General features: G+C 43.2%; 42 protein-coding genes (1 of these 42 running past the window's edge). 12 read left to right on the top strand and 30 right to left on the bottom strand.

Annotation, left to right across the window (positions count from 1 at the left end; translation table 11 throughout):
• Positions 1 to 335: the beginning of a lipopolysaccharide biosynthesis protein gene (locus T546_RS0117560; protein ID WP_026892748.1), read on the bottom strand. Its footprint begins 1,111 nt before the window's first position; only the first 335 of its 1,446 coding nucleotides appear in the window; its start codon is at positions 333 to 335; the stop codon falls past the left edge of the window.
• 153 nt (positions 336 to 488) lie between these two features.
• Here T546_RS0117560 and T546_RS0117565 point away from each other — a divergent pair, with 153 nt between their 5' ends.
• Complete coding sequence (locus tag T546_RS0117565; RefSeq protein WP_034599844.1) at positions 489 to 1,922, top strand: L,D-transpeptidase; 1,434 nt, start codon at positions 489 to 491, stop codon at positions 1,920 to 1,922.
• Positions 1,923 to 2,000: 78 nt separating this feature from the next.
• On the opposite strand, the gene T546_RS0117570 is transcribed toward T546_RS0117565, so the two are convergent.
• The 13 genes from T546_RS0117570 to srtB form a co-directional block, all read right to left on the bottom strand.
• Positions 2,001 to 2,978, bottom strand: coding sequence for a glycosyltransferase family 2 protein (locus T546_RS0117570; protein WP_026892750.1), 978 nt, complete (start codon positions 2,976 to 2,978; stop codon positions 2,001 to 2,003).
• Entirely contained in the window at positions 2,975 to 3,961 is a 987-nt protein-coding gene (locus T546_RS0117575; protein WP_026892751.1) for an ATP-grasp domain-containing protein, read from the bottom strand. The genes T546_RS0117570 and T546_RS0117575 overlap by 4 nt, the downstream gene beginning before the upstream one ends.
• Positions 3,961 to 5,094, bottom strand: coding sequence for a DegT/DnrJ/EryC1/StrS family aminotransferase (locus T546_RS0117580; RefSeq protein ID WP_026892752.1), 1,134 nt, complete (start codon positions 5,092 to 5,094; stop codon positions 3,961 to 3,963). Before T546_RS0117580 ends, T546_RS0117575 begins: the two co-directional genes overlap by 1 nt.
• Positions 5,095 to 5,124: 30 nt before the next feature.
• Entirely contained in the window at positions 5,125 to 6,045 is a 921-nt protein-coding gene (locus T546_RS0117585; protein ID WP_026892753.1) for a glycosyltransferase family 2 protein, read from the bottom strand.
• A 35-nt stretch (positions 6,046 to 6,080) separates the two neighbouring features.
• Entirely contained in the window at positions 6,081 to 6,953 is an 873-nt protein-coding gene (locus T546_RS0117590) for a glycosyltransferase family 2 protein (protein WP_026892754.1), read from the bottom strand.
• A gap of 10 nt (positions 6,954 to 6,963) precedes the next feature.
• Positions 6,964 to 7,941 carry a glycosyltransferase family 8 protein gene (locus tag T546_RS0117595; protein WP_026892755.1) on the bottom strand — a complete coding sequence of 326 codons (978 nt, stop codon included), beginning with the start codon at positions 7,939 to 7,941 and terminating at the stop codon, positions 6,964 to 6,966.
• A gap of 93 nt (positions 7,942 to 8,034) precedes the next feature.
• Positions 8,035 to 9,135, bottom strand: coding sequence for a UDP-galactopyranose mutase (glf, locus tag T546_RS0117600; protein ID WP_026892756.1), 1,101 nt, complete (start codon positions 9,133 to 9,135; stop codon positions 8,035 to 8,037).
• A gap of 86 nt (positions 9,136 to 9,221) precedes the next feature.
• The gene (locus T546_RS0117605) at positions 9,222 to 9,716 is read right to left on the bottom strand and encodes an NUDIX hydrolase (RefSeq protein ID WP_034599815.1); all 495 of its coding nucleotides are present in this window, start codon (positions 9,714 to 9,716) and stop codon (positions 9,222 to 9,224) included.
• Between the two features lie 76 nt (positions 9,717 to 9,792).
• A complete protein-coding gene (gene leuA, locus T546_RS0117610; RefSeq protein ID WP_026892758.1) occupies positions 9,793 to 11,457 on the bottom strand; it encodes a 2-isopropylmalate synthase in 1,665 nt (554 codons plus the stop codon).
• A gap of 309 nt (positions 11,458 to 11,766) precedes the next feature.
• A complete protein-coding gene (locus tag T546_RS0117615; RefSeq protein ID WP_026892759.1) occupies positions 11,767 to 12,927 on the bottom strand; it encodes a toxic anion resistance protein in 1,161 nt (386 codons plus the stop codon).
• Positions 12,924 to 14,222, bottom strand: a complete 1,299-nt coding sequence (locus T546_RS0117620; RefSeq protein ID WP_026892760.1) for a 5-bromo-4-chloroindolyl phosphate hydrolysis family protein — start codon at positions 14,220 to 14,222, stop codon at positions 12,924 to 12,926. The genes T546_RS0117615 and T546_RS0117620 overlap by 4 nt, the downstream gene beginning before the upstream one ends.
• Before the next feature lie 169 nt (positions 14,223 to 14,391).
• Complete coding sequence (gene glmM, locus T546_RS0117625) at positions 14,392 to 15,744, bottom strand: phosphoglucosamine mutase (RefSeq protein ID WP_026892761.1); 1,353 nt, start codon at positions 15,742 to 15,744, stop codon at positions 14,392 to 14,394.
• A 66-nt stretch (positions 15,745 to 15,810) separates the two neighbouring features.
• Positions 15,811 to 16,587: a class B sortase gene (gene srtB / locus T546_RS23900; RefSeq protein WP_034599818.1), complete on the bottom strand. Its 777-nt coding sequence runs from the start codon at positions 16,585 to 16,587 to the stop codon at positions 15,811 to 15,813.
• A gap of 141 nt (positions 16,588 to 16,728) precedes the next feature.
• Here srtB and T546_RS0117635 point away from each other — a divergent pair, with 141 nt between their 5' ends.
• Both T546_RS0117635 and T546_RS0117640 read left to right on the top strand, forming a co-directional pair.
• On the top strand, positions 16,729 to 17,934 hold the full coding sequence (locus tag T546_RS0117635; protein ID WP_026892762.1) for a BTAD domain-containing putative transcriptional regulator: 1,206 nt from the start codon (positions 16,729 to 16,731) through the stop codon (positions 17,932 to 17,934).
• Positions 17,935 to 17,979: 45 nt separating this feature from the next.
• Positions 17,980 to 18,453: a methylglyoxal synthase gene (locus tag T546_RS0117640; RefSeq protein WP_026892763.1), complete on the top strand. Its 474-nt coding sequence runs from the start codon at positions 17,980 to 17,982 to the stop codon at positions 18,451 to 18,453.
• A 72-nt stretch (positions 18,454 to 18,525) separates the two neighbouring features.
• Here the strand turns inward: T546_RS0117640 and T546_RS0117645 are convergent, their stop codons facing one another.
• The gene (locus tag T546_RS0117645) at positions 18,526 to 19,056 is read right to left on the bottom strand and encodes an HD domain-containing protein (protein WP_026892764.1); all 531 of its coding nucleotides are present in this window, start codon (positions 19,054 to 19,056) and stop codon (positions 18,526 to 18,528) included.
• 163 nt (positions 19,057 to 19,219) lie between these two features.
• Positions 19,220 to 19,615, bottom strand: a complete 396-nt coding sequence (locus T546_RS0117650; RefSeq protein ID WP_026892765.1) for a hypothetical protein — start codon at positions 19,613 to 19,615, stop codon at positions 19,220 to 19,222.
• Between the two features lie 264 nt (positions 19,616 to 19,879).
• Here T546_RS0117650 and T546_RS26490 point away from each other — a divergent pair, with 264 nt between their 5' ends.
• Positions 19,880 to 20,074 (top strand): DUF6774 domain-containing protein, encoded by a 195-nt coding sequence (locus tag T546_RS26490; RefSeq protein ID WP_408643065.1) that lies wholly within the window; start codon positions 19,880 to 19,882, stop codon positions 20,072 to 20,074.
• Between the two features lie 383 nt (positions 20,075 to 20,457).
• Here T546_RS26490 and T546_RS0117665 read toward each other — a convergent pair whose 3' ends face one another.
• Positions 20,458 to 20,808 carry a hypothetical protein gene (locus T546_RS0117665; protein WP_026892766.1) on the bottom strand — a complete coding sequence of 117 codons (351 nt, stop codon included), beginning with the start codon at positions 20,806 to 20,808 and terminating at the stop codon, positions 20,458 to 20,460.
• 477 nt (positions 20,809 to 21,285) lie between these two features.
• Here T546_RS0117665 and T546_RS0117675 point away from each other — a divergent pair, with 477 nt between their 5' ends.
• The gene (locus T546_RS0117675; RefSeq protein ID WP_026892768.1) at positions 21,286 to 22,050 is read left to right on the top strand and encodes a hypothetical protein; all 765 of its coding nucleotides are present in this window, start codon (positions 21,286 to 21,288) and stop codon (positions 22,048 to 22,050) included.
• A 118-nt stretch (positions 22,051 to 22,168) separates the two neighbouring features.
• On the opposite strand, the gene malQ is transcribed toward T546_RS0117675, so the two are convergent.
• Positions 22,169 to 23,653: a 4-alpha-glucanotransferase gene (gene malQ / locus T546_RS0117680; RefSeq protein ID WP_026892769.1), complete on the bottom strand. Its 1,485-nt coding sequence runs from the start codon at positions 23,651 to 23,653 to the stop codon at positions 22,169 to 22,171.
• 271 nt (positions 23,654 to 23,924) lie between these two features.
• Here malQ and T546_RS0117685 point away from each other — a divergent pair, with 271 nt between their 5' ends.
• Positions 23,925 to 24,662 (top strand): SIMPL domain-containing protein, encoded by a 738-nt coding sequence (locus tag T546_RS0117685; RefSeq protein WP_026892770.1) that lies wholly within the window; start codon positions 23,925 to 23,927, stop codon positions 24,660 to 24,662.
• Here the strand turns inward: T546_RS0117685 and T546_RS0117690 are convergent.
• The 4 genes from T546_RS0117690 to T546_RS23905 form a co-directional block, all read right to left on the bottom strand.
• Positions 24,655 to 25,053 carry a YbaN family protein gene (locus T546_RS0117690; RefSeq protein ID WP_026892771.1) on the bottom strand — a complete coding sequence of 133 codons (399 nt, stop codon included), beginning with the start codon at positions 25,051 to 25,053 and terminating at the stop codon, positions 24,655 to 24,657. The genes T546_RS0117685 and T546_RS0117690 overlap by 8 nt on opposite strands.
• A gap of 1 nt (position 25,054) precedes the next feature.
• On the bottom strand, positions 25,055 to 25,378 hold the full coding sequence (locus tag T546_RS0117695; protein ID WP_026892772.1) for a nitrous oxide-stimulated promoter family protein: 324 nt from the start codon (positions 25,376 to 25,378) through the stop codon (positions 25,055 to 25,057).
• A 211-nt stretch (positions 25,379 to 25,589) separates the two neighbouring features.
• On the bottom strand, positions 25,590 to 26,498 hold the full coding sequence (locus T546_RS0117700; RefSeq protein WP_026892773.1) for a mechanosensitive ion channel family protein: 909 nt from the start codon (positions 26,496 to 26,498) through the stop codon (positions 25,590 to 25,592).
• A gap of 52 nt (positions 26,499 to 26,550) precedes the next feature.
• Entirely contained in the window at positions 26,551 to 27,636 is a 1,086-nt protein-coding gene (locus T546_RS23905) for a DUF3810 domain-containing protein (RefSeq protein WP_242842254.1), read from the bottom strand.
• 174 nt (positions 27,637 to 27,810) lie between these two features.
• On the opposite strand from T546_RS23905, the gene lepB reads away from it, so the two are divergent.
• The gene (gene lepB / locus T546_RS0117710) at positions 27,811 to 28,377 is read left to right on the top strand and encodes a signal peptidase I (protein WP_026892774.1); all 567 of its coding nucleotides are present in this window, start codon (positions 27,811 to 27,813) and stop codon (positions 28,375 to 28,377) included.
• A 42-nt stretch (positions 28,378 to 28,419) separates the two neighbouring features.
• Here lepB and T546_RS0117715 read toward each other — a convergent pair whose 3' ends face one another.
• From T546_RS0117715 to T546_RS0117730, 4 genes are all read right to left on the bottom strand, one after another.
• A complete protein-coding gene (locus T546_RS0117715) occupies positions 28,420 to 29,283 on the bottom strand; it encodes an NAD(P)-dependent oxidoreductase (protein WP_026892775.1) in 864 nt (287 codons plus the stop codon).
• Between the two features lie 167 nt (positions 29,284 to 29,450).
• Positions 29,451 to 29,894 carry a ribose 5-phosphate isomerase B gene (gene rpiB / locus T546_RS0117720; RefSeq protein ID WP_026892776.1) on the bottom strand — a complete coding sequence of 148 codons (444 nt, stop codon included), beginning with the start codon at positions 29,892 to 29,894 and terminating at the stop codon, positions 29,451 to 29,453.
• 116 nt (positions 29,895 to 30,010) lie between these two features.
• Positions 30,011 to 31,117: a chorismate synthase gene (gene aroC / locus T546_RS0117725; RefSeq protein WP_026892777.1), complete on the bottom strand. Its 1,107-nt coding sequence runs from the start codon at positions 31,115 to 31,117 to the stop codon at positions 30,011 to 30,013.
• A 14-nt stretch (positions 31,118 to 31,131) separates the two neighbouring features.
• The gene (locus tag T546_RS0117730) at positions 31,132 to 32,190 is read right to left on the bottom strand and encodes a lactonase family protein (RefSeq protein WP_026892778.1); all 1,059 of its coding nucleotides are present in this window, start codon (positions 32,188 to 32,190) and stop codon (positions 31,132 to 31,134) included.
• A gap of 223 nt (positions 32,191 to 32,413) precedes the next feature.
• Between T546_RS0117730 and T546_RS0117735 the strand changes: the two genes are divergently transcribed.
• The 5 genes from T546_RS0117735 to T546_RS0117755 are packed head-to-tail and all read left to right on the top strand — an operon-like array spanning position 32,414 to position 36,744.
• A complete protein-coding gene (locus T546_RS0117735) occupies positions 32,414 to 32,947 on the top strand; it encodes a helix-turn-helix domain-containing protein (protein ID WP_026892779.1) in 534 nt (177 codons plus the stop codon).
• A 17-nt stretch (positions 32,948 to 32,964) separates the two neighbouring features.
• Positions 32,965 to 34,041 carry an ABC transporter ATP-binding protein gene (locus tag T546_RS0117740; protein WP_026892780.1) on the top strand — a complete coding sequence of 359 codons (1,077 nt, stop codon included), beginning with the start codon at positions 32,965 to 32,967 and terminating at the stop codon, positions 34,039 to 34,041.
• Complete coding sequence (locus T546_RS0117745) at positions 34,034 to 34,846, top strand: ABC transporter permease (protein WP_026892781.1); 813 nt, start codon at positions 34,034 to 34,036, stop codon at positions 34,844 to 34,846. The genes T546_RS0117740 and T546_RS0117745 overlap by 8 nt, the downstream gene beginning before the upstream one ends.
• On the top strand, positions 34,843 to 35,634 hold the full coding sequence (locus tag T546_RS0117750) for an ABC transporter permease (RefSeq protein WP_330371953.1): 792 nt from the start codon (positions 34,843 to 34,845) through the stop codon (positions 35,632 to 35,634). The genes T546_RS0117745 and T546_RS0117750 overlap by 4 nt, the downstream gene beginning before the upstream one ends.
• A gap of 12 nt (positions 35,635 to 35,646) precedes the next feature.
• Entirely contained in the window at positions 35,647 to 36,744 is a 1,098-nt protein-coding gene (locus T546_RS0117755; protein ID WP_026892783.1) for an ABC transporter substrate-binding protein, read from the top strand.
• Between the two features lie 81 nt (positions 36,745 to 36,825).
• Here the strand turns inward: T546_RS0117755 and T546_RS0117760 are convergent, their stop codons facing one another.
• From T546_RS0117760 to T546_RS0117775, 4 genes are all read right to left on the bottom strand, one after another.
• Positions 36,826 to 37,674: a DNA adenine methylase gene (locus T546_RS0117760; protein WP_026892784.1), complete on the bottom strand. Its 849-nt coding sequence runs from the start codon at positions 37,672 to 37,674 to the stop codon at positions 36,826 to 36,828.
• A complete protein-coding gene (locus T546_RS0117765) occupies positions 37,665 to 38,714 on the bottom strand; it encodes a DNA adenine methylase (RefSeq protein WP_026892785.1) in 1,050 nt (349 codons plus the stop codon). Before T546_RS0117765 ends, T546_RS0117760 begins: the two co-directional genes overlap by 10 nt.
• A gap of 79 nt (positions 38,715 to 38,793) precedes the next feature.
• The gene (locus T546_RS24735; protein ID WP_051629935.1) at positions 38,794 to 40,020 is read right to left on the bottom strand and encodes a sensor domain-containing diguanylate cyclase; all 1,227 of its coding nucleotides are present in this window, start codon (positions 40,018 to 40,020) and stop codon (positions 38,794 to 38,796) included.
• A gap of 14 nt (positions 40,021 to 40,034) precedes the next feature.
• Positions 40,035 to 40,568 carry a hypothetical protein gene (locus tag T546_RS0117775; RefSeq protein WP_026892786.1) on the bottom strand — a complete coding sequence of 178 codons (534 nt, stop codon included), beginning with the start codon at positions 40,566 to 40,568 and terminating at the stop codon, positions 40,035 to 40,037.
• Positions 40,569 to 40,770: the final 202 nt, after the last annotated feature.

The raw sequence follows: 40,770 nt of genomic DNA on the forward strand, positions 1-40,770 counted from the left end.
GGCTGTCCATAAAATGAGGCAATGGCCGGGGCCGAAAAGAACAAAATGAGATACAAAGCAGCTGCAATTCCTGCACTGATATAGAAGGCAGAGGAATAATCCTCCTCGTCCACCTTTTGCTTTTGTATCAGGGATGTATTGAAACCACTTTGAACGAATACATTTCCAATGGTAATAAATATCATGATGAGCATGACTTCTCCGGACTCTGCCGGTGTTAAAAGCCTGGCCAGCAGTATTGATACCAGGAACTGAATACCTTGAGTTCCTCCATTTTCCATCACTTTCCAAAACAAACCGGAAAGGACTTTATTTTTTATATTTTCCTCATACATACTGGTTTTTCTCCTCGTTTTACCAATTAACAATTCCGCCTTATTGTACTATATTACCCATTAATTGTAAATCGTCTCTAGCATTTTGACCCCAATCATGATAAACTATGAGGGAATATACTCAATTTACTAGAATTCAGGAGGTTTTTCATGATGCGTAAACTGACATACGGTCTGGCAGCATTTTGCCTGACGGCTGTTCTGGTTTCGGGACATGCTTCTAATGCATGGGCAGACGAAGCACGTGGACCGGGATTTAAGAATGGCATCCCAATAAGTCAGAATGACAGTCAGACTGAGACCAAAGATCAAGGCAGCAAAGTTACAGAGGAAGCGGAAAACGCTTTGGCAAATGCCGGCATAGACATCGGAAAAGAAGCAGAGGGAAACGGTGAAGATGGCGTGGAAGACGCCGCCGCGAAAGCTGCACAGGAAGCCTTAAAGGCTAATTTCCCCCGTCTCCAGACAACCGTTATGACAGGCGACAGCAATTGGTCCCAGCCTTTCGTAAACGATGCCTGGATCACAAACAATGGGGAAGGATTCCATGGATTATCCACATTTCTCACAAATATCGTAGGCAATGTACTTTACCGGACATATACATCAAGCACAGGCTGGTCTCCCTGGGTCTTAAACGGACAGCAGACGACGAACTATGCCAATGATGTTAATATCGAAGCCATTCAGATGCGCTTTTCCGGTTATGTAAACAACCAGTTTGATATTTATTATACCGCCAAATTAGAGGATGGTACTACTATGGGCTGGGCGAAGAACGGAACTGCTACAGGAACCATGGGGACAGGCCACTATATTACAGGCTTTCGAATGGCTTTCTACGCCAAAAATTCTGCATTCCCCTACTCTACAGAAAAGCCGCTGATCTCTGCTGTGCCAGATGGAATTCAGCAGGTTGATGGTGCCCTTCGTTATGTAAACGGAGACGGCTCTGCCTTTACCGGCTGGGCATGGTCAGGCAATGAACGGTATTATTTCGTTGATTCCAATCCGGTAACAGGATGGCAGTACATAGACGGCTTTAAATATTATTTTGATGAGACTGGCAGGATGTTAAATGACTTAGAGCCGGTTATGGGTGCAAAGGGACCATTTTTAATCAGCATCAATAAGCAGATGAACACCATGACCGTATTTGCAAAGGACGGAGAACGGGGATTTATCATTCCAGTCAAATCCTTCCTTACCTCAACCGGACCGGATACTCCCCTTGGAACCTTCCAGACTCCGGCCAAATACCGCTGGCGGGATATGAATCACGGAATTTTTACCCAGTATGCGACCCGCATCTGGAAAGGATTCTTAATTCATTCCATTCTCTACAGCAAGCCTAACGGAATGACACTTGATTCCAGTACTTATAATTATCTAAGCATTGCTGAGTCAGCAGGATGTATCCGTCTCTTATCAGGTGATGCCAAGTGGGTTTATGACCACTGTGCTCTTGGAACAACCGTTACCATTTATAATTCTCCGGTACCAGGACCTTATGAGCGCCCTGCAATCGAACAAATCATACCGGAATCACAGACCTGGGATCCTACTGATCCTAATATTGCTCATTAATTCAATTGTAATTTACCTACATAAGGGGGTGCTACAAAACTAGCGTAAGTTAGTTTTGCAGCACCCCTTTTTTGTATACTATCCATGATATTTCTTTCTTAAAAATCCGTACACTCCCGGATACCTGTGTTCCAGTTGGATAAAGAACCTGGTTCGGCTGGTGAGTTCCTTATAGTACTTTCGATACTCTGGATTCAAGATTTCCTTAAACTGTCTGGTATTGACCATGGTATGATAATACGTTCTCTTTTCGGCACTTCGAATCGCTTCCCGGAGCCGTCCTCCGGTTGCTGCATCGTAAAGGTCATAGACCTTTTTCATCCGCTCGTAATAGACTCTCTGCTTCTTCTCGTAATCTCCGCTTTTACCTTCCACCGTCCAGGAACCGGCAACACCTACCCGGTAGGCGCTCATTGGCTCGTCAAAGTAATAGCCGTATCCCTCGCTTGCCGCAATCATCTGAATGGGGGTATCTCCAACGGGACATTCCACGTAATAATCGGGAAGCTTCTTTACAATACGGCTTGGAAATGCCATAGAGGACATGGCGTAGCCAGAAGACTTATCCACAATATCCTCTGGGGAGAGGACCTTGTTTCCACAATAAGGCCGCATTTGTCCCTCTGTCACCGCTTTTCCCACCAGGTCTATTTTGGCGCTGTGAATGCAAAGTGTGCATTCCGGGTGGGCTTCCATATAATCTACCTGCTTTTGCATCTTATCCGGTGAGACCCAGTAATCATCTCCGTCGCACATAAAGATATATTTACCTCTTGCCCTGGGAAAATTAAAGGCACCGCTGATGTTGTCTATGCCCTGGGAATACTGGTTCTCCGTCTGAATGAGAGGCAGTACCTTTCCCGGATATTTCTTTTCGTATTCTCTCAGAATCTCTCCCGTGCCATCGGTGGAGGCATCATCGTGTACCAGTATTTCAAATTCAAAGTTTGTTTTCTGCATCAGAAAGCTGTCCAGGGCCTGACGGATATAATTCTTGTGGTTAAATGTCACACAGTTTACACTGACCATGATGTTGGAATCAGAATTTCCACTCATTCTCTCTCGCCTTCTTTCCCCAGAATTTTTGTAATGTATTCCTCATATTTCCTGGCTATATACATGTCCGTGATTCCATGAAATGGTTCTATCTTCTCTCCGGTAAAGCACCTGATGTGATTGGAAACACAGTCATATCCGGCGAGACAGGAAAATTCCACACCGCCGGAAAAACGGGGGTTGCACTCCAGCATTCGGTAAATACCGTCTTCCCCCTCAATGAATTCAAAATTCACGCAGCCATTTATGTTAATCGCCTCTGCTATTTCCCTGCACATGGCTTCTAATTCCTTATTGGTAAATACAAGCACGGAAGTTCCGGCACCATTGCCTGTCCGCAGAAGCTCTTTTCGGCAGATGACTGCACATTCTCCGGTTTCTTCCTGACGTACCACATCAATGGTAATGATACTTCCTTTATAATAGGGCTGCACCACAAATTCTCCGGCTTCCTGAAAGGTAAGAAAGCTTTTCATTTCCTCAAGAGAAGAAATGTAGTGAAGTCCCTGGCTGCTCCTTCCGTTATATGGCTTTACAACGGCTGGGTAAGAAATGGAATTAATATCAGCTTCTAAAAGATCCACGGTTTCAATGGGATTTCCCAGTCCCTTTTTGGAAAGAAAAGAACTCATCTTCCGCTTGTCCCTGCATAAGAGCATAGTTTCTTCCCCAGAAAGGCAAAGGGTTATGGAATGAGCCTTTAATTCCTCTCTGTGGCGGTTCCAAACATCGGCCTCCACATCGGTTAAGATGATGATGGCATCCACCTGTTCCTGGTCACAAATAGAAAGCAGCCGTTCCACGTAGCGGGGCTCTTCCGTTGCATATGGTACCTGAAAAAATGCGTCTGTATTGCCTGCGTCTGCGATCCATTCGGAGGGATAAATATCACAGCCAATGACACGGATTCCGTTCTTTTTTAAATTCTTGATTACTATATCCGCAGAAAATGAACCGATTGCGGTTACCAGTGCTGTCTTCATCATAGCCTCCCCTTTGGTTTTGCATCCAAAATAATATCACAGATACGGTCTGCATCACTGATAGATAAGTCCGCATACAAAGGAAGTGTGAGTACGCTGTCAGCTGCTTTTTTCGCATATGGCAGACTGACTCCCTGAAACTGTTCCCGGTAGCAGTCGAAATCAGTAATAAGAGGGTAGAAATATTTTCTTGCAAATATATGATGAGAGGCCAAAAGCTCATATACCTCATTCCTTGTCATGGAAAAGCCGTCAAAGGCAACCGGGAAATAGGCGTAGTTTGGCAATATGCCTTCTTTTTCCTGATTAAGACGAATGCCTGGAATCCCGGACAAACGTTTCTTATAATGTTCTGTTACAAGTCTGCGTTTTTCTATATTCTCTTCCACATGCCTTAAGTTGCAGATACCCATGACTGCCTGAAATTCATTCATTTTGGCATTGCCGCCCACGTATTCCACGGATTCCTTGCCTGTGATACCAAAGTTCTTTAGATAGTTTAAAAGAACTTCCAGAGAAGGGTCCTGAAATGTTACCGCGCCGCCTTCAATGGTATTAAACACCTTGGTAGCATGGAAGCTGAACATGGAGGCGTCTCCAAAGGTACCGATTCCTCTTCCATTTACCTCTACGCCAAAGGCATGGGCTGCATCGTATATGACCTTTAAGTTATGTTTTTTTGCAATTCTTTCTATCTTTTCCACATCACAGACATTGCCGTATACATGTACCGGAAGAATGGCGGTTGTCTTATCGGTGATAAGTTCCTCGATCCGGTCTGCATCTATGGTGTAATCGTCTTCCTTGATGTCGCAGAACACAGGAGTCAGATTATTTCTAATGATGGCATGGGTGGTGGAAGCAAAGGAAAAAGGAGTGGTAATCACTTCTCCGGAAAGATTCATGGCCTGGAGCGCCATCTCCAGGGCCATATGTCCATTGACGAACAAAAGAAGGTTCTTCGCCTTTAAACAAGCCTTTAACTGCTCCTTTAAGCGGTCATGAAATTCTCCCATGTTGGTCATCCAGGCTGTCTCCCAGATGGGCTTTATCTCCTCTATGAATTCCTCATAGGAAGGCATGGATGCCTTCGTCACTAATATATCTTTTTCTTCCGGTATCATACGTTCCATTTCCTCCGTTTTCCATTGCCATAAAGGGGGTCAGATGGAAAGCATCTGGCCAAACGTCCTTATGATGGTGCTTTTATAAAATTTATATTTCCAGATAATCCTTACCTTTTGCAACCGGCTCTTGTCTGGAAGGGCGACAAATTGTTCCAGGGCTTCCCGATTCTCTCTGTCCATCTCCTGGCCGTACTGTTTTAGAAAGGATCTGGCCTGGGCGAACATCTTCCGGTACTCTTCCTTTACCCGTTCCTTTTGGGTCAATCGGCTTACATACTGCTCCATCTGGCCTCTGGAACCTACCTGATTGCCTCCATGCTGCCGGTAGAGAAGGAGCGGCTTGTCAATATAGGATATTTTCCCGAAACAGCTTGCCAAAAGCCCCAGCCACCAGTCATGCATCATGCACTGCTTTGGTATGTAGGTGAAATAGGAAAGAAAGCTTCGGTTTATCATAACCGTGTTTCCGGTAATGTTATTCTCTACCAGATAATGAGTGAACCGATTGTCATGAATCGCTATGTTCTGGAATTTTGCCATGGACTTTTGACGAATGGTTCCCTCCTCATCGGTCACGGATAAATCTCCATGAACTAAAAGGGGGAGTTCATTTCCCCATTTCCGTTCCATTTGCTTCATTTCTTTTAATGTCACTTCCACCTTATGAGGGAGCCAGATATCATCCTGGTCACAGAGCATGATATAATCGTCATCCGCACTGCTTAAGAGGCGAAAAAAGTTGTTTTGAGGACTTCCGGAAGCCTTAATATTTTTTAGGCACTTGATTCGGTCCGGATATTTTTTCTCATATTCCTTTATAATTCCAGGAGTTCTGTCAGAAGAAAGATCGTCTGAAATCAGGATAACCAGCTCTTTGTGGGTCTGATTTAATAAGGAGTCAAGCTGCTGCCTTAAGTAGGCCTCCCCATTATAGGTCGCCAGAAGAATCGTTACCATGGCTTAAGCCTCCTTTCCCCAAAAGAAGGGACTCCCTACCAGGACAGTCCCACGATTTTTGTTAAAAACCAGATCTCCACCATCAAAAAGCCAAGGAAGGCACGAACAAGCATCTCTTCCAGCGGATTGATCTTTAGATAAGTCTTATAATAATGAAGCTTGCTTTCATGAAGAATCGCCTGCTTCTTTAAAATAGATGCCACGCTTTTATTAATGGATACAGAATGAAGATGAACATAAGATTCATCAAGAAGAAGGGCTGTCCGATAGCCTTTTTCTTTCAGCTTATACCCAAGTATCTTTTCTTCATAATAAAGGAATACCTTCTCATCGTAAAGTCCACATTCCATAAGTGCCTTTGCATCAGCAAGAAATAAGGAGCCAAGAACTGCATCCACAAATACGAATCCATCTTTCCCCTTTATCTCCGGTCTGTCATTGAGAAAACGGGCAAACAAACGCCTTGTGATCAGTCCTGTATCAAGTAGGTCTAATAACAATCCATTGAGCCTCCAGCTGGATAACGCCACACTGCCTGTCCGGTCTTTGGTAACGGCTGCGGCGATTGCCAGATTTTCTAACTTTTCAAAGGCTTCCGCCATGGCTACGACACAGGCTTCCGATACCTTAACATCGGGATTAGCGATTAATACATGGGTCGCACTAAGGGTGTCATAGGCATACCGGATTCCAATGTTGTTGCCGCTTCCATAGCCCCCATTGGAAGGAGACGTTAAAAGTTGGACCTTTTCCCCTTGAAGCTCCTTTAATGTGGTCAGGGAATCATCCGTGGAATGATTGTCCACTATGACAATGGAATCGAGGCATTGATAATCCTTTATGGCAGTTACCAGACTCCTGGTGGTCACGGCATCGTTATAATTTAGAATAATACAGCTAATATTCATATCCGTTCCTCTATGAACCCTTTCTGGAATTAATCACCTGCATACCAAAGCGGCGGCTGATTAAGTCACGAATGGGCGGACATAAAAAGGTGGCATAATCCATCAGATGGTATAGCACCATGTAAAAGCGGCTTCCCTTTTCCTTTGGCGCTCCTGCCCAGGGAGTGAGGGAGAGATAATGGTCGTATACGTTCCGGTAATGATTTAAATTCCACTGCTTCCATGGCCTCTCATCTCCCATAAAATGAAGGATTACGGGGTGCTTTTTCGCCTCTTTGAAGGACTTTTCCGGTATCGTTTTATACACCGGGGAAAGCCTTGTTAAATGGCTGTAGTGGAAATACCGGTAGTTGGTAAAGAAATTATAACGGGGAGGCAAAGGTTTTATCCTTCCTTTAAACGCACCATTGATGGTATCCTGGTCTCCGGCAAAGAGTTTTCCTCCCTTGGAGGAATAAAAATCCATCAAAAGCTTTTGGGCATGTTCCCCGCGCCACCGTTTCATATCAATTAGAAGAACTCCGGAATTAAAGTAAGGGTCTTCTGGTAAAAGACCAATTTTTTCTTTTACCGATGAATATATGGTGGGTTCCATAACAGCCCCCACCATATTAGAATCAAGATTGCTTTCCCACAGCCGTTTTAAGGAAGCGCACACCACGGTATCGCAGTCCAAATAAAGCACTCTTTCAGCCGTTTCCGGCAGCATCTCTCCCACAAATAAGCGGGCCATGATGCTTAAATCAAAGCCACCGGTATCCACATCATAGGGAAAACGCTCTTTTAAGTCACCTAGCTCTAATACTGTAACATGACGATTAAATTGACTGCCAATGGAAAGAAGACGTTTTTTACTCTCTTCGGATAAACCCATGGATAAAATATAAATCTGGATTTCTTCCGCCTCTTTGTTATGATCCAAAAGAGAGTAAAGGGATACCCCGAGATGTCTGGCATAGCCGTCATTAGAAGCGTATACAACATTCATGAAAATCCCTCCGTCCTGTACTGATCCGTACCTTTAGTTCCGTTGTATTGTACTATATCTCATAGGAAATGTAAACAGCCTGGGATTTAAGGACTATGAAAGCTCCTGCTTCGCTACTTTCATGGCAGATTCAATGACCTTGTCCATGTCATAATATTTGTACTCACCTAATCGGCCGCCAAATATAACACCGGATTCTTTTTCTGCCAGGGAGGCGTACTGCTTATAAAGCTCCTGGTTTCTCTCGTCATTGACCGGATAATAAGGCTCCATACCTTCCTCCCAAGCTACGGAATACTCTCTGGTAATCACTGTCTTTGGCTGGGTACCGAACTCAAAATGCTTATGCTCAATGATTCTTGTATAAGGTGTCTCCCGGTCTGTATAATTTACAACAGCAACGCCCTGATAGTTGTCCATATCAAGAGTTTCCGTCTCAAATTTAAGACTCCGGTATTCCAGCTTTCCAAGCTGGTAGTGATAGAAGGCATCGATCATACCTGTATATACTGTCTTTTCACCAAGGCTGTCATAATGCTCCCGATTCTCCAGATAATCTACATTAAATTCCATATCACAGCCTTCAAACAGCTTTTCAATGATAACATTGTATCCACCCATTGGAATTCCCTGATATAAGTCGTTAAAGTAATTATTATCATAGGTAAAACGAACGGGAAGCCTCTTAATGATAAACGCCGGCAGTTCTTTGCAGTCTCTTCCCCACTGCTTTTCCGTATACCCTTTTACCAGCTTCTCATAAATATCCGTTCCTACTAAGCTGATGGCCTGCTCCTCTAAATTCTTTGGTTCTCCTGTTACAGATGCCTTTTGTTCCTCGATTTTAGCCTTTGCTTCTGCCGGTGTGGCCACGTTCCACATCTTGCTGAAGGTATTCATATTAAAGGGCATGTTATAGATTTCCCCTTTGAAATTGGCTACCGGGCTGTTGGTATAGCGGTTGAATTCCACAAGCTCATTCACGAATTTCCAAACCTCTTTGTTACTGGTATGGAAAATGTGGGCACCATAGGTGTGCACGTTAATTCCATCCTTTTCCTCGCAATAGATATTTCCGCCCATATGGCTGCGCTTCTCTACCACAAGACATTTCTTCCCCTTTTTACGGGCCAGATAGGCAAACACACCGGAATACAGTCCGCTTCCCACCAATACGTAATCATACTTTTTCATAGTTTCCGTTCTCCTGTCTTTTATAAACTGCTCTTATTATACTAAAGTCCTTAGGAAATGTAAATTCCTCTTGCCTTGATACATGGTCATGAATCCTTTTCTATCATAAGCTCCATTACCTTTGCCTCTCTGGCTGCCCAGGGACATTCTTTCTTTCCTATGATACGGTTATTATTTTCGAAAGCCTCTTTTAACGGAATCCAGACAATCTGATAATTATATTCCTTCTCATATTCATCTAAGTTTCTTTCCCCGGCTTCCTCTCTTATTTCACATACATAGTAGTGGGAATCCATCTCAAGGATTGAATTCCCTTCTCCCTTTCTCCGTTCCAATACCTGGCCATATTTACTTATGGACTCTTTGATTACCTGGTAGCCAGTCTCTTCTTTTACTTCCCGGATCAGGGTTTCTTCTAAAGATTCTCCATCTTCCATTCCACCGCCTGGAAATTTATAATCACCGTACCTGCTGAAAATCAGAAGATAGTTTTCTCCTCGTCTTATAATCCCTCTTGCTGCGGTTCTCCTAGATACGGTATCACCTGGTTCATAGTTTTTAAGGTCTATGATCAGCTCCATTTATTTTTCCTCCTATAAATATTTCGTTACATTGCAAAAAGACGGGGCCGCGTCTTAAGCTGGCCCCGTCTTTCTATTAATAGAATAACCGGTTTACTGCACTGAAAATGCCTCGGATAGAGGATCTGGTAATGTTGGAACTGATTCCTACGCCGTAAGTCGTCTTTCCGGAGCGCACATCCAGCAAGTGGATATAGGAAGCAGCCTTTGCGCCGGAACCGGAAGCAAGAGCGTGCTCGTTGTAATCAAGTACACGGATTTCAATATCAAGCTCTTTCTCAAGGCCTTTTTGAACCGCATCGATAGGACCGTTACCGACTCCCTCGAATACCTTTTCTACGCCGTGATCCATGTAGCGGACTCTTGCGAAGGTGGAGAATTCCACATCCTCCTCTGCCTCTGTGATCTGGGCCTTAAGGAAGTGAATGGGTTCTTTTCTATCCACGTAGTTGCTGTTAAACTCATCAAGAATCTGCTCTGGAGCCACCTCACCCTGCTTTTCGGAAATAGCCTGAATGACATCGGCAAATTCCTTGTGCATACCTTTTGGAAGCTTGAAGCCATAGAAGGTGTCCATAACAAAGGCCACGCCACCCTTTCCGGACTGGCTGTTGATGCGGACCACAGGCTCATACTGTCTTCCGATATCGGCAGGATCGATGGGCAGATAAGGAACCTCCCAGTAAGCATTTTCTCTTTCCCGCATGGCCTGCATGCCTTTGTTGATGGCATCCTGATGGGAACCGGAAAATGCGGTGAAAACGAGCTTTCCTGCGTATGGGTGTCTTGGCGCTACCTCCATCTTGGTGCAACGCTCGTATACCTCGGAAATCTCACGGATATTTTCAAGATGAAGTTCCGGATTGATTCCCTGGGAGAATAAATTATAAGCTACCGTTAATATATCAAGATTTCCGGTTCTCTCTCCATTGCCAAACAGTGTGCCTTCCACTCTGTCAGCTCCGGCAAGAATGGCAAGCTCTGCAGCTGCAACTCCGGTTCCACGGTCATTATGGGGATGTACGCTTAAGATAATGCTTTCACGATTTTTAAAGCGTCCATTCATCCATTCAATCTGATCCGCATAGACATTGGGTGTCGTCATCTCTACGGTAGATGGAAGATTAAAGATAATTTTCTTATCAGGAGTAGCTCCCCAGGTTTCCTGGACTGCATTGCAGATATCAAGTGCAAATTCCAGCTCCGTTCCGGTAAAGCTTTCAGGAGAATATTCCAGTACCACTTCTCCGTCAAAGTCCTTCATGTACTGCTTCACCCATTCCGCGCCCTGGACAGCTATGGCCTTAATCTCATCCATATTCTTTTTAAATACCACATCACGCTGAAGGGTTGAGGTGGAGTTATAAATATGAACGATTGCCTTTTTTACGCCCTTTAAGGCTTCAAAGGTTCTCTTAACCAAATGCTCTCTGCACTGAACAAGGACCTGAACCACCACATCATCCGGAATTAACTTCCGTTCCACAAGCTGTCTTAAAAAGTCAAACTCAATCTGGGACGCTGCCGGAAAACCGACCTCGATTTCCTTAAAGCCCAGCTTAATAAGAAGCTGAAACATCTCAATCTTTTCTTCGACTACCATTGGCTCAGTCAGAGCCTGATTTCCATCTCTTAAATCCACGCTGCACCAGATTGGTGCCTTCTTAATCTCGTTGCCGGGCCATTGTCTTTCCGGGTAGTTCATAACCGGTACTCGTTTATATCTTTCATAATTCAACATGTCTTATCTCCTCCATAATCTTTCACTTGTCTGTCTGTTCCGGATAAACCGGATTCTGCCATAAATAGCTGTTTCGATTCTCATGCAAACACTATGACAGGCTTTGGAGTCGATAAATCACGCTGTACTTTTTGACAATGAACAACGTGGTTTTTATAGGTCTAACCCCATCTTCATCATTCCTTTTCATTAAAATCACATCCGTGCTCTGACAATGCGTCACGGTAAAGTGTTATGTTATTATAGCATGAGTAAAGAAGGCTTACAACCAGAAAATAATTTTTCTGCTGCAAGCCTTTTTTCTATCATTTATTTACTTAGCTGTAATAATTTGTTTTTGAGTTCCCCTTCCATACGGGCAAGCTCTGCTTCCGCATCCATACGCTTTTGTCTTCCCTCTGCCTGAATGCGCACTACCTCATCAAGGGTTGAGATCAGGGATTCATTTGTTTTCTTAAGGGTCTCAACATCAACAATGCCCCGCTCAGATTCCTTGGCGGTCTCTATGGTCGCGGTCTTTAATACCTCTGCATTCTTTCGAAGGAGCTCATTGGTCATGTCTGTGACCTCTCTCTGAGCTCTGGCTGCCTGTTCGGAATGGTTGATGCCGATGGCAAGTACCATCTGACTCTTCCAGAGAGGAATGGTATTGACCAGCGTGGACTGAATCTTCTCTGTCATCAGGGTATCATTATTTTGAACCAGACGGATCTGAGGTGCCATCTGAATGGATATCATACGGGTCAGTTCAAGATCATGTATCTTCTTTTCAAAACGGTTTAACATGGATGCCATATCATTGGCGGCCTGGGCATCCTCAGGCAGACCGCTTTTCGCTGCTTTATCAAGAAGCAGGGGAAGCTCTGTCTGCTGTGCCTTTTTCAGCTTTCTTTTTCCCGCCAGGATATACATGGTCAGTTCCTTAAAATATGTGGTATTTAAGTCATACATCTTATCCAGTAATGCAATATCCTTTAAAAGCTGGATTTGATGGTTTTCTAATACCTTGCAGATCTGATTTACATTAGACTCTGCCTTGGCATACTTTGATTTCATGGCATCCAGACGGTTGGCACTCTTTTTAAAGAAACCAAAGAAGCCTTTTTCCTCTTCCGCAGTTTCAAAGCCTTTTAACTCCACCACTACATCCGTAAGCATCTGGCCTACTTCGCCCAAGTCTTTTGACTTCACATTTTCCAGGGCAGTCTCTGAGAAATCAGCGATCTTCTTCTGGGCATTGGCGCCGTACTGGAGTACCAGGTTGGAATTTAAAAGGTCTATCTTTTCTGCAAAGTCTGCCACCAGCTTTTCTTCTTCCGGGGATAAATTTGCTTCGGGGAGAGATTCCTGCTCTTTTGTCATATTTATAAGCTCATCCTTTTTTCCGGTGTTTTCTATCACAGCATCGGAAAATGGAGTCAGGGTCAGTTCTGGTGCTTCTTTTAACATCTCATCAATCTCTTTGCTCATCTTTTCTTTCCTCCTGCGAAATCACTTTCTGCAAATCCATCCTTTTTTAACATGGTCTGCAGCACAGATGCGTCCGTGGTAACATCAAGGACCGCATCCTCATATAGGTCATCTAAAAGCCGCTCAAAAGCCTTTTGAATGGTATCCAGAGTGGTTTCAATCTCTGCTTTTGCGGAGTTTACATTCTCTCCTCTGGATCCTGCACTGTCAAAATCCCGATAGGCATTTACAAGCTTTACTGTGGTGGGAAGATAGTAATCCATAAAGCGTTCCATCTCTTTCCCCTGTTCCGGGTGCTTTGATACGGTATCAAAAATCCGCCTTATAACATCCTCAAGGTCCGAAAGCTTATTGGATATGACCTCTCCTGGGATAGCATCATTGGCTTCTTTAAGCATTCTCAAATAATTACGTCCAGCCTCCATCATCTCTTCAAATTCTTTGGAGAACTTCTGTGTTTCCTCTTTTTTCTTGGTTTCTAAAGCTTCTTCTGATTCTTTTTCGTTTCTTTCCTTTAAAGCCTTTTGACATTCCAGATACTGTTTGTAGGTATCCTCACTTAGCATAAGACAGGTTTTCTGCTCATCCAGATAGGCATGGGAGAATATGTTATGCTCAATCATTTTCTGTACATCCTTACGGACAAACTCCTTTGATTTGCCAATGAGAGCCGCCAGCTCCTCAATGGTGCAGTACATCTTTCTTCCGGCCTGTTTGGCATAAAGCTTTCCACGTTTCAGACGGCTTCCCATATCAATTCCACCCTTTAGCATAAAGCCAAAAAAGGTGCCAAAGGAAGCGAGTACCAGAGTAGAGCCTAACATGAGCCAGATATCCGGCTTTGCAATCATGGCGATAATCCAGGTCACAAGAAGAACAACGGTAATGAGTGAAAGACCAATGCTTCCAAACACCGTAAAGAGTATCCCTGCCACACGGCTGCTGTTATTTATCTTAATTCCTTCTTCCCGAGGAAAAATGGCTTGTCCTTTGGAAGCTTTCCTATCCCTTTTTCTGCTGGTTTGAAACGCCTGGTAGCCTGGTTCTGATTCCTGACCCATCTTCTGACTGGCATAGGATTCCTTCCGTTCACTGGACTCACTATGGTAGGACTCAAAGGGTGAAAATCTCCCCATATCTCCGTGCTTTTTCAACTGGCTTCTGGCTTCATCAAGGGCGTCGTTAACGGAATCAGAAATGGTTTTATTAAGTCCCTTAAAATCCATGGAACGGATTGCACTTTCTACCGAATCCAGGATCTGATCTCCTAAATTTGATATATCTTTTTTATCCATAACGTTCTGATCTCCCAAAATATTTCATATTTAAAAATTATCATATCACGAAACCAACCATTTTACAACGAATGGGCATAGGAAAAAAGCTGGAAAATAGGAACAAAAAAGGCTGGCCAGCTTTCTTTTTAAAAACTGGCTCGCCTTTCTTTATTCATAATATGACAGGTTAAATGACATGACCTTTTTGTCTCATAACTTCAATGACCTGGTCTACATAAGTCTCACAGGTGTGTAAGTCTGCTGCTTCTACCATAACACGAACCACTGGCTCAGTGCCTGACTGGCGAAGGAGAATTCTTCCGCTCTCTCCTAAAAGCTCTGCAACCTTTTCTACTTCTGCAATCACTGCTTCATCATCCTGGGCAGCTGTCTTATCGTGGACACGGACATTTTTAAGGACCTGCGGGAATATCTCGAACTCAGAGACCAGCTTCCCAAGGCTCTCCTTTTTCTCTAAAATCACTTCCATCACCTTTAAGGATGTAAGAATGCCATCTCCTGTGGTGGCGTGCTTGCTGAAAATAATATGGCCGGACTGCTCGCCGCCAAGGCAATTGCCGTTTGCCACCATATTTTCGTATACATATTTATCGCCTACTGCGGTCTTTTCATAGTCAATGCCTTCCCGCTCAAATGCCTTATAAAGGCCGAAGTTTGACATAATGGTGGTGACTACCTTGTTGTTCTTTAAGGTTCCCTGGTCCTTCATGTATTTTCCGCAGATATACATGATGCCGTCGCCGTCTACGATGTTGCCGTGCTCATCCACAGCCAGACAACGGTCTGCGTCTCCGTCATAAGCAAAGCCTACGTCAGCGCCTACTTCCTTAACGAATTTCTGAAGCTGGCCGATGTGGGTGGAACCACATCCGGTATTGATGTTTAAACCGTTTGGTTCGTTGCTGATGACGTGTGTCTCGGCTCCCAGAGCATCGAATACATTCTTTGCAATGGCAGACGCGCTTCCGTTTGCACAGTCAAGAGCTACTTTTTTATTTTTAAAGGAACGGGTAGCCGTGGAAATTAAATAACCGATGTAACGGTTTCTGCCTGCTGCAAAGTCCACGGTGCGGCCGATCTTATCCTGGGTCGCCAGGGGAATTTCTCCCATCTCACCGTCAATATACTGTTCAATTTCAGTGATAACGCTCTCTTCCAGCTTCTCTCCCTTTTCATTTATGACCTTGATGCCATTGTCATAGAAAGGATTGTGGCTGGCGGAAATCATGATACCGCAGGAAAAGCCTTCGGTTCTCACCACGTAAGATACGCTGGGGGTCGTCGTAACATGAAGAAGGTACGCATCTGCACCAGAAGCTGTAAGACCTGCTACCAGGGAGTATTCAAACATGTAACTGCTGCGTCTTGTATCTTTACCTATTACGATTCTGCAAACTTCATCTGGATTTTTCTGTCCATAGTACCAGCCTAAAAAGCGTCCTACCTTATAGGCATGCTCTACTGTCAGTGTGACGTTTGCTTCCCCACGAAAGCCGTCGGTTCCAAAATATTTTCCCATCTCATATCTCCTTTTTTACAAGTCTGCAGTTTATACAGAATTATATGTAATATATCATACTCTACCTTATTTTTCAACCTGGGGCACTTCATAGGCATATAGAATGGTTCTTGCATCAGCCAGCTCATAGCTGCATGTGACAAAGGACCACAGCGTCCCTATGGGAGCGTCAGGCGTTTGATAGAAGAAGCCCTTTTTTGTCATCTTCTCTACGTACCCCTGGAACTCTTCTTCTGTATCAAATTTTGTTCTTCGTCTCTCACCGTCTGCATCCGTATAAAGGACTGTAAAGGGACGAAGATGATATTCCCGTTCTGGTGTGTATACCGTTATTATTTGATGTTCCTTAAAAAATGATTCTTCCTTGTATTTAATTATGTCCTTGAACATGGATCCATTTTTCATATGATGACCGTATAATATGTTATGCCTTCCTGAAAAATCAGGTTCGCTTTCATAATCAAGAAATATGGCTCCAGACGGATTCTTTTTGCCTTCAAAATCAGTGTCCAGATACGTTTCATTATTATCGGTCTGCAGGATTGGATAGTCTATGGAAGTGCCTTCAATCTTTAGCCAGCCAACGATATCCGGATTCATCGCCTTTAACTGATCAAACTGAATAGGAGAAACATACTGGCTTTCTGTAGCTTCCTCTGAAGCTTTGTCTGTACTCTCTTCCGATTCTTCCCTGCTTATTTCAGTCGCCAGCTTGGCAAGGTCTTCATACTGACGCTTTTCTCTGTCTTTTTCCCGGTAATCGGAATAAAGCAAACTTGCGCCTGCAGCAAATAAAACAAGGGCCATTATAAGAATAACAACGGGCGGCTTTCTTTTTTCCATTCAAATCCTCCCTTACTTCTGCAATTTTTTCCTTAATTATATAGTATCACCAAAAAAATCTCAATCTTTTATAAGCTCTGCTAGACTTTTTTCTTATTTTTCTATATACTTTAAGTAATAAAACGTCATTTGGAGATGCTTATGAAAAATCAGGAATCTGTCATCTATGTTAATATGCTGGGAGGATTCTCCATATCCATCGGGGATAAGGCTATTGTGGATCAGAATAACCAGGCAAAGAAACCTTGGAGTCTTTTGGAATACCTTATTACCTTTCGGGGGCGGGATATTCCTGTGGAAGAACTTATCGATCTGTTTTGGAAGGACGAAGGAAGCAACAATCCCGCAGGCGCATTAAAGACCCTCATGTTCCGCGTACGGAAACTACTTGAGCCACTTGGCTATCCCACACAAGAGCTGATTTTCCAGAACCGCAAGGCTTATGGGTGGACCAAACACCTTACTACCGTCTGTGATACGGACCGGTTTGAAGATCTGTGTGTGCAATCGGAAGCGTTAGAGCTTACCTTTGACCAGCGGCTGTCCCTTTGTATGGAAGCCTTTACTTTGTATAAGGGTAATTTCCTTCCAAAATCAGAATGGGAGACCTGGGTAGTTCCCATTCATACCTATTATCATACCCTTTATCAGAAGCTGGTGAACCGTATCTTAAATATGCTGGATGAGAAAAAAGACTATCCCACCATGATTGAGGTATGCCAGCAGGCCATTGCCATCGACCCATACGGCGAGGACGGCCATTACTATTTAATCTGCGCTCTGTACCAGAGCGGAAATCAGCTTATGGCTATGGAACATTATCAAAGAGTCAATGATATGTTCTATAATGAATTTGCCATTACTCCTTCTCTTCGGTTTAAGGAGCTTTATAAGCTGATCAGCGATAAAAAACATGGTATTACCATGGATTTAAGCAACATTCGGGAAATACTATTAGAGGGCGGTACCACGAAAGGTGCTTTTTGCTGCGAACCTTCTGTGTTCAGGGACATCTATCAGCTAGAAACAAGAGCCATTGAACGAACCGGAGATTCTATCTTTTTATGTCTTCTTACCATCAGTAACTTAAAGGGAGAGCTGTTAAAACCAGCCGTTCAGACGAGAGCCATGGACGAGCTTGGGGAATCCATACGAAATTCCCTTCGGCGGGGAGATATCTTCAGCCGTTACAGTGTCAGCCAGTACTTAATGCTTCTTCCCACAGCTACCTATGAAAACGGGGAGAATGTGTTAAAGAGGATCATTCAGAATTTCAAAAAAGAATATTCCAGAAAAGATTTATCCATTACTTATTCGCTGCAGAGTGTTACGCCCAATCAGGCATAGCTTTCGTCAGATAAAAAACACATTTCTAACCACAGGAGGAACCGGATGTTACAGGACGATTTTATTACACTCACTTTAGAAAAAACAAAGAATATTGCATTGATTGCTCACGACAATAAGAAACGTGAGCTCATGGACTGGTGTAAAGAGCACTACGAAACCCTGAAAGACCATAAGCTTTGTGGGACAGGCACTACAGCCCGTATGATTACCGATCAGACAGGCCTTCCTGTAAAAGGCTACAACAGCGGTCCTTTAGGCGGTGACCAGCAGATCGGTGCGAAAATCGTAGAGGGACGGATCGATCTGGTGATTTTTTTCTCTGATCCTTTAACTGCCCAGCCTCACGATCCGGATGTAAAGGCACTCCTTCGTATTGCCCAGGTTTATGATATTCCCATTGCCAATACAAAGGCAACGGCCGACTTTATCATTACCTCACCTCTGATGAAGCAAGTGTATGAGCACGAGGTCATTAACTTCAATAAAAATATTCAGGAACGTGCGCAATCATTATAATTCCGGATTTCCTATGATTCATGTAGAAACGGCAGGCCCTCCATTCTCTGGAGGACCTGCCGTATATTATTCTTATCCAAAAACCATCTTGCATAGAGTGGTATATTCCTGGTAGGCAGGATACGTCTCAAGGCCGCAAAGCCGTTCTGCGATTCCTTTGTAATACCACGCATGCTCAGATTTATTCTTTTCATTAAAGCGTTCCCATATTTCATCTCCCAAAAGATAATAATCCCTTGCCGTTGAGCGAAGATTGCTTAACTTGTCCGCTAAAACAAGCTTCTTACAATCCAGGGAGGCATGTTCCAGATGATGAAGGGTCGCGCACTTTCTCTCTTTCCAGCTCTTTGTCTTATCTTCTGTCTCTTCCATGACAAGCCCGGCCACCCTTAGTCCGAATTCCTTTTTCAGCTCTTCTTCCGTTACTCCGGCATCCTCGACCACGTCGTGCAGGAGGGCGGCGCAAATAAGTTCTTCATCAGCCGCCATCACGGTAACGATGACTGCAGTTTCTAATGGATGGACGATATAGGGAATTTTACTTCCCTTGCGATAAGTTCCCTCATGAGACTTAGCTGCAAATGCAGCCGCTTTCTCGACCATACTGATTCTCCTTTGGTTGTTTCTTACTATATATAGTATCACAAATTATTTTGTTTTAACAGTCAATCTTGTAAGATTCCAGAAACAACCGTATCTTTCCCTAACTAACATCTGTACTATGTAAAGGCAGGTCCCAAAGATATGGGATACCTGCCTGTTATTACTAAACAACTCCTGCAGTGTTAATATTGTTATCGTCAACAACCACAACGATGATAACGTTATTGCTAAAGTTATTGCTGAAGTTATTACTTAAGTTTCCGTTTAAATTGCCGTTTAGGTTATCATTTAAAAAGTCATTAAAGTTATCGTTAAAGTTATCTCTGAAGTTATCGCTAAAGTTGTCACTAAAGTTATCGTTAATGCCTCTGTTACCACTAGAATCATTTCTTCTACGATAGGAACATTCTCTTCTGCGATCACAGCGGGATTCTCTGCATCTTTCTCTTACGAAACGTTCTCTCTCATCATTATCGTCTCTATCGTTATTATTCCAGTTATTATTCCAGTTATTATTCCAGTTATTACGCCCACAACAATTTCTATGACAGCAACACATATATCTCACTCCTTTCTTTATAAGACATACTATATTTTATGCCACTGACAGACAAGTAGTGAGAAAACAGAACATACGTTTCTTTTCACAGGGGAATATAAATACAGGATAAAGTATTTACAATGATTGAGATAGTCATTATTAAGGCTTTATATCATGCTTTCATAAGTTTATATTATCACTATGAAATGGACCTTAAGTTCTAAGATATAAAATAAAAATACATTCATATATATGACAGAGGTATTTTTTTGAGGTGTTAACATGAATAATTGTTGCGATGTACTATTTATTTCTTCACTCGCATGTCAAATAGCGGATTGTTTAAATGACGATGAATTATCCATTTTAGCTGCAGACACACTATTATTAAGTGATTCGTTAAATGCAATTGCAGTCCGCCGATCTATCTGTAATTCCAATACAACATCTCCTGGTCAAGGGAATCAACCATGCTGACGGGTCTGGCGCATATGAGTATGTCTGTGAGGCTGTGACCGGCGGTATCAAATACGTCTTTAAGCTAATATTTCGCATCATTGAATGCAAGTGAATCATAGTTTTATGACAATAAAAAAGGGCGGTCATCTTATTATCAGCGCCGCTCAACTAACGTTATACCAATCCTTTATAAACCAATGCACCGTCCTGATCTGGTGTGAGGGTTACAAGCTCTGTTATAATTTTTCCGTCCACGTCCACGGCTTAGATCTTCCCGGAATTGTCAATCAACTGCGACAGGTACATAGCACCGTCCAATCCCTCATTATTATGCACTCCACATGTGGTGGCACAGAAGTTTTATACTACCTGGTGAAAATACGAGGGTTTACAACTAAATTTTAGCGACGGTTTCGGTCGAACAATTGTCTTAAAAACAAAAGTCTGATAATATCTCTTAAATTAAAATCACGAAAGCGACGGTGACGGCGGTCTCTGTCTCTATCTCTGTCTCTGTCCCTATCTCTGCCGCCGAAACCACCAAAAGGTATTTGCTGAGATAAACTCTCTTCTATCTCCTGTCCATAATAATCGTCGTAATCGAAATTACTAACATAAATATCAATCATATTGTCCCAATCCCTGAGAGTCTCTTCTCCGGTCATATTGTTCGTTACAATAGTGAATCTAACAGTCTCATTTAACATTTCATATAATTCCGGAAACTCAGAGGCGAATGCATCTAATTCCATATAATAATTACTCCTTATTTAATTTTTAATTATATTACTTTTAATATATAATATTGAGTAAATCAATAATAGTTCACGTATTTTATTAAATTATTTATTACATAGGGGTCAGTAAGAAATTAACCTCAATAGATAGTGGATTCATAATTATGATATTGACAGAATTGGCAATCAGAAATACAAAGTGGGGTCCAGAATATAGGTTCCATTACCTTCTAGAGCATGACGATATAAAAACCACCCTTGATACTTATACCCATTTTGGATACACGGATGTGCAAGTAGAAAAACTTGAAGACTATTACAATGCAGTCAAAATGCAGTCAGAGAGCAATATAATAGCGTTCAAACACGCATAAACAGGACATCTCGTAAGAATAAATTAAATTATTACGATTTATGAGTTCATCTTGTAAGATCCTCCATTTTCTGCTATGCTAGGAAACGTAAAAACAATCAGGAGGATAGTCAAACAGTATGAACCAGTATAACAATCAGCCAAGATCAGGCCGCAGGCAATCAGGCCCTCAATACCGACAAGATGCGGGAAAACATGGTTTTCTTTCGGTCCTTCTGTTTTATGTGCTGCCTTTTATTCTTATCAATGGTCTTATCTTCTTTGTGGTGACAGAAAAGCCAAAGGGTGATATTACGATCGGCGAAAGCAGCGATTATATTTCAACCACCATGGAACTTAAAATAAGCTCTCTGCTTCCTTTAAAGAGTATGGAAGTGACCTTGGACGGCAATCCTGTGGAAATCACGAAAACAGGTTCCAGAATCTATACAGCAAACTTAAAAAACAATGGTGCGCTGGAAGTAAAGCTTACCGGATTTAATAAAATGAGAACCGCCTTAAACGAGCAGGTGAACGTTCTGGACGATACTCCTCCAGTCATTAAGGACAAGATGTTTAAGGAAGGAATTCTTTCTTTCCGTCTGGAAGACAGCCAATCTGGAGTGGATTATTCCTCTGTTACTGCTTATAATGAGGACAAGCCTGAAATTCTCCCTCTTTCCATTGACCGGAGTACTGGACTTATCATGTTTGAGATCAAAAAAGAGAATTTGACCATCTCTGCTAAGGATAAGATCGGAAACGAGATGCACGTCACCTATGATCCAAAAGGCCAGAGCGTGGATGATGAAGAGTTGAATGGCGAAGAGAATCAGCTTCCGGATGATGAGACTTTAGAAGATACCGAGAGTGCAACAGATAGTAGTAAAAAGAATACAGATTAAATATATTGAAAAGATTCCGGACTTACTGGAATCTTTTTTTGACTCTTTATTCTTGACACAAAAAAAGAATGTTGGAAGTGTGCTTTTCTGACACACCCCAACATTCCTTATAGAACCTTTATTCCTTTCCTCTGCCGTAAAGAAACGTAAGCTCTCTGCATTTATTTAAGATATCTTCTGTCAGTTCCCCGGGAAGGAGCCTGAAACGCCAGTTCTTTCCTAAGGTGGAAGGCTCGTTGATCCTGGCCTCACAGCCAAGGCCCAAGTAATCCTGAACCGGAATAATGGCAAGGCGTGCCACACTTTGGAGGGCTAAACGGATATAATTCCAGGAAACCTGTTCTTCTGACGGGTTCGATGTATTCATGTAATTATCGGCAAATCTTCGGTCCTCCTGGGATAAGCTGTAATACCAGCTTTTTAAGGTATCATTATCGTGAGTTCCAGTATACACCACGCTGTTTTGAGTGTGGTTATGAGGAAGGTAATCGCTCTCCTCCCAGGAATTAAAAGCAAACTCCAATACCTTCATTCCGGGATAACCCGTTTCCTTTAATAGGTTTTTGACGGAAGGAGTCAGAAAGCCTAAATCCTCTGCAATGATATCAAGTTCTCCAAAGGTCTTTTTCATCTCTTCAAAGAAATCGATACCAGGGCCTTTTTCCCAGGCTCCGCCTATGGCATTCTCACTTCCTGCCGGTATGGAATAATACTCGTCAAATCCCCTGAAATGATCCACACGAACCACATGATAAAGGTGAAAGCTGTATTCCATACGCTTTTTCCACCATGCATAGCCTGTTTCCTTATGATATCCCCATCGGTAAAGGGGATTTCCCCAAAGCTGGCCAGTGGGAGAAAATCCATCTGGTGGACAGCCGGCTACGGCAATGGGGTTTCTATCTTCATCAAATTGAAAAAGCTCCGGGTGAGACCAGGTATCTGCACTGTCAAAGGCCACATAGATCGGCATATCCCCGATGATACCAATGCCCCGGTCCTCTGCGTAGGACTTAAGCCGGTTCCACTCTTCTGTGAATTTCATTTGAAGAAAAGCGTAAAAGCCAATTTCACCTTCAAGCTCTTTCTCATACCTGGCAACTGCCTCGGGATTTTTAAGGCGGATATCTTCCTCCCATTCAATCCAGCATTTCCCCTCAAAATGATCTTTTAAAGCCATATAAAAGCAGTAAAGTTTCGTTTCTTCCCCCAAAGACTCCATAGCCTCTACGGAAGTGTGTCCCCCCTCTTTCCAGCGGGTATATGCTTTCCTTAATAAGGGAAAACGGTTGTGATACAGTTTCTCATAATCGATATACCTGGGATCTCCTCCAAAATCTGTTGAATCACATTCTGCTTCCGTGAGAATTCCTTCCTTTATAAGCTCTGTTAAATCTATAAAATAAGGATTTCCTGCGAAGGCAGAAAAAGACTGATAAGGGGAATCCCCATAACCGGTAGGGCCCAGGGGCAGGATCTGCCAGTACTTTTGTCCTGCTCTTTGTAACTGATCCAAAAACTCATATGCCTCTTTTGAAAATGCCCCGATTCCGTATTTTGACGAAAGACTGGACACTGGAAGCAACATACCGCATTCCCGCATAGATCTTCTCCTTTAACGCCTATATTTTCCATTCCATATTATCTTATGGTGTCTGTTTACACAGTAACACGGAGGAGGAAGAAATACAATATTTTTTAGATGCCTGGTATTATTTTTGACATTTTATGACCCTTGGGATTCAATTATGACCATGTCAGAAATCCGTAATCAAAACCTATGAATTTTGACCTGGAATGTTAAGAGAAAAGAAATACACGATTTCCATTTTTCCTGTAAAATAAAGGTAGAAAAGGAAAAGGAGGAATTTAATATGAGAAAAATAAATAAACCACTGGCAGCCATTGTTATCGCTGCTGCCGCTATGGGTCTTACCGCATGTGCAACACAGCCTACAGCAGCTCCTGCTGCCAATGTATCCGTTGATAATAAGTCTAATACCATTCAAGTACAGAGTACAGAAAAAGTAAAGGTAGTTCCCGATATCGCAGAGGTGAGCTACTCAGTTTCCACACAGGCTGCAGATCCAAAGGCTGCCCAGGAAACCAACACCCAGGATGTCAACAAGGTCATTGATTTCTTAAAGAAAGCAGGCGTTGACGAGAAATCCATACAGACCTCAAACTACGGACTGAACCCAATCTATGATTACAATGCCGGACAAAAAATCACCGGATATGAGATGCGCACAGGAATTACTGTTTCCGATCTTCCTATGGATAAATTAGGAACTCTGGTGGCTTCCAGTATTGAAGCCGGCATCAATAACATCGATCACATTGCTTATATGTCCAGCAAATACGATGAAAGCTATCAGGAAGCATTAAAAAAGGCGGTTTCCGCTTCTAAGGTAAAAGCAGATGCCATTGCGGCTGCAAGCGGTGTTACTCTTGGAACCATCACCAATGTGGAAGAAATAAGCACATATAACGATACCCGTTATGAAGCCGGTGCTGCATTTGGCGCTCAGGCTGATGCAAAATCAATTGCAGTGGAGCCTGGTCAGCTTGATGTGGAAGCTCAGGTTACTGTGACTTATGGTATTAAGTAATACCATCTGCTGTAGTTTCTGTCTTTAAGGTCTTAATTCCAAAGCTAAAGAAGACAATATGGCACAGCCATACAATTGCCAGAATAATCTGGCCCACCGGAATCCGGCTCATGGCGAAGAAGCCTATGGCCATGGCAATGGTTAAACTGAAAGAAAGTGTCAGCTTGGTTTTGATTGTCATGGCACGCTTCTTCACATAGCTTTCCAAATGATTTTTATAGAGACTGGTCTTTAAAAACCAGGCATGCAGCTTATCGCTGCTCCTTGCAAAGCAGTAGAGCGCCCCCATTAAAAAGGGGAACGCAGGGAGCAGCGGTAAAACTGCGCCCAAAGCACCAAGTCCCGTAAGAAGGATTCCTGCCCCACACAATAGCTTCTTTTTTATCTTCATATTACGATTCTACTTCCTTTCTGGATTCTATCAAATGACGGATGACCATAACCGGGTGCCGAAAAAACATACGCCTACCGGAAAAACCCATGACTTCCCGGATTCTTTCCCGCATATCGTCCCGGTAACAATGTACCTTGCACTGGGAGCAAAAGGTCTTTGTCTCTGTAAAGGGACAGCACTCCGTCCGGCTGCGTGCGTAAGCTTCTAATTCTTGACACTCCTTGCAGAGCCCATCTCTTGTTCCATGCTTTTTCCTACAGTATAATGCAATCATACGGTATGTAATCTTGATTTCACTTTGTTTTTTTTCCTGAACATTCATTGATACGTTCACATTCCCTTTCATGAAGTCAATGTATTATCTCACATGAAACCACATTTGAATAGCTGTTGATACATGTAAGACCTTTTTATTATCATATTATAAGACGAATTGATTTCATGCGCCTCATAAGAGATAGCCGCAGGAATAAAAAGAGCCAAGAAATCTTTACCCCCAGACTTCCTGACTCAAAATCTTAAAATGAAGCATGTTAAACCTGTTCTTTTCCGTAAAGTGGTAAGAGATTGTGAGGAACTTCAATTCCTTCCTCCTCCAGCCGAAGCTTGATCTGCTCTAAAACCTCAGCCCGGACGGTCCAGTAATGTTCCATTAAAGCCCAGCCTCTGATCCCGATAATCACTGACTGTTCCGTTAAATCACTGACATATACCTCCATGGGCTCTTCTTTTAGAATCCACCTGTGGTTTTTAATAATCTCTTCCAGCACCTGTTTGGCCTTTTTTAAATCGGATCCATAGCTGATCCGTATCAGCACATCAAGCCTCCGCTTGTCCATGGCAGTCACATTGGTGAGGGCAGAATTTGCCAATGTGCCGTTTGGAATAACTACCTGCTTGTTGTCCGCCGTGGTCAGTATGGTATATACAAGGCCAATGGTGCGAACGGTGCCCTCTCCATCTCTGGCAATAATATAATCTCCCACCCGGAACGGTTTCATGAGAAGAATCAATACGCCTCCGGCAAAATTAGCAAGGCTTCCCTGGACCGCAAGTCCGATGGCAATACTGGCGGATCCAAGAAGCGCTATAATAGAAGCTGAGCTTACACCGATCTGGTCTGCGATGACAAAGGCTAAAAAGCAGTACAGCATGGCGTTCAGTACGGACAACAAAAACTTCCTTACGCTGATTTCCATGTCCATCTTTTTAAAGGACCGCTCCAAGATATGATGGGTCATCTTAATCAGCCTGGAGCCGATAAAAAATATAATAAGAGCAATCAATAGTTTAATGCCAAATGCAATGAGATGAGGCCCCCAGCCCTTGATAGTCTCAAGGATGACATTGGGCTTAAGCTGCTCTAAGTTCTCCTGAACCTCTTCACTGAAAATAGCCAGGGTCTCATCTGCTGATGAGGTCGTGAGCATATATAATAACATCTTCGTTTCTCCTAATTCATTTATTTCCCGTCTGGAACTACTGTGTATTTTATCATTCCCTGAGAATTATTTCAATAGACTTAGGCTGTGTCTCTTTCTCCCATCTGTGATAAGCCAGCATTAAGTCTACCATTCTTCCATAGCTTTTGACTCCGTCTAACTGGCTGTTCAGCTTTAGATAAGTATCATTGAGCTGATTGGACACTTCTGCCGTCTTTCCTTCATATTTGCCCCAAAATTCCGTATTATACTTAAGATCATCCCAAATCCGGTCAGAAAGCATGCCGGAAACCTTTGCGTATGCCTGGGGATCTGCTCCTTCCAGGGCATTGGTGGCATAGATCCAGCCGGTGAGATACCCGCTGTACTGAAATGACAGCTCATCGGAACCGATACAGGCCAGATAGCCGATAAAATTCGCCTCATCTTCTCTCATAAAGCCTCTTAAATGAGACAGCTCATGGCATAGAGTATGGGGAATGTTATAATCCGGCATGGAGCGGTTATATATGGCCTCTGCGGTAAAGGGAGAATACTGCCCGCAAAGCTGCTGAATGGAGAAAACATAAGACCATAAAAGCGGCTTTGGCTGAGGATAAAATCCGTTAAGCTCCGGATATACCTGGCCCAACTGTCTCATGGCCACAACACTTTCTGCCCCCATGCCTTTTAATTCCAGCTTACCTGTTCCTGACTCTGACATGTGGTTTAGAGTTTCAGTCAGATTCTCACAAAGTGAAATCAAGTCCTCAATGGAAGATTCCTTGATAGCCAGACCGGAATAGGCAGAAAATGGCCTCCGGTAATAATTAATGCCGCAGTTTATGGTAAATAAAAAAAAGAGCAGGGTAAGAGTGAAGATGCTGCTGATCAGAATTTTTTTCAAATTTCGGATGGAACGGATGGAATAAACCAGAAAGAAAAGAAAACAGAAAATGGATAGTACCTCTAAAAGAGCAAAAGGAAATAAACCGGTGACCCCTCCCAGAATCCCGACGATCAAAGGATAGATGGATCTGGAATACCACTCCCCAAATCCAGGAACGTTTCTTGCCATGACCTGCAAAAGCAGGGAGATAAAAAACATCACCGCTGATGCGATGAGAAGTCGTTTGTTTTCCTTCTTTTTTTCTTCCAAAGGCCCTCCTCCTTATGTGCACAATTCGATAACTCTATATTACCGCCATAATATGGCTATTTCATGGAATGTTTGTGAATATTTTCTTACCATTTTGTGAACCCCCTTGCGTTATGTGGAAAACTCATATAAACTCAATGAGGAACCAAAAAGCAGAGAAAAGAAGAGAACAATATGAAGAGAGACGAAACCATGCAAAAAGAGCAGAAACCGTTTAGCTGGAAGGATGAGATCATAAGCTGGATTAAGATCATCGCCACAGCAGCTGTCATTGCGTTTGTGCTTAACAACTTTATCATTGCTAACAGCAGAGTGCCAAGCGGATCCATGGAAAAGACCATAATGACAGGAGACCGGGTCATCGGATCCCGGCTTTCATATTACTTTTCTGATCCACAGCGCGACGATGTGGTCATCTTCCACTTTCCTGATGATCCCACCGGCAAGACTTACTACGTGAAACGTATCATAGGGCTTCCAGGAGACACCGTTGATATTCGGGACGGAAAGGTTTACTTAAATAATTCTGAGACCCCACTGGACGAGCCATACTTACCAGAGCCAATGGAACCAGAAGAAGAGGCCCACTTTACGGTCCCTGAAGATTCCTATTTCATGCTGGGAGATAATCGTAACTTCTCCGCTGATGCCAGACGCTGGAATCATAAATATGTGAAAAAGAACAAGATCATTGCAAAGGTCTTATTCCGGTATTATCCGTCTATTAAAAAAATTCAGTAAAAAAGCGCAGACCAGGAATTTCTGGCCTGCGTTTTTATGCTTTTACCACTGATAATATTTAATCAGGGCCTGAGTTCCCTCATCCCCATGACCATTCTCTTCCATATTCTCATACATGGAGCGGATATAGGTAAGGACTCCCAGACTGACGCCTGCCCGTGCAGCCTCTTCCTCCGCAATCTTCATATCTTTAATAAAATGCTTGATAAAAAATCCCGGTTCAAAATCACTCGATAGAATCTTTGGGGCCTGGGCATTTAACTGGGCACTTCCGGCGGCTCCTGTGGCTATGGATTCCACCATATTCCTGTCATCCAGTCCGTTTGCCCTGGCATAGGTGATTGCTTCACAGACCCCTGCGATAGAACCTGCTATGGCAATCTGGTTGCACATTTTGGTATGCTGTCCATTTCCTGGGCCTCCCGTATACCGAATGGCCTTTCCCATGGCTTCAAATACAGGAAGGCAGCGGTCAAAATCTTCCTGATCCCCTCCTGCCAATATGGTCAGGGTTCCTTTTCTGGCTCCCGTATCCCCTCCGGTCACAGGCGCATCTATGGCCTTACATCCTTTTTTTCCTGCCTCTTCATAAATCCGTTTCGCCAGCTCCGGACTTGTGGTCGTCATGTCAATGAGACAAGTTCCTGGCTCTGCCCCTTTTAGGATTCCTTTTTCTCCAAAATAGACCTCTTCCACATCCTTTGGATAGCCTACAATGGTAATGACGCAGTCCTTATCCCTGGCACAGGAGGCTGGATCTGGATACCAGGTGGCACCTTCCATAATGACATCCTCTACTTTTTCTCTGGTTCTTGTATAGATACCAACTTCAAAACCAGCCTTCATTAAGTTTCTCACCATGGATTTTCCCATGATACCCACGCCGATAAATCCGATTTTTTTCATTTTGTATCTCCCTCTCCCATCACGATTTATTCTAATCTAATTGTAGCACCCTGAAAATGGCTTGTACAGATGAAAAATGGCTCTTATTCGTCTTCCTGGCAGAAAAATAGAGTGCTGCAAAATGAATTTACCATCTTGCAACACTCTTAATATAAGCTATTACTATCTTAATTTCTGCTTTCGATATCCATTACCATGTCTACACGTCTCTGATGTCTTCCGCCTTCATACTCGGCATCTAACCAGTTCTCGGTGATCATCTTTGCCATCTCATCGCCGACAACTCTTGCGCCGAAACAAAGGACATTGGAATCATTGTGCATTCTGGAAAGCTTTGCTGTGTAAGGCTCGCTGCAGACACAGGCACGGATTCCCTTTACCTTATTGCAGGCAAGAGAGATTCCTACTCCGGTTCCGCAAATAGCGATTCCAAGATCTGCTTCTCCGTCAGCAACTGCACGTCCTACCATCTCGCCGTAAGTTGGATAATCACAGCTTTCTGTGGAATTGGTACCAAAATCAATGACTTCATATCCTTTGCTTTCCACAAATTTCTTAATGGCATTTTTCATTTCTATGGCCGTATGGTCATTTCCCATTGCGATTTTCATATTTAATCTCCCGTTTCTATTCCTATATAAATAATATATGCGGCATTTACCATACCACAAATGAAGGATTTTATCAACCCTGTGTCACCGCTGCCTGATCCTTTATTGATCCGTTATTACTTCTGTCCGTAGAAAGACTGAATCCGGTCCATTCTTGATGACATGTTAACCAGGAGCAGATCTGCGGTCGTAAGGGCTGCCATTGCCTCCACCACCACTACGGCTCTTGGAACTATGATCGGGTCATGGCGGCCTTTGATCTCAATCTCCGTTTCCTCTCCCTGCCTCGTCACCGTTTTCTGGGGTAACGCAATGGAGGGAGTTGGCTTAAAGGCGGCACGGAATACCACCTGGGAACCATCGCTCATACCTCCAAGTATTCCACCGGCATGGTTGGTGGCCTTTTCGATCCTGCCGTCTTTTCCTTTGATGAAACGATCGTTGTTGATAGAGCCAGTGGAACGGGAAGCTAAAAATCCATCTCCAATCTCAAACCCTTTGACAGCTCCCATAGACATAATTGCCTTTGCAAGGGCTGCATCATACTTTTCAAAGACCGGATCGCCGATTCCTGCAGGCACGCCGTCGATGATGCATTCTACCACTCCGCCTACGGAATCGGTTTTCTCCATCATCTCTTCTAAATATTTCTCCGCCATGTGAGCGGTTTCAGAATCCGGCATATAGAGGCGGTTTTCATCTCTTTCTTCTATATTAAATCGTTCCGGGTCAATTTCATACGGTCCAACGGCCTTTGCATAGGCAGTCACATGGATTCCAAGCTGTTTTAAAAATACGGCTGCAACGGCACCGGCTGCTACCCTGGCCGTGGTCTCTCTGCCAGAGGACCGTCCGCCTCCCCGGTAATCCCGGAAGCCGTATTTGGTATCAAAGGTATAATCTGCATGACCTGGACGGTATACGTCCATGATATTGCCGTAATCCTTGGAACGCTGGTCCTTGTTCCATACTGCCATGGAAATAGGAGCTCCGGTCGTCTTTCCTTCGAACACACCGGAAAGTATCTCTACCTCATCTGATTCCTGACGCTTTGTAGTAAACTTACTTTGACCTGGCTTCCTTCTATCCAAATAAACCTGAATATCCGCTTCTGAAAGAGGAAGTCCTGCCGGACAACCATCTACCACTACGCCTACGCCCTTTCCATGGGATTCCCCCCAGGTGGTTACCTTCCATATTGTCCCCAGTGTTGATCCTGCCATGAATGTCTCTCCTTTTAATTGCTGACCTTTACAATCATACAGCTGTTTGGCTCATTGACCTTCAGCTCTTTTCCGTTCATAATAAGAAGTCCTTTTTCGTAATCCACCGTAAAGAATGTAATGCTTCCTGTTTCATGGTTAATGGACGCGATGTGCTTGTCATCGGGGAATACGCAGATATCTTTTGGATAGCTTCCGCTTATGGGAAGGCAGCAGGAAAAGGTAAGAAGTCCTGTTTTCTTATCCCGGTCGAAGACTGTAATGGTATTATCTCCTGCATTGCCACAGAACATGTGAGTTTCATCGTTTGAAAAACGCATGGAGCAGGCAGCCGTCAGTTGAGTGAGAGGTGCCTTTCCTGTGGTCTCAATGGTCTGGATCTTCTCGATCTTAGGAAGACGGTCTCCGGTCTCATAGGTATACACATCAATAACATTCTTTAATTCGTGAAGAAGATAGAAGAATTTTCCATCCTCGCTGAAACGGAAGCACTTAGGTGCAGATTCCAGATCGCAGCGGATGGCGTCAATCAATACCATCTCTTCATCCTTTTCATCAAACCGGTAGATCTTTACCTGGTCGATTCCAAGGTCTGCCACCATAATGAACTTTCCGTCAGGCGTTCTTCTGGAGCAGCTTACGTGAGGACGGAAATTTCTCTCTGCCACACTTCCAAAGCCCTTATGAAATACTCCTGTTACAATATCTCCCACAGAACCGTCTTCATTCAGTCTGAGCACGGTACACTTGCCATCGTGATAGCCGGAAACGAATATATATTTATCCTCTGCATCTGTAGACAGATGGCAGCCGCGCATTCCTTTGATATTGGCAGAATTCAGTTTTGTAATTGAACCGTTCTCATGAATGCGGAAGGAAACCACTCCCGCATCTGCGATGGAATAAAGAGTCTTTCCATTATTTGACGCAATCAGATAGGAAGAATTGTCTACCTCCACCTCGCATCTGGGTACGAAACGGCCCTTTTCCACGTCCACATCATACACCGTAATTCCCTTGGCCTGTCCATTGTAGGAATAGGAGCCTACATACGCCATGTATTTGCCCTTCATCATAATATTTCCTCCTGGTTTAATCCTTGTATAAACTAGAAATATCATATCATAAGATTCCTTATTTGTTAAGGAAAAACTTCCTTAAAAAGTATTGACATCACTGGGAAAATAAGTATAATGTATCTTGCTGCCTGTTTATTATTACTAAACTTTTAGCTTATATTTACAGTCAGTTAGTATAAGTAAACTTTCAGCTTAACATAATAAAAAGGAGGAGCACATGGATATCGGTACAAAATTAAAGGAACTGCGTGTGTTAAAGGGGCTGACTCAGGAAGAGCTGGCTGACCGTGCAGAACTGTCAAAGGGATTCATATCCCAGCTGGAAAGGGATTTAACATCTCCCTCCATTGCGACTCTTATGGATATATTACAATGTCTGGGAACCTCCATCGGTGAATTTTTTAATGAAACCCCGGAGGAGCAGATCGTATTCGGCAAAGGGGATTACTTTGCCAAATACGAAAGGGAACTGAAACACGAGATCCGCTGGATCATTCCCAATGCCCAGAAAAACATGATGGAACCCATTCTTCTTACCCTGGAAGCCGGCGGCGAAACCTACCCGGACAACCCTCACGAGGGAGAGGAATTCGGCTATGTGATGCAGGGCAGTGTATCCATTCATATTGGAAATAAAACATATAAAGCCAAAAAGGGGGAATCCTTTTACTTTATATCAGATAAAAAACATCATTTAAGCAGCAAGGCCGGCGCGACCCTTATCTGGGTGAGTTCACCGCCAAGCTTTTGACAGGAGGATAAAAGGTCATGGGTCAGCCATTAATTGATTTACGCAATATTACAAAAAGTTTCGACGGTACCATGGTACTGGACGATTTAAACCTTTCCGTGAAGGAAAACACATTTGTCACTTTATTAGGACCCAGCGGCTGCGGCAAAACTACAACCCTGAGAATCATCGGAGGCTTTGAACGGCCGGGAAAAGGACAAGTGATCTTTGACGGTCAGGATATTACAAACCTTCCGCCAAACAAAAGACAGCTTAATACCGTATTTCAGAAATACGCTTTATTTGCACATATGTCCATTGCAGAGAACATTGCATTCGGCCTTAAAATAAAAAACAAACCAAAAACCTACATTCAGGATAAAATCAAATACGCCTTAAAGCTTGTAAACTTAGACGGCTTTGAAAACCGCAGTGTCAGCTCCTTAAGCGGCGGCCAGCAGCAGAGGATCGCCATTGCCAGAGCCATCGTTAATGAGCCAAGAGTACTCCTTCTTGATGAGCCTTTGGGAGCCCTTGATTTAAAGCTGAGACAGGACATGCAGTATGAGCTGATCCGTCTGAAAAATGAACTTGGCATCACCTTTATCTACGTGACCCATGACCAGGAAGAAGCCCTCACCATGTCAGATACCATCGTTGTTATGAACCAGGGATATATCCAGCAGATGGGCTCCCCGGAAAACATCTACAATGAGCCTGAAAATGCATTTGTGGCTGACTTTATTGGCGAGAGCAACATCGTTCCCGGCACTATGCTTCGGGATGAGCTGGTAAGCATCTTTGGCGCTATGTTTGCCTGTGTGGACAAGGGCTTTGGTGTGAACAAACCGGTAGACGTTGTTATCCGTCCGGAAGACATCGACCTGGTTACACCAGATCAGGGAAGTATCTCCGGAGTTGTAACTCATCTTATCTTTAAAGGCGTTCATTACGAGATGGAGGTAACTACTCCAGACGGCTTTGAATGGCTGGTACACAGCACTGATATGTTCCCGGTAGGCCAGAATGTAGGCATTCATGTGGACCCATTTGATATCCAGATCATGAATAAGCCTGCTTCAGAAGATGAGGAGGCGGTTGGAATCAATGAATAAGAAAGTATTATCCGGCCCCTATCTCATGTGGATGATCGGCTTTATCATCATTCCTCTGGTATTAATCGTAATTTACGGATTGACGGACCGGTCCGGCAGCTTTACATTAGCGAATGTGATTTCCATCGGCACCGAGGAACATGCCAAGGCATTATGGCTCTCTCTTTTACTGTCCTTTATCAGCACGGTCCTTTGCCTGATTTTAGCCTATCCTCTTGCCATGATTCTTCGTTCCAGAGGAATCGGACAGGGAAGCTTTATTGTTTTTATCTTTATTCTGCCTATGTGGATGAACTTTCTTTTACGCACCCTGGCATGGCAGACTCTTTTAGAGAGGAACGGAGTTATTAACGGTATCTTATCCACACTCCATCTTCCCGGACAGAGCCTTATCAACACTCCTGGAGCCATTATCCTTGGTATGGTGTATAACTTCCTGCCATTTATGGTTCTTCCTATTTATAATGTACTGATGAAAATTGATGACAATGTAATCAATGCAGCCAGGGACTTAGGCGCCAACTCCTTTCAGGTGCTCATTCGTATCCTTCTTCCTTTAAGCATACCCGGCATTGTCAGCGGTATCACTATGGTCTTTGTTCCGGCCCTTACCACCTTTGTTATCTCAAACTTGCTTGGAGGAAGTAAGATTCTCTTAATCGGTAATGTCATTGAACAGGAATTTACAAAGGGCAGCAACTGGAATTTAGGCTCCGGCCTTTCCTTAGTCCTTATGATTTTCATCCTGATCAGCATGGCGCTTATTGCCAAATATGATAAGAACGGGGAGGGAACCGCATTTTGATAAGCAGAAAAACAGGATTTATCAAACGAATCATTCAGGACTTTTATCTGGTGATCATTCTGGTGTTCCTTTACGCACCCATTGCCACCATGGGAGTCTTATCCTTTAACAGTTCCAAATCAAGGACCCAATGGGGCGGCTTTACCATGAACTGGTACACGGAGCTCTTTTCCAGTGCCACCATTATGAATGCTCTTTACAATACGCTTTTAATCGCATTTTTATCTTCTCTGATTGCGGTTATTATCGGTACGGCAGCAGCCATTGCCATCAACAGCATGGACCGGGTGCCAAGATCTCTTCTTATGGGAATCACCAATATTCCCATGTTGAATGCGGATATTGTTACAGGAATTTCTCTGATGCTTGCATTTATCGCCTTTGGAATCTCCCTGGGCTTTAACACCATTTTGATTGCACATATTACCTTTAACATTCCGTATGTCATATTAAGCGTCATGCCGAAGTTAAAGCAGACCGATAAAAGTACCTATGAAGCCGCCATGGATTTAGGCGCAACGTCTGTTAGGGCGTTCTTTAAGGTAGTATTTCCGGATATTCTTCCGGGAGTGCTTTCCGGTTTTCTTCTGGCATTTACCATGTCACTTGACGATTTCATTATCACTCATTTTACAAGAGGAGCCGGAATCAATACTCTATCCACTCTGATTTACAGTGAGGTGCGCCGAGGCATTAAGCCTTCCATGTACGCACTTTCAACCATTATCTTTATCACGGTGCTGGTGCTTTTACTCATCACCAATTTTGCACCCAAGAGAAAAAAATAGGAGAATATGCTCATGAAAAAAAGTTTAGTAAAGGTGCTTACCTTTGGCGCCCTTTCCCTCTTATCCATTGCACTGCTCAGTGGCTGCGGAAAAAAAGAAGCAAAGGCCGGCGGTGCTGGTGAGGTTTATGTATACAACTGGGGCGAATACATTGATGAATCCGTGATCAAACAATTTGAGGATGAAACCGGCATTAAGGTAGTCTATGATTTATTTGAGACCAACGAAGAGATGTATCCGGTCATTGAGGCTGGTGCAGTGAAATACGATGCCGTATGCCCTTCTGATTACATGATCCAGAAGATGAGAGAAAACAATCTTCTTGCTGAAATTAATCCGGACAACGTTCCAAACTTAAAGGAAATCGATCCTAAGTACATGGAAATGTCCAAAAGCTTTGACCCGGAAAATAAATACTCCGTTCCTTACAACTGGGGAACCGTAGGAATCCTTTATAACACAAAGATGATAGACCCAAAGGATGCACCGAAGAAATGGTCTGATCTTTGGGATGAGAAATACAAAGATAATATCCTGATGCAGGACAGCGTCCGCGATGCCTTTATGGTGGCTTTGAAATCTCTCGGCTACTCCATGAATACCACCAACGAAGCGGAAATCAAGGAAGCCAAGGAGCTTCTCATTAAGCAGAAGCCTCTGGTTCAGGCTTATGTCATTGACCAGGTCAGAGATAAGATGATTGGCGGAGAGGCTGCCATCGGAGTGATCTACTCTGGCGAAATGCTTTATATCCAGAATGAAGTTAAGGATTTAAACCTGGATTACTCCCTGGAATATGTGATCCCGGAAGAAGGAACCAACCTATGGCTGGATTCCTGGGTTATTCCTGCCAATGCACCTAATAAGGAAAATGCAGAGAAATGGATCAATTTCTTATGCCGTCCTGACATCGCTAAGAAGAACTTTGAATATATTACCTATCCGACTCCAAACAAAGGAGCTTTCGATCTTCTTGATCCGGAGATTAAAGATAACAAGGCGCTGTTCCCTGGGGATGATTTGTTAAAGAACAGTGAGGTTTATCAGTATCTTGGAGATGAGGTTGATTCTCTTTATAACGAGGCCTGGAAAGAAGTAAAATCAAATTAATCATTGCAATAGAAAAAGCGGAAGTTCTGGATTTTAAAATCCTGGCTTCCGCTTTTTTAATGTTTACTCTAATTTTTAATATTAATAGTTAGTTATTAATACCTCAACCGTAACCGCATTCCGCTCTTTAAACTGGTAATTGCAGTTGGAATAAGTCTTGTCAATATAATGTATCTTGTACTTTTTACTCCACTCAATCAAAAGCTCATTGGACATGCCTTTATGATACAGCACATTGGATAAGGCAAACCGGGTTCCCATGGAATCCAGCTTATCTAAAAGCCCTAACAATTCCTTTTCTTCCTTTTCCTTCCAGTCCTTAAACCCACGGTTTCCATCATTGTAGTTTCCCGTGGATATGAGATAAGGGGGATCACAGTAGACCAGATCTTCCTTTCCAAGAAAGGAATAGTCAAGCTCCATAAAATCCCGGTTGGAAAACTCTATGTTCTTTTCCTGCAGTGCCTGGCAGAACTGGGTCAGATTCTTTTCTATGTTTTTGTTAAATGAGCTTCGGTTTCTCCCGAAGGGAGAGTTGAATTCATGACTGTTATTAAAGCGTATCTGATGATTAAAGGCGTAGCAGGTGAGCACGAACAGCATCACCAGATCCTTACTTTTATTATACTCTGACCGAAGGGCATAATAGCCTTCCTTATTCTGCTGAGTCAACTGATACGTGTCAATGATGCTCTGGATTTCCTTCAAAAGCTCATGGATTTCTGTTGTTTGAAACAGCTGGAACAATTCAATTAAATAAGTAATCTGATCGTTACAGATGATCCGTTCTGCCTTTGCATTGATTCCCACATTAAAGCCTCCTGCAAACACATCCACAAAGGTCCTTATCCTTTTTGGAAATGTCTGAAAGACCGGCTCTAAGATCTTATACTTTCCCCCTGTATAGTTAAGAGGACTTTTTATGTACATGGTGGCACCTGCTTTTCAATATAGAACAACAGCTCCTTAAGCCTTTCTGTCTCTTTCACCTTACGGCTTTTATATCTTCGATAAGGAATCTCATACACATGAAAGGTTTCCGGCTTCCCGTGGGCCTTCATGGCCGTTTCGATCTCCTCCACTGTCATAAGCCCATCGGTACTGTAGCTTAAGATGATATGGGAAAAACGGGCATTGGCAATCAGCTCCTCAAAAGCGGGAACTACCTTATTTCTCATGCAGAATTCCGACTTCTGGCCTTCATCTGCTCTCTGACCAGTGACTCCCTTTACCTCAGGATAATCGTATCTGGCAGCCGTCTCAAGCACATGGTAATTGGAGAGATACTGTCTCGCATTATAAGGCGGATCGATGTAGAGGATATCCCCTTCAATCTCTTTTAAAAGCTCTGCCCCGTTCTTATTATAGCTTCGGTTCTCTTTCCCGTTGCTGTTCACAGAAAGGCGGTAGAGCTCGTACCGTTTGTAGCTGCGCCTCTCCCAGGACTTATGAAAGGCTCCATAGGTTCCTGAGGTGTTGGACACAAAGGGGATTCCCTCTACAATACAGGCTACCAGGTAGTAGTACTCATGATCATTTAACAGGCCGGCAGCCTTCCAGTCCTCAACCGTGCATCTGGCAAAGTCGATACGGAGGGCATTCTCGTCGTTTAAATACATGCGCCCTCCCACCGGGGCATAGGTATTTTGAAAAAACCTCCGTTCGGTTGGAAGCTCTTCTAAATCCTTCTTTTCTCTTTCATTTAAATAAACCACCGGATCCTCAATGCCTAACACTTCGTTCAGAAGGGTAAATTCAGGCATCGTGTCATTCTCAACGGTGGCACGCTGCAGTACATATGAAAAATACAACAGGTCATTGGAGCTGACCTGATACCACTGTTTAAAATATCTGGCTACCGCAGCAGTGCCGGAAAATATATCACAAAAGCTTTTTGCTTCTGGAGCCCGATCGTCAATGACCTGTTTGATCTGGTCCAGCAGCAGTGTCTTGCTTCCAATAAATCTCATTCTTTTCTTGCTCCCATTCCTTTTAACCTGCATATCATTATAAAGGAAAACCGGAAAAAACACAAGGAAAGATAAGGAGCTAAATGACTCCCTTTTTACTGCAATTTTTTTCTTTACGGGTCCGTTTGAAGCAGTACATTTTTTCATCTGCCATTTTTAAAATGGTTTCTGAAAGAATGTCAGGGCTGTTTCCAACATACACCACGCCATAGCTGATGGACATGGGATATTCCTTCTTTCCTTCGGACACCCTCTGATCAATGGCTTTCAGTTTTTCCAGCGCTTCCCTCTCGCCGCAGTTATTGTATACCACCACAAACTCATCACCGCCAAACCGGCAGGTGTAATCCTCCTCACCGGCGGACTTTTTAAGCTCCTCTGATACCAGCTTGATATATTCATCCCCATTTAAATGGCCGAATTGGTCGTTGATCTGCTTTAAATCATCAAGATCAATCATGCAAATGGAGAAAGGAGCTCCTGTTTCTATATAAGACTCAATGGTATGAAGGCAGTTTCTACGGTTATTCAGTCCAGTGAGCTCGTCTTTATAAGCCATGACTTCCAAAAACGCTTCATTTTCTTTTTGATAGGTAATATCTGTTATGAGATGAACCACTGCTTTTCTATCCTCCCAAAGCAAAGAATATGCTTTTACCTGAAATATTTGGTCATGGGAACATGTAAATTCATACCTCTGCTCCAGTTCTTCCCCCTGGCAGGACTGAAGCCTGGTCAACAGCGGAAAATCCTTTCCAAAAATTGTTGTATTGTTGGAAGAATCATAAAACCGCTTTTTCGCCAGTTCATTGGTATAGAGTATCTCCCCGGTTTCTTCGTCAGTAACCACCACCCACTCCTTTAAGCTGTTCATAATGGACACCAAAAGGGTATTGAACTTTCTTTCCTTCTCCGCCTGTTCCCTTAATTTATTTTCTCTTTGTTCCAGCTGAACTACCATTTCATTAAATACTTCTGATAAGTCCCCCATGAAATTAAGCCGCTGTTTATAATCTCCATGTATCACCTGTCTGGTCTGCCAGACCATATGCATTAAGGACGCATGAAGTTTTTTAAGCTCTCCTGCCATATAATTATCCTGGCCAGGAGGTTTTGCAAGAAGATTTCCTTCTGCCAGATTTTTTAGAAATAGATTGGCCTCCATTAGACAGAGAGAAAGCTTTTTTAATGCTTCCTGAAGGTCCTTTCCTACCTGGTCCATTCCTTCTATCTCTCCGTCAACCGGCTTATTTTCCATCATGTTACGGATCTGCTCCAAAAGAATTATTTCATCTTTTTCCGTCATTCTTTCACCTTCGCTCAAAGATTGACCCTTGCCTGGAACCGGCATACGCAAGAACCTCTGGTCCAGCTGTCAATCTTTGTGACCACGTATTCCTTTCCTTTGTATGCACTTAAAATGCCGGAAAGAAATCCCTTGTCATACTTACAATGAGTCTCACCCGTAAAGGACCGTCTGGAGCAGTCGACGTCCTCTTCCCTGGTAAGAATTTCATCCTCTGTTCTATCATCCAATGTTTCTACCTTTAAGATACTGATCTTATGTACTCTTAAAAGCTCCTGCAGAGTTTTAAAGAACTCTTTGAAAGGAAGGTCCTGACTGATTAAATGCGATGCATAAGCCTTTCCAACCGATTTGCCAGCGTTACAAAATAGAATTTTTGCCGCTTTTTCTCCGTACCGGTGTGATAATTCCGCTTTTATGGTATACTCATACAGCCGATATACCATTACAGACATTTCTTCTCCAAGATGCTTCCGTCCTTCTGCTATATTTCCTATCGTATCCCAGGAGATTAAAGTCTCCTCTCCTGAATGAAAGATATCAAACACAGGCATTGCCCCCTTCCGATACATTCTACTCTGTCTGCAAACCCTTTTGCATGGAACATAAAAGAAACCTGCGGAGACAAACTCGATACGTATGTGATATATGATTAATATATTCATAAGCCTTCTCATTTTGTGTGAGGGTAAGTATTTCCTGCCTGTCCGTTTTTTTTATTTCTTCCTGATAAAAAGGTGTACCTTTTTG

This window comes from [Clostridium] aerotolerans DSM 5434, from assembly GCF_000687555.1.
Taxonomy (GTDB): domain Bacteria; phylum Bacillota; class Clostridia; order Lachnospirales; family Lachnospiraceae; genus Lacrimispora; species Lacrimispora aerotolerans.

What these genes read in the sequence shown, in the direction of transcription:
- T546_RS0117565 (WP_034599844.1), top strand. Translation starts at nt 489, where the DNA reads ATGCGTAAACTGACATACGGTCTGGCAGCATTTTGCCTGACGGCTGTT.
- T546_RS0117570 (WP_026892750.1), bottom strand. Translation starts at nt 2,978, where the DNA reads ATGAGTGGAAATTCTGATTCCAACATCATGGTCAGTGTAAACTGTGTG.
- T546_RS0117575 (WP_026892751.1), bottom strand. Translation starts at nt 3,961, where the DNA reads ATGAAGACAGCACTGGTAACCGCAATCGGTTCATTTTCTGCGGATATA.
- T546_RS0117580 (WP_026892752.1), bottom strand. Translation starts at nt 5,094, where the DNA reads ATGGAACGTATGATACCGGAAGAAAAAGATATATTAGTGACGAAGGCA.
- T546_RS0117585 (WP_026892753.1), bottom strand. Translation starts at nt 6,045, where the DNA reads ATGGTAACGATTCTTCTGGCGACCTATAATGGGGAGGCCTACTTAAGG.
- T546_RS0117590 (WP_026892754.1), bottom strand. Translation starts at nt 6,953, where the DNA reads ATGAATATTAGCTGTATTATTCTAAATTATAACGATGCCGTGACCACC.
- T546_RS0117595 (WP_026892755.1), bottom strand. Translation starts at nt 7,941, where the DNA reads ATGAATGTTGTATACGCTTCTAATGACGGCTATGCCAGACATCTCGGG.
- glf (WP_026892756.1), bottom strand. Translation starts at nt 9,135, where the DNA reads ATGAAAAAGTATGATTACGTATTGGTGGGAAGCGGACTGTATTCCGGT.
- T546_RS0117605 (WP_034599815.1), bottom strand. Translation starts at nt 9,716, where the DNA reads ATGGAGCTGATCATAGACCTTAAAAACTATGAACCAGGTGATACCGTA.
- leuA (WP_026892758.1), bottom strand. Translation starts at nt 11,457, where the DNA reads ATGTTGAATTATGAAAGATATAAACGAGTACCGGTTATGAACTACCCG.
- T546_RS0117615 (WP_026892759.1), bottom strand. Translation starts at nt 12,927, where the DNA reads ATGAGCAAAGAGATTGATGAGATGTTAAAAGAAGCACCAGAACTGACC.
- T546_RS0117620 (WP_026892760.1), bottom strand. Translation starts at nt 14,222, where the DNA reads ATGGATAAAAAAGATATATCAAATTTAGGAGATCAGATCCTGGATTCG.
- glmM (WP_026892761.1), bottom strand. Translation starts at nt 15,744, where the DNA reads ATGGGAAAATATTTTGGAACCGACGGCTTTCGTGGGGAAGCAAACGTC.
- srtB (WP_034599818.1), bottom strand. Translation starts at nt 16,587, where the DNA reads ATGGAAAAAAGAAAGCCGCCCGTTGTTATTCTTATAATGGCCCTTGTT.
- T546_RS0117635 (WP_026892762.1), top strand. Translation starts at nt 16,729, where the DNA reads ATGAAAAATCAGGAATCTGTCATCTATGTTAATATGCTGGGAGGATTC.
- T546_RS0117640 (WP_026892763.1), top strand. Translation starts at nt 17,980, where the DNA reads ATGTTACAGGACGATTTTATTACACTCACTTTAGAAAAAACAAAGAAT.
- T546_RS0117645 (WP_026892764.1), bottom strand. Translation starts at nt 19,056, where the DNA reads ATGGTCGAGAAAGCGGCTGCATTTGCAGCTAAGTCTCATGAGGGAACT.
- T546_RS0117650 (WP_026892765.1), bottom strand. Translation starts at nt 19,615, where the DNA reads ATGTGTTGCTGTCATAGAAATTGTTGTGGGCGTAATAACTGGAATAAT.
- T546_RS26490 (WP_408643065.1), top strand. Translation starts at nt 19,880, where the DNA reads ATGAATAATTGTTGCGATGTACTATTTATTTCTTCACTCGCATGTCAA.
- T546_RS0117665 (WP_026892766.1), bottom strand. Translation starts at nt 20,808, where the DNA reads ATGGAATTAGATGCATTCGCCTCTGAGTTTCCGGAATTATATGAAATG.
- T546_RS0117675 (WP_026892768.1), top strand. Translation starts at nt 21,286, where the DNA reads ATGAACCAGTATAACAATCAGCCAAGATCAGGCCGCAGGCAATCAGGC.
- malQ (WP_026892769.1), bottom strand. Translation starts at nt 23,653, where the DNA reads ATGCGGGAATGCGGTATGTTGCTTCCAGTGTCCAGTCTTTCGTCAAAA.
- T546_RS0117685 (WP_026892770.1), top strand. Translation starts at nt 23,925, where the DNA reads ATGAGAAAAATAAATAAACCACTGGCAGCCATTGTTATCGCTGCTGCC.
- T546_RS0117690 (WP_026892771.1), bottom strand. Translation starts at nt 25,053, where the DNA reads ATGAAGATAAAAAAGAAGCTATTGTGTGGGGCAGGAATCCTTCTTACG.
- T546_RS0117695 (WP_026892772.1), bottom strand. Translation starts at nt 25,378, where the DNA reads ATGAATGTTCAGGAAAAAAAACAAAGTGAAATCAAGATTACATACCGT.
- T546_RS0117700 (WP_026892773.1), bottom strand. Translation starts at nt 26,498, where the DNA reads ATGTTATTATATATGCTCACGACCTCATCAGCAGATGAGACCCTGGCT.
- lepB (WP_026892774.1), top strand. Translation starts at nt 27,811, where the DNA reads ATGAAGAGAGACGAAACCATGCAAAAAGAGCAGAAACCGTTTAGCTGG.
- T546_RS0117715 (WP_026892775.1), bottom strand. Translation starts at nt 29,283, where the DNA reads ATGAAAAAAATCGGATTTATCGGCGTGGGTATCATGGGAAAATCCATG.
- rpiB (WP_026892776.1), bottom strand. Translation starts at nt 29,894, where the DNA reads ATGAAAATCGCAATGGGAAATGACCATACGGCCATAGAAATGAAAAAT.
- aroC (WP_026892777.1), bottom strand. Translation starts at nt 31,117, where the DNA reads ATGGCAGGATCAACACTGGGGACAATATGGAAGGTAACCACCTGGGGG.
- T546_RS0117730 (WP_026892778.1), bottom strand. Translation starts at nt 32,190, where the DNA reads ATGAAGGGCAAATACATGGCGTATGTAGGCTCCTATTCCTACAATGGA.
- T546_RS0117735 (WP_026892779.1), top strand. Translation starts at nt 32,414, where the DNA reads ATGGATATCGGTACAAAATTAAAGGAACTGCGTGTGTTAAAGGGGCTG.
- T546_RS0117740 (WP_026892780.1), top strand. Translation starts at nt 32,965, where the DNA reads ATGGGTCAGCCATTAATTGATTTACGCAATATTACAAAAAGTTTCGAC.
- T546_RS0117745 (WP_026892781.1), top strand. Translation starts at nt 34,034, where the DNA reads ATGAATAAGAAAGTATTATCCGGCCCCTATCTCATGTGGATGATCGGC.
- T546_RS0117755 (WP_026892783.1), top strand. Translation starts at nt 35,647, where the DNA reads ATGAAAAAAAGTTTAGTAAAGGTGCTTACCTTTGGCGCCCTTTCCCTC.
- T546_RS0117760 (WP_026892784.1), bottom strand. Translation starts at nt 37,674, where the DNA reads ATGTACATAAAAAGTCCTCTTAACTATACAGGGGGAAAGTATAAGATC.
- T546_RS0117765 (WP_026892785.1), bottom strand. Translation starts at nt 38,714, where the DNA reads ATGAGATTTATTGGAAGCAAGACACTGCTGCTGGACCAGATCAAACAG.
- T546_RS24735 (WP_051629935.1), bottom strand. Translation starts at nt 40,020, where the DNA reads ATGACGGAAAAAGATGAAATAATTCTTTTGGAGCAGATCCGTAACATG.